This is a genomic window from Streptomyces sp. NPDC057702, assembly GCF_042799315.1.
In the GTDB taxonomy this organism is placed as follows: Bacteria; Actinomycetota; Actinomycetes; order Streptomycetales; family Streptomycetaceae; genus Streptomyces.
In genome coordinates, this window is sequence record NZ_JBHVJC010000006.1 from 115,344 (window position 1) to 158,516 (window position 43,173).

Genomic DNA, 43,173 nt, shown 5'->3' on the forward strand with positions numbered 1-43,173 from the left:
TCGCGGCTGCGGCTCCTTCTCCTACCGGTACGAGTGCTGACGTCGACCATTGTGGCCCGCCGCACTGACAACGCCGACCACGACCCGGCTGGTCGCGCCCGGACGGGAGCGCCGCGCACCCCGCGCCGACGCCACCGCGCGAGCGTCCTTCGCGGGGAACTTCGCCAGATGTCAGCCCGCTTGCATACAGTGACAGGACTGCTCAACCCGCGATAGATCGCGCGATCGAAGGGACGTACATGCCCATGGGTCACACGGCCACGCAACAGGCCGGCTCCGGCGGCCTGACAGCGACCGAGCACCGCCTGGCGAACGGTCTGCGTGTGGTGCTCTCCGAGGACCACCTGACCCCGGTCGCCGCGGTCTGCCTCTGGTACGACGTCGGCTCCCGCCACGAGGTCAAGGGGCGTACGGGACTCGCCCACCTCTTCGAGCACCTGATGTTCCAGGGCTCGAAGCAGGTCAGCGGCAACGGGCACTTCGAGCTCGTGCAGGGCGCCGGCGGTTCGCTCAACGGCACCACGAGCTTCGAGCGGACCAACTACTTCGAGACCATGCCCGCCCACCAGGTGGAGCTGGCCCTGTGGCTGGAAGCCGACCGGATGGGGTCGCTGCTCTCCGCGCTCGACGAGGAGAGCATGGAGAACCAGCGCGACGTGGTGAAGAACGAGCGCCGCCAGCGCTACGACAACGTGCCCTACGGCACCGCCTTCGAGCGGCTGACCGCGATGGCCTACCCGGAGGGCCACCCCTACCACCACACGCCCATCGGCTCGATGGCGGACCTGGACGCGGCGTCGCTGGAGGACGCGCGGCAGTTCTTCCGTACCTACTACGCGCCGAACAACGCCGTGCTCTCCGTCGTCGGCGACATCGACCCCGAGCAGACCCTGGCGTGGGTCGAGAAGTACTTCGGCAGCATCCCCGCGCACGACGGCAAGCCCACCCCACGGGACGGCGCGCTGCCCGACACCATCGGCGCGCAGTTGCGCGAGGAGGTGCGCGAGGAGGTGCCCGCGCGCGCCCTGATGGCCGCCTACCGGCTGCCGCACGACGGCACCCGCGAGGCGGACGCCGCCGACCTGGCCCTGACCGTGCTCGGCGGTGGCGAGTCCTCCCGCCTGCACAACCGGCTGGTGCGCCGCGACCGCACCGCCGTCGCGGCCGGCTTCGGACTGCTGCGGCTGGCCGGCGCGCCCTCGCTGGGCTGGCTGGACGTCAAGACCTCGGGCGGCGTGGAGGTGCCCGCCATCGAGTCCGCCGTGGACGAGGAGCTGGCCCGCTTCGCCGCCGAGGGCCCGAGCCCGCAGGAGATGGAGCGGGCCCAGGCGCAGCTCGAGCGCGAGTGGCTGGACCGGCTGGCCACGGTCGGCGGCCGGGCCGACGAACTGTGCCGGTACGCGGTCCTCTTCGGTGACCCGCAGCTCGCGCTGAGCGCGGTGGACCGGGTCCTGGACATCACCGCCGACGAGGTGCGGGCCGTCGCCGCGGCCCGACTGCGTCCCGACAACCGCGCGGTGCTGGTCTACGAGCCGACCGAGCCCGCCGAGACCGGCGAGGGCGAGGAGACCGTGGAGGCCACCGAGCCGACCGATGTCGTGCGGGCGGCCCCCGCCGACGCGGCGACCGAGGACAACGACGAAGGGGCGGGCCGGTGAGCGACGCAGCGACCACGACCGCGACACAGACCGACGCGACGGACACCACCGTGACCAGCATGCAGTTCCACCCCCAGCCCCAGCCCGGCCAGGCCAAGCCGTGGGCCTTCCCCGCACCCGAGCGCGGCCAGCTCCCCAACGGCCTGACCGTGCTGCGCTGTCACCGGCCGGGCCAGCAGGTCGTCGCGGTCGAGGTCAACCTCGCCGCGCCGCTGGAGGCCGAGCCGCAGGGGCTCGAAGGCGTGGCGACCATCATGGCCAGGGCCCTGTCCGAGGGGACCGACCGGCACTCGGCCGAGGAGTTCGCGGCCGAGCTGGAGCGCTGCGGCGCCACCCTGGACGCCTACGCCGACCACCCGGGCGTGCGGGTCTCCCTGGAGGTTCCGGCCTCCCGGCTGACCAAGGCGCTCGGACTGCTCGCCGACGCGCTGCGGGCCCCCGCCTTCCCCGAGAGCGAGGTGGAGCGGCTGGTGCGCAACCGGCTCGACGAGATCCCGCACGAGCTGGCCAACCCGGCGCGGCGGGCCGCGATGACGCTGTCCAAGGAGCTCTTCCCGGCCGACTCCCGGATGTCCCGGCCCCGCCAGGGCACCGAGGAGACGGTGACGGGCGTGGACGCCGCCGCCGTGCGCGCCTTCTACGCCGCCCACGTGCGCCCGGCCACGGCCACCGCGGTGGTCGTCGGCGACCTCACCGGCGTGGACCTCGACCAGGCGCTCGCCGAGACGCTGGGCGCCTGGAGCGGCGACACGGCCGCGCCGCGCCCGGTGCCCGCCGTCACCGCCGACGACAGCGGCCGGGTCGTCATCGTGGACCGGCCCGGTGCCGTGCAGACCCAGCTGCTCATCGGACGGGTCGGCGCCGACCGGCACGACCGGGTGTGGCCCGCGCAGACGCTCGGCACCTACTGCCTGGGTGGCACCCTCACCTCCCGGCTGGACCGCGTGCTGCGCGAGGAGAAGGGCTACACGTACGGCGTGCGGGCCTTCGCGCAGGTCCTGCGCTCCACGCCGGAGGGCACCGGCCTCTCGCTGCTGGCCATCAGCGGTTCGGTGGCCACCGAGGTGACCGGCCCGGCGCTGGAGGACGCGTGGAAGGTGCTGCGCACGCTGGCCGCCGAGGGGCTCACGGACGACGAGCGTGACGTGGCCGTGCAGAACCTGGTGGGGATCGCCCCGCTGAAGTACGAGACGGCCGCCTCCGTCGCGGGCACCCTCGCCGACCAGGTGGAGCAGCACCTCCCGGACGACTTCCAGGCCCACCTCTACCAACGGCTCGCCGAGACCGGCACCGTCGAGGCGACCGCGGCGGCGGTGGCCGCCTTCCCGACGGACCGTCTGGTGACCGTGCTGGTCGGCGACGCCTCGGTGATCGCGGAGCCGGTCAAGGCGCTGGGCATCGGTGACGTGCGGGTGGTGACCGGCTAGCACGAGGCGTGGCGGGGCGCGGAAGCCCGTAGGCGTACCGACCGGGCTGGCGCGCCGTCAGGCGGCGTGGGGCCCGGTGCGGTCCCGCGCCGTCCCGTCTCCCGCGCTCGCCGCCCGGAGCCCGCCGTGAGGCGTGTCCCGGAGCGTTCGCCGGTCCGCGTGCGGCGGCTCGCGTCGCCGCCTCGCCAGCGGCGGCGCCCGAATCGCCCCGACCCACACGAGCGGAGCGCGGAGCTCCGGTCGCCGACGTGTGGTTACGGCGAGTCAGGAGGCCCTGGTGTCCCGTGGGATGCCAGGGCCTCTCGGTATGTCTGGTTTGCGGGAGAGGCTGCCCGTCTGCCGTGTGGCGTGCGCAACATTCACCCGGTTCTGTTTGCCGATCAAAAGACGTCCCGCTTAGCGTCAGCCCCGTTGCTCGTCACAGATCAGCCACACCCGTGGCACCGGGCAGCCATCGCCGAGTCCCTCATGGCGCGAGCCAGGGGAGCCGGGGACCCATGTCCCCTGGGGTGAATCGGCCGCCATCCTCGCGAGGGGCGTGGCGACCGTAGGAGACCTTCCTGCTCCGAACCCGTCAGCTAACCCGGTAGGCGAGAAGGAAGGAAAGGAGTACGCCTCCTCATGGCGCTCACTCGTGCCACTGGGCGGCACCGTCGCCCCAGCCGTCTTACCCGGAGCAGCGCGAACGTGGCGGGCATGGCCACTCTCGCCGCCACCGGAGTCGTCGCCGGCATAGCCGCCCCCGCGATGGCCGCCTCCGGCGCCGCCGGCTCGCAGGAACCCCAGGACACCGGTCTGCGTCAGGCGGTGGCCCTCAACGACGGCATCGCCGACAAGATCGGCGCCCAGGCCGACGCCCAGTACTCCGCCGCCGAGCAGGCCGCGGCCGAACAGCAGGCCGAGGAGGAGGCGCGCCAGCAGGCCGCCAAGCACGCCGCCGAGATGAAGAAGAAGGCGGAGGAGGCCAAGCGCAAGGCCGCCGCCGAGGCCGCGAAGAAGAAGGCCGCCGAGAAGAAGGCGGCCGAGGCCCGCGCCGCCGAGGCGCGTGAGGCCGCCGAGACCCGTGCGACCGAGACCCGCGAGGCCAGCGACACGCGGGCCACCCGCACCGTCGAGCGCACCACGCTGGGCGCCGCCTACGTCTCCCCGGTCGCGGGCAGCTACGTCTCCACGCAGTACCAGGCGTCGGGCGGCAACTGGTCCTCCGGCAGCCACACCGGCATCGACTTCCACGCCGGCCTGGGCACCTCGGTGCGTGCCGTAGGCGCCGGCACCGTCGTCGAGGCGGGCTGGGGCGGCGCGTACGGCAACAACGTCGTGATCAAGATGAACGACGGCACCTACACCCAGTACGGCCACCTCGACTCGCTCTCTGTCTCGGTGGGTCAGAGCGTCGCCCCGGGCCAGCAGATCGGCCTGGCCGGCAACACGGGCAACTCCACCGGCGCGCACCTGCACTTCGAGGCCCGCACGTCGCCCGAGTACGGCTCGGACATCAACCCCGTCGCCTACCTGCGCTCGCACGGCGTCAACATCTGAGCCGGAGCCGGCCCCGCGCGGACGGCGGCAGGGCACGGGGGCGCACCCACCCGTGCTGAGCCCGGCACGCCCGGGGCCACCGGTCGGGCGGCCGTGAGCTCGCCCCCGCGCGTCGCGTCATCTCGAAGGCCCCACCCCCGCCGGGTGGGGCCTTCGGCATGCGCGCTCCGGGGCGGGCCGGTGGCGGCCGAGCCGAGCGGTCGGCCCGCCGGGGGCCCTGAGACGTACGCGGGCGGGGCGCGCCCCGGGGGTGCGGGCGGATGGGAGGCGCGGGAAACGACGAAGCCGCGGTGACGACCCTGGGGGCCACCGCGGCTTCGGAAGGTACCGAACGGCGAGTCAGACCGTCTCCGGGAGCTCCTCAAGGCCCTCGGCGACGAGCTTGGCCAGACGGTCGAGCGCGGCGTCGGCGCCGTCGGCCTCGGAGGCCAGCACGATCTCCTCGCCGCCCTGCGCGCCCAGGCCGAGCACGGCGAGCATCGAGGCGGCGTTGACCGGGGAGCCGTCCGACTTGGCGATCGTCACGGGGACGCCGGAGGCCGTCGCGGCGCGGACGAAGATCGACGCGGGGCGAGCGTGCAGGCCCTCTGCCCAGCCGACGGTGACGCGGCGCTCAACCATGGTGTTGCCCTTCAGGTGGTTGCTGTTGTCTAGACCAGTCTCTCACGGGGTGCGGTGTGCTCCGGCGGAGCCCTTCCACAGCCTGCCCCGGCACAAGGGCGCGCGCGAATCGAACCGTTGTCGGTGCCCCCACCTAGTCTGGACCCATGGAAACGCCGCCCGAGCACGCCTACCCGACCCACTGGGAAGCGGACGTGGTGCTCCGTGACGGCGGCACCGCCCAGATCCGCCCCATCACCCCCGACGACGCCCGGCGCCTGGTCGACTTCTACGAGAAGGTCTCGGACGAGTCCAAGTACTACCGCTTCTTCGCCCCCCACCCCCGGCTCTCCGACCGCGACGTGCACCGCTTCACCCACCACGACTACGTGGACCGGGTCGGCCTGGCGGCGACGGTGGGGGACGAGTTCATCGCCACGGTGCGCTACGACCGCATCGACGCGCGCGGGCTGCCCGCGTCCGCGCCGGCCCAGGACGCCGAGGTCGCCTTCCTGGTCCAGGACGCCCACCAGGGGCGCGGTGTGGCCTCCGCCCTCCTCGAACACATCGCGGCCGTCGCCAGGGAGCGCGCCATCCGGCGCTTCGCGGCCGAGGTGCTGCCCGCCAACACCAAGATGATCAAGGTGTTCACGGACGCGGGGTACACCCAGCAGCGCAGCTTCGAGGACGGGGTCGTCCGGCTGGAGTTCGATCTGGAACCCACGCCCCGGTCGCTGGCCGTCATGCGCGCGCGGGAGCAGCGCGCCGAGGCCCGCTCCGTGCGGCGGCTGCTCGCACCCGGTTCGGTCGCGGTCGTCGGGGCCAGCCGGGGGCCCGGCGGCGCCGGGCGGGCGGTGCTGGTCGACCTGCTGACCGGCGGCTACACAGGGCGGGTGTACGCGGTCAACCACGCCTTCGCGCCCGGCCGCTCGCGGCTGACCGGCGACGACCTGGCCCAGGCCCGCCGCGAGGCCGCCCCGCCCGGCCCGCCGGCCGGGGTCCGGGCCGACGCGCCCCCGCCCGAGGCCGCCCCGCCGGACACCGCGGGCGGGTGGGAGGGCATCGCCGCCTACCGCTCGGTGCGCGACATCGAGGAGCCGGTGGACCTGGCCGTCGTCGCGGTGCCGGCCGCGCAGGTGCCCGCCGTGGTCGCCGACTGCGGCGAGCGGGGCGTGCAGGGCCTGGTCGTGGTCTCCTCGGGGTACGCCGAGAGCGGCCCCGAGGGTCTGGAGCGCCAGCGGGAGCTGGTACGCCAGGTCAGGTCGTACGGGATGCGGCTGATCGGTCCGGGCGCGCTGGGGATCATCAACACCGCCGGCGCGGTACGGATGAACGCCTCCCTCTCGCCCCAGATGCCGCCGACCGGGAACCTGGGCCTGTTCACCCAGTCCGGCGCGATCGGCATCGCCCTGCTGTCCGGGCTGCACCGCAGGGGCTCGGGCCTGTTCGGCATCTCCACCTTCGTCTCGGCCGGCAACCGCGCGGACGTCTCGGGCAACGACCTGCTCCAGTACTGGCACGACGACCCCGCCACCCAGGTCGCGCTGCTGTACCTGGAGTCCATCGGCAACCCCCGCAAGTTCACCCGGCTGGCCAAGCGCACCGCCGCCCTCAAACCGGTCGTGGTCGTCAAGGGCGCCCGGCACAGCGGCAGCGAGCCGCCGGGGCACGCGGTGCCCACCACGCGCATCCCCGACGCCACGGTCTCCGCCCTGTTCCGGCAGGCCGGCGTCATCCGCGTCGGCACGGTCACCGAGCTGGCGGACGTGGGACTGCTGCTGGCCGCGCAGCCGCTGCCGCGCGGCCCCCGGGTGGCGATCCTCGGGAACTCCGAGTCGCTCGGCCTGATCACCTACGACGCGTGTCTGACCGAGGGCCTGCGCCCGCTGCCACCGCTGGACCTGACCACGGCCGCCGAGCCCGCCGACTTCCGGACGGCCCTCGGGCGAGCCCTGGCCGACGACCTGTGCGACGCCGTCGTCGTCACGGCCATCCCCGCGGTCGACGGCGGACCGGCCACCGAGCTGGCCTGGGCGATCCGTGAGGCCACGGCCGCGAGCGGCACGGCGAAGCCGGTGGCCGTGGTGCACCTGGAGATCCCCGGCCTGGCCGCGACCCTGGCCCAGCCCGCCGACCCGGCCGCGCCCCCGCCGCGACCCGCCACCGACGGCCAGCCGACCGCGCCACCGGCACCCGACGTCGACCACCCGCCGCACGCGAGCCGGGTGCCGGCCTACCCCGTGGCCGAGCGCGCGGTGCGGGCGCTGGCCGAGGCCGTGCGGTACGCGCACTGGCGACGGCAGGCCGCCGAGCCCGGCCGCGTGCCCGAGTACGACGACATCGACGAGGCGGGTGCCGGCGCCGACATCGACGTACTCCTGGCCGCGCACGCGCGTGAGGAGTCCGAGCGAGCGACGCCCCCCACCCCGCCCACGGCCTCCCCCGTCAGCCCCGTTCCGCCCGCACCGGCCACGGCACCGCCACCCCCGGCCGCCGAGCCCACCCCGCCGGTCGCCCCCACCGAGAGCGGCGCCGCGCCCGAAGACCCCGCCGTGCCCACCGGCCCTGCCGTGCCCACCGGCCCTGCCGTGCCCACCGGCCCCGCCGTGCCCACCGGCCCCGTCGCGCCCGGCAGGCCCGCCTCGGCGAGCCGTGGGCGCGCGCGTCACCTGCCGCGCAGTTTCGCGCTCTCCGCGCCCGACACCCAGCGGCTGCTGGCCCGCTACGGCATCAGCGTGCTGCCCGCCCGGCCCGCCCCGGACCCGGACAGCGCCGCGCGGGCGGCGGCCCGGCTGGGGTACCCGGTGGCCCTCAAGCCCACCGCGCCCCACCTGCGCCATCGCGCCGACCTCGGCGCCTTCCGGCTCGACCTCGGTGGCGAGCGGGAACTACGTCGGGCCTACGCCGAGTTGACCAGCCTGTTGGGCGGGCCCGACGAGCTGCGGCTGGTCGTCCAGCGCATGGCTCCCCGTGGCGTGGACACGGTGGTGCGGGCCGCGATCGACCCGGCCGCCGGCGCCGTGCTCTCCTTCGGTCTGGCCGGCGCCCCCTCCGAGCTCCTCGGCGACACCGCCCACCGGCTCATACCGGCCACTGACCGTGACGTATCCGAGCTCATCAGGTCGGTGCGCACCGCTCCGCTGTTGTTCGGCTGGCGCGGCTCGCGGCCGGTGGACACCGCGGCCCTGGAGGAACTGCTGTTGCGCGTCTCGCGACTGGTGGGCGACCACCCCGAGGTGGTGGCGGTGCACCTGGAGCCGGTGGTCGTGGCCCAGCGCGGACTGTCCGTCCTGGGCGCGTCGCTGCGCCTGGCCCCGCCCCCGATCCGTACGGACGTCGGGCCCCGCCACCTGCCCGCGTACTGACCCCCGCCCCCGCTGCCCACCCCCGCCCGCCGAACCCCCGCCCGCGCCGCCCACCCGCGCCCCCCCCCGAACCACCGCCCCGCGCCGCCCGCCCGTGCCCGCCGAACCCGCGGCGCGTACCGGCGCCCCGCCCACGCCGGCCCCAGGGCGGCCCGTGCCCACCAGGTCGCGGGGGCCGGGGCGCGTGAGCGGGGGGCCCACGGCGGTAGCCCGGGGTCGGCCGGTGGGCGGGGCGCGGCCACGCGGACCGACCGTCGGCCGACCCTGCGGGGCGGCGCCGCTTCCACGCGGGTGCCGACGGGGGAGGGGATCGGGGCCGGGCTCGCCCCGTAGGATGGGAGGCATGGCGAAGACCGGTACGACGACCCAGGGGCTGCGCGCGGCGATCGAGCGCAGCGGCTACTACCCGGCCCTCGTTGCCGAGGCGGTCGAGGCCGCCGTGGGCGGCGAGCCGGTGGCGGCGTTCCTGGTTCACCAGGAGACGACGTTCGACTCCAACGAGGTCCGCCGGCACGTCACGGTCCTCGTCCTCACCGACACCCGCTTCATCGTCAGCCACACCGACGAGCAGGCCGCCGACGACAGCTCCGCCACCCCGTACGCCACGACCTCGACCGAGTCCGTGAAGCTCCACCGGATCTCCTCGGTCGTGCTCAGCCGCGTCGTCGCCAACCCCGAGTCGTACACCCCCGGCACGCTGCCCCGCGAGGTGGTGCTCACCATCGGCTGGGGCGCGGTCAGCCGGCTCGACCTGGAGCCCGCGAGCTGCGGTGACCCCAACTGCGAGGCGGACCACGGCTACACCGGCTCCTCCACCGCCGACGACCTCTCGCTGCGCGTGAGCGAGGCGGGCGACGGGCCGGACAGCGTCCGGCAGACCCTGGCGTTCGCCCAGGCGCTGTCCGAGGCGACCACGGCGAACACCCGTTGACGCCCCCGTCCGGCTCGGGCCCCGCCACCGGCGCCGCCTGGCCCGAGCAGCAGCCACCGGGCGCGGTCCTGGACCCCGCGAGCGCCCCCCTGCCCCGGTACGGCACCGGCTCGCTCAGTGACCTGCTGCCCGCCGTGGTGGCCGGCCAGGAGGTGCCGGGGCTGACCGGCACGCCGGGCCTGAGCCTGGCGCCGGCCGACCGGGTGTGCGTCTTCCTCATCGACGGCCTGGGCTGGGAGCTGCTGCGCGCCCACCCCGCCGAGGCGCCGTTCCTGACCTCCCTGCTGGCCAGCTCCCTGAACGGCACCGGTCAGCCGCTGACCGCCGGGTTCCCCTCCACCACCGCGACCTCGCTGGCCTCGGTGGGCACCGGCCTGCCCCCGGGCGCCCACGGCCTGCCCGGATACACCGTCGCCGACCCGGCCACCGGCGCGCTGATGAACCAGCTCCGCTGGCAGCCGTGGACCGACCCGCACGCCTGGCAGCCGTACCCGACGGTCTTCCAGCTGGCGGACGCGGCCGGCGTGCACACCTGCCAGGTGTCCGCCCCCGCGTTCCAGCACACCCCGCTCACCAAGATCGCGCTCAGCGGCGGCACCTTCCACGGCCGGCTCTCCGGCGAGGAGCGGATGGACCTCGCCGCCGCCCAGACCGGCGCCGCCGGCCGCACCCTGGTCTACACGTACTACAGCGAGGTGGACGGCAAGGGGCACCGGTTCGGTGTCGACTCCGACGACTGGCGCGGCCAGCTGATGTACGTGGACGGTCTGGCCCAGCGGCTCGCCGAGCAGCTGCCGCCCCGTTCCGCGCTCTACGTCACCGCCGACCACGGCATGATCGACCTGCCCTTCGACCCGGAGTCGCGCATCGACTTCGACGAGGACTGGGAGCTGCGCGCCGGTGTGGCCCTGCTCGGCGGCGAAGGCCGGGCCCGGCACGTGTACGCCGTGCCGGGGGCCGCCACCGACGTGCTCGCCGTCTGGCGCGAGGTGCTCGGCGAGCAGATGTGGGTGGCCAGCCGGGACGAGGCGATCGCGACCGGCTGGTTCGGACCGTCCGGGGTGGGCGTGGACGAGCGGGTGTACGGGCGCATCGGGGACGTGGTCGCCGCCGCCCGCGACGACGTGGCCATCGTGGCCAGCCGCACCGAGCCCAACGAGTCGGCCATGGTGGGCCTGCACGGCTCCATGACCCCCGTCGAACAGCTCGTCCCCCTCCTCGAAGTACGCACCTGAGACATCGGCCGCGCGCCCGACCCCCGGGTCGTGCGCGGCCCCCAGCGCGACCCGCGCGGACGTCGGCGCGTGGCACGCGCGGCCCCGCGACGCCTCCCACCGACCGAAAGGCCCGTGTTCCCCCATGTCCGAGCTGGTGTTCTTCTCCGGAACGATGGACTGCGGAAAGAGCACGCTCGCTCTGCAGATCGAGCACAACCGTTCGGCGCGCGGCCTCCAGGGCCTGATCTTCACCCGGGACGACCGGGCGGGGGAGGGGCGGCTCTCCTCCCGGCTCGGCCTCGCCACCGACGCGATCGAGGCCCGTGAGGGCTTCGACTTCTACGCGTACGTCGTCGCGCGGCTGAGCGCGGGAGGCCGGGCCGACTACGTGATCGCCGACGAGGCACAGTTCCTCGCCCCGGAGCAGATCGACCAACTCGCGCACATCGTCGACGACCTGGGGCTCGACGTCTTCGCCTTCGGCATCACCACCGACTTCCGCAGCAGGCTCTTCGCCGGCTCACAGCGGCTGGTCGAGCTCGCCGACCGGATCGAGGTGCTCCAGGTCGAGGCGCTGTGCTGGTGCGGCGCCCGCGCCACGCACAACGCGCGCACCGTCGACGGCCAGATGGTGGTCGAGGGCGCGCAGGTGGTGATCGGCGACGTCAACAAGCCGACCCGCGACGGCGGTGCCGCACCCGGCGCCCCGGCGGGCGAGCCGACCGGGGCGACCGGCGAACCGGGGGCCGGCGCCGCGACGCGTACGCCCGAGGTCGGCTACGAGGTGCTGTGCCGACGCCACCACCGCCGCCGCGTGACGGCCTCCGTGGCCCGCGCCGCCACCCTCTCGCCGGAGGTGCTCCCCGTCGACCGGACCGAGCCCGCCCTCCACGCCGGCCCACCCCCCACCGAAGCCGGCTGACCCCCGCCCGCGCCAGCCCCGCGACGCTGCGCCGCACCCCGCCTTCGACGCCCCTCCCCGCGAAGCGGACGCGAGGCTCCGCAGGCCCCACCGCGTCCACGACCCCGGGCGCCAGCGCCCGTGTGGCCCGACCACGCGTCGGCAGCGGTCCGTGCCGAAGGGCATCCCGGGGCCGGGCGGCGCATCGCCGGAGCCCGCCGCGCCCGCGCCACCAGGCACCAGCCGGAGCGCGCGCGTCCTGGCCGGGCTCCTCGGCGGGCTCGACGCCTCGGCAGGCTCGCGTCCGACGGCGCCACCCCACCTCCGAGGGCGCCACCCCGCGCGCGCCGCCCGAGCTCACGGCTTCGCCCGCCCACAGCGTCCCAGCCCCCGTACTCCGCCACCGATCACCGGCCGGTGATCACACCGACGCCCGCCCCCGGCCGTGGGCGGCGCGGTGCCCCGTGACAGCGCGCCCCTTCGTCTCCCGCCACCCGCGCCGACCCCGCACGCCCACGCGCCAGCCGGCACGCCGGCCACCCGGTACCACCCCGCGCGCGCCGTCCGGCGCGCCCCACCCGAGCCGCGCCCCATCGACGCCCCAAAGGAACGCCCCCCGTCGGGCCGCGACCCGCCTCGGCCCGACGCCCGACGCGACGCTCAGCTCTCGGTCCGCACCAGGGTCAGGGCCGCACCCTCGGGGTCGGTGACCTGCACGCAGCGGCCGGTCGCGGTGTCCCGGGAGCCGCTCACCACGCGTCCGCCCAGCTCCACGACCCGCTCGGCCGCCTCGTCCGGGTCCGTGACCTCGAAGTACGTCGTCCAGTGCGGGCCCTGACGGCGCGGCAGCGCGTGGCCTACGCCGTGCATCGCCGCGACCGGACGCCCGCGTACCGTCAGCGTCACGTAGTCCTCGGTGGTGGTCGTGAGCGGCTCGCACTCGCAGCCGAAGACCGTTTGGTAGAACTTCTCGACGTTCGCCGTCTCCGATGTCAGCAACTCCGTCCACACCGGCGTCCCCGCCTCGCCGCCTCCCTCGCTGCCGAGGTGGCCGCGCGCCTGCCAGACGCCGAACACCGCGCCCAGCGGGTCGGAGGCGATGGCCATCCGACCCTCCTCCCCGGAATCCAGCGGGCCGACCGCCACCGTGCCACCACAGCACCGGATGCGCTCGGCCGTGGCGTCCGTGTCGTCGCTGGCCAGGAACGTCGTCCAGGCCACGGGCAGCCGCAGCCCCGGCGCCAACTCGCCGATCCCGGCGACCGGGCGGCCGTCGAGCAGGGCCCGCACGTACGGGCCGAACTGAGCGGGACCCGCCCGGAACTCCCAGCCGAACAGGCCCTGGTAGAACTCCTGCGTCGCGGCCAGACTGTGCACCATCAGGCTCGTCCAGCAGGGCGTACCCGGCGTGCGGCGGGCGGGTTCGCGCCCGCTCAGTCCGACCTCACTCCCGGAACCTTCCCTGACGCCGCGTACGGGAGGTGCGCCCGGGGTGACCCCGGGGTGGTGCCGCTCGGGGGACCGCCGTGCCTCGGTCATCGTCTCTGTCTCCTTGGAGCGTCGTCGTGTGGCCTCAAGATCCCGCGAGCGCCGGCGTGGCACGCGGGGGTGTAACGGGGCGGGTCCGCCCAGATGCTCGCAGTAGCCGTCGCGGCGCGCGCGCCGGCCGCGCCGCGATACGAGGGTTCCCATCGGAGAATGCCCGGTTTGGCATGGCGCACCCCGTTCACCGGGGTAGCGGGCCGGTGTCGATCATCCGTACACCGGGTTCGGCGCGATCCGTACGGCGCGCGGGCGACTACGCGAGGATGAGTCCCATGAACGCCATCGTCACCACCCACGAACTCGCCGCCGAACTGGCCGGTCCCCACCCGCCGCTGCTGCTCGACATCCGCTGGCAGATGACGCCACCCGGTGGCCGTGACGCGCGGCCGACCTCCGGCCGTGCCGCGTACGAGACGGGCCATCTGCCCGGCGCCGGATACGTGGACCTGGAGGCCGAACTGGCCGGCCCGCCCGGTTCCGCCGGCCGTCACCCCCTGCCTGACCTGGCGGTCTTCGGAGGGGCGATGCGCCGGGCCGGGGTGCGTGCGGAGTATCCGGTGGTCGTCTACGACGGGGGAGCGGGCGATCCGCCGTCGCCGTCGGCAGGGTGGGCCGCCGCGCGCGCCTGGTGGCTGCTGCGTTGGGCCGGCCATCCTGCGGTGCGCGTCCTGGACGGCGGGTTGAGCGCGTGGGTCGCGGCCGGCGGACCGGTCAGCACCGACATCCCGGAGCCGCCCGCAGGCGACTTCACGCCACACCCGGGCGGGTTGCCGCACCTGGACGCGGACGAGGCGGCCGAGCTGGCCCGGCGCGGGGTACTGCTGGACGCGCGGGCGGGCAACCGCTACCGGGGTGAGGTGGAGCCCATCGACCGGGTGGCGGGCCACATCCCGGGCGCGCTCTCGGCGCCCACCACCGAGAACGTGGGCGCGGACGGCCGGTTCCTGCCCGCCGCCGAACTGGCCGAGCGCTTCGCCGGCCTGGGCGTCACCGACGCGGCCGAGGTCGGCGTCTACTGCGGCTCGGGCGTGTCCGGCGCCCACGAGGTGCTGGCCCTGGCGGTGGCCGGCGTGCCGGCGGCGCTGTACGTCGGATCGTGGAGCGAGTGGTCGAGCGACCCGTCGCGCCCGGTGGCCACCGGTTCCACCCCGGGCTAGCCACCCGCCTCGGCGGGCCGAAAGACACCGCGGGGCCGGGAGGTGACGGAGGGTGAGGCACGCCGGGTGGTGGGCCGCTAACGGTACGGGGGGACCGCCCTCGGCGGGCGCCGGCGCCCTGGCCCGGCCGACGGGCAGGCCCCGGGCCCGGCGACGGACACCGCCCGCGCCCCGGCGAGCCCCGCCGGGCTCGCACCCCGCCCGCGTCGGCCGCCGTGGCGCGAGAGCGGACCGGCCCCGCGTCGGGAGGTCCGGTGCGCGCGGGCGGCCGACATCCGGGCGCGGGGTGGCGCGGTGGCGCGCGGCTGGTGCCGTCGAACCTCCGCCCATGCCCGCGCCCGTCGCCGCTATTCCTGCTTCTTGCGACGGGTACCGAAGACGATCTCGTCCCAGCTCGGTACCGCCGCCCGCCGGCCCGGCCGGACGCCGTCCGCCTCGGCCTGCCGGTCCGTCGTGCCGGTCAGCCGGTCGCGGTGCCCGGCGACCGCCCGTGGCATCAGCACGTCCGCGTACGCCGAGCCGGCGCTGGCAGCGGGGGCCGGCGGCTCCAGCGACTCCGCCTCCTCGACGGGCTCGTCCGGCGGCCGGGGGGCCTGCACCGACTCCGGTACGACCATGTCGCCCCGGAAGCTGGGCACCGCCTCCAACAGGCTGGTCAGCGAGTCCCGCTCGGGCGGCGCCTCCTCCAGCACGACGGGCGTCGGCTCCACCTCGTCGAGGCCCACACCCCGCTCGCCGGGCGACGGCCGCTGCGGTGTGCGGTCCAGCGGGCGGTCCCGGGGCAGTCGGGCGATACGCGGCACGAAGGGGAAGCTGGGCTCGGGAGAGTCGTCGGTCTCGCCGATGAGCGACCTGGCCTCTTCGTCCACGGCCTGCACCAGACGGCGCGGGGGGTCGTAGGTCCAGCTCGCCGTGTGGGTCTCGCCCGCGACGCGGTAGACGAGCAGCACCTCCCAGGTGCCGTCGTCGCGCCGCCAGGAGTCCCACTGGGTGGCGTCCTTGTCCGCGCCGCGCAGCAGGAGTCGTTCTGTCACGGACTCGCCGAGCTGCGGACCGGTGTTCTCGCCCGGCCGGCGTACGGGGGTCTTGCGGGCACGCTCGGCCATGAACGCGCGCTCCGCCAGGACCGGGCCCTCGAACCTGCGCACCCGCTCGACGGGAATGCCCGCGAGCTGGGCGACCTCCTCGGCCGACGCGCCGGCTCGTATCCGAGCCTGGATGTCCCTCGGCCGCAGGTGGCTCTCGACCTCGATCTCGATCTGGCCGAGTCGCGCACGGTCGTTGCGCACGGCGGCGCGCAGCCGCTCGTCGATCGGAAGCGTGTACTCCGTGCTGTCCGCAGCCTTGAGCACCAGCCGTGTGCCGTCGTTGCTGACGGCCACGACACGCAGTTCGGGCATGGGAACCTCCCGGGTGGTGCCTGCCGACGTCACGTGCGTCGCTGCCGTTCTCCCGCTAGATGAGTGTGACCTGCCCAGGTGCAGCCTGCCACAACATTGCCGAGTTACCTGGCGTGTCGAGCCTAGGCTCTGATCCGCCGTTATGGCACGGTGACGTGTTTACGACCCAAAGTGACGATAAGTCACTCTGTGCGGTACGCGCCATGCCATGTCGTGGCGCCGCTGGTCGAGTTGGCGCCGATGACCTCTCCCGTTCGGTCCGGGCGGCCGGACGGGATGGCGAGGTCGGGGTTCGCAACAGTACTCCATTTGGGCCAAGTGGGCAGACCGCCGCGCCATCGAAGTTGTCGTAGGCCAGGGGAGTTGAACGGCCCTCAAGCCCGGGCGGGCGGGCGACCGGGTGTCGAGTTTCACAGAATCGACGGAAGCGGAACTACAGACTTCGCCCAAATGTCACTTCTTTGTGCAAGGAGGATCGAAAGGTGACCAGAGGCGGGAGATGCGCAACACACCGGAAAGCGAGGCAAAACAGAAGACCGGCCGGCTCGAACTGAGTGTCGCTCAGGTCGCCGGAAGTGCCCTGGCGGCCGTGGCCGCCGCCGTACTCGCCTCCCGGCTCGGCGTGTACGGGACCATCATCGGCGCCGGGGTGGTCAGCGTGGTGGCCACCGCGGGCGGCTCGGTGTTCCAGCACTTTTTCCACCGCACGGGGGAGCAGCTTCGCGAGGTCACGGTGCACCATCGGCCGCGTGCTCGACAGGTGCCCCACATCGGCGACGGCGCGCCGGGTACGCCACGAGCCCCGGCGCCCCCCGTCCCGCACGCGCCGGCCGCCAGGCGCCGACCAACCGTCGGGGGCGCCGACGCGCACCGAGCCGCCGGGCGGGCCACGCGACCCGCGCGGGCCGAGGTGTCCGGTGCCGACGCGCCCCGCGCCCCGGCCGTCACCTCGCGACGCCCCGCGACCGACCTCGACCGCACCCGACCACTGCCCCCGATCGACGCCGCTCGCACCCAGGCGCTGACCTGGGCCGACGCCGACCGCACGCGAGCGCTGCCACGGGTGTCGGCCGACGCCGTGGCGCGAGCCGCCGACCGCACCCGGGCGTTGCCACGGGTGGGCCCGGCGGCGCGGCGACCGCACCACTTCGGCGCGGAGCCCGGCGCCGGGCGGGCGCCGGACGCGACGGAGGCCGGCGACCCGGAGCGGGGGAGGGGCGAGGACGGCGCGGAGTTCACCGGCGCCACCACGCACGGCACCCGGCTGCGCGGCGGGCGGCGGCTGGCGATGGCCGCGCTCGGCGCGTTCCTGCTGGCCATGGCGCTGATCACCGGCATCGAATGGGCCGCTGGCGGGCCGATGTCCAACCTGTGGGGCGACGACAGGAGCGGTACGACGTTCAGCAACAGCGTCTCGCGCCACTCCGAGACGCCCACCCGGCCCGACCCCGCCCCCTCCGTCGAGCGGCCGACGCCGGGCGCGGACTCCGACCATGGCCGGCACGGCGACCAGGACCCGCACGCGACACCCGACGCGTCGCGCCCCGAGAGCGACACGTCCCGCCCCACCCGGTCCCCGGCCGCCCCGCCCGCGTCCACCCCGCCGGAGAGCGGAGCCGACCCGGCCACGCCCGCTCCCGGCGCCGGCGACTCCTCCCGTCCCGGCACGCCGTCGGAGCCGACCCCGACCGGCCCCGCGACACCCGGCACCGGGCAGGAGAGCGGCTCGCCCCCCGAGGGCGGAAGCGCCGAGAAGCAGGGCGGCGGCACGGCCGACGCGGGCCAGCGCCCCGATCGCTCCACGGGCCTGACCGGCCCTGATGCGCCGAACGCGGACTGACCCGGCGCCCCATGACTCACGCGCTCGGCGCCGGGCCCCGGCGCCGAGCGCGTCCGGACGTGCGCGAGGGCGTCCGCGTACACGACCTTCTCCGTCTCGAACGCGGGCGGTCGGCTCCGCCGGGTGACGGCCCGGTCAGTCGCCGAGCACCCGGCGCAGGTACGCGTTGCCGAACACGCGCCCCGGGTCGAGCCGGTCACGCACCGCCGTGAACTCGCCGAACCGTGGATAGACGCCGGAGAGGTACTCCGCGTCCCGGCTGTGCAGCTTGCCCCAGTGCGGTCGGCCGCCGTGCGCGGTCATGATGCGCTCGACGGCGGTGAAGTACGCCTCGTGTGGCGTGCCCCGGTACATGTGCACCGCGAGGTAGGCGGTGTCGCGCCCGGACGCGGTGGACAGCGGGATGTCGTCGGCGGGGGCGGTGCGCACCTCCACCGGGAAGCTGACCCGCAGCCGTGAGCGGTCGATCATCGCCCGCAGCTCGCGCAGCGCCTCGATCGCCGCCTCGCGCGGCAGCGCGTACTCGCACTCGACGAAGCGGACCCGCCGCGGGCTGGTGAACACCCGGTAGGGGATGTCCGTGTAGGTCCGCGCGGACAGGGCGCGGCTGGAGAGCTGCGCGATGCCGGGAATGGTCGCCGGAACCGCCCTGCCGACGGCGCACGCCGCCTGGAAGAGGCCGTTGGAGAGCAGCTCGTCCTCCACCCAGCCGCTGAGCCGGCCGGGCGGGTCGAGCGGTCCCGTACTGCGGTTGTTGCGCTTGGTGAGGCAGTTGCCGGTGTGCGGGAACCAGTAGAACTCGAAGTGCTCGTTCTCGGTCGCCAGCCGGTCGAAGTCCTCGGTGACCTGGTCGAAGGGCAGGGGCTCCTCGCGCGCGGTGAGCAGGAACTCGGGCTCCACCGCGAAGGTCAGGGCCGTGACGACGCCGAGGGCTCCCAGCCCGATCCGGGCCGCGGCGAAGAGGTCCGCGTTCTCGGTGGCCGAGCAGCGCAGCACTGAGCCGTCGGCCGTCACCAGCTCCAGGGCGGTGAGCTGGGCCGAGAGGGACGCGGAGGCGCGGCCGGTGCCGTGGGTGCCGGTGCTGGTCGCCCCGGCGGCCGTCTGCTCCATGATGTCGCCCATGTTGGTCAGCGACAGCCCGTGCGCGGCCAACGTGGTGTTCAACCGCTTGAGCGAGGTTCCGGCGCCGACGGTCACCGCCCGGGCACCCACGTCCAGCGCGTGCACCCCGCTCAGCCGCTCGGGGCGGATGAGCAGCCCCTCGGTGGCGGCGACGGTGGTGAACGAGTGGCCCGTACCGACCGCCTTGACCGGCAGCCCCTCCTCGGCCGCCGAGCGCACCGCGTCGGCGACCTCGGCCGTGGTGGCCGGCGAGCAGACCCGCGCCGGACGCGCGCTCACGTTCCCCGCCCAGTTACGCCACGGGCTGTGACTGCCGCCCGTCCTCCCCGCGACCGTCCCTGTCGTGCCGTCCGTCGCCACCCTGGCCCTGCGCATCCAACCCTCCCTGTGCCGGCGGTATGGAATCCGCCCGCTGTGCCGGTACGACCAGCCGGTAGCCCAGGAACGCGAGGACCACCGCGGTGGCCCCGGCGATCCCCGGTACCGCGTACGCCGTCTCGGCGCCCGCCGTGTCCACCACCCGCCCCGAGGCGAACGCGCCGAGCGCGATGCCCGTCGCGATCCCGGTGCTGGCCCAGGTCATGCCCTCGGTCAGCTGGGTGCGCGGTACGTGCTGCTGAATGAGGGACATGATGGTCACGCCCGTCGGCGCGATGGCAAGCCCCGCGATGAACAGCACGGCCGTCAGCACGCCCATGTTCCCCACGAACGGCAGCGGCAGCACGCTCGCGGCCATCGCGCACACCCCGATCAGCCAGCGGCGCGCGGGCGGCCCGGTGAGGTGCATCAGCCCGAACACGGCGCCGGCCAGACACGAGCCGGCCGCGTAGGTCGCCAGGATCAGGCTCGCCGCCGACTTGTGGCCCTGCTCCTCGGCGAAGGCGACCGTGACCACGTCCACCGAGCTGAAGATCACCCCGCTGAACACGCCGGTGGCCACCAGGATGCGCAGCGCGGGCGTGCGCAGCGCCGAGCCCTTGGCGTGGTCGGCGCCACGCGGCTGCGGGGTCGGCTCGGTGGCCCGCTGCGCGGTCAGCCAGAACACGCCGCTGGCCAGGAAGCACGCGGCCACCAGCGGTCCGGCCTCGGGGAACCAGGTGGTGGACAGGCCGATGGCGATGATGGGGCCCAGGATGAAGCAGAGCTCGTCCACGACGGACTCGAAGGAGTACGCGGTGTGCAGCCGGCGCGGCTCGCCACGGTAGATGTTGGCCCAGCGGGACCTGATCATGGAGCCGAGCGAGGGCACGCAGCCACCGCAGGCGGCACAGACGAACATCACCCAGTCCGGCCAGCCCCGCTGCGCGCACAGCAGCAGCCCCGCGATCGCGGTCAGCGCCACCAGCACCGCGGGCCGCAGGACGCGGCGCTGGCCGTGCAGGTCCACCAGCCGGGAGATCTGCGGGCCGATCACCGCGCCCGACAGCGCCAGCGTCGCCGCCAGTGCCCCGGCCAGCCCATACCGGCCGGTGATTTCCGAGATCATCGTCACGACGCCGATGCTCATCATGGCCACCGGCATGCGGCCGAGGAATCCCGCGGCGGAGAATCCCGCGGTGCCGGGGGCGGCGAAGATCTCGCGGTACGGGTTGGGCACGGGGCGCGCTCCGCCGGGTAAGGGACGTCTTGGGCCGATACAGCTTACGGCTCGCGAGGATGCGGTGCATGGGTATTTCCCGGCCGTCGCGGACGAGTGGCAGGATCGATCACATGTCAGCCGAGCCCCCCTCCGCACACCCCGCTCCAGCCGCCTCCGCCGCCCCGTACGACGCGCTGCTCCTGCTGTCCTTCGGCGGCCCCGAGGGGCCCGAGGACGTGGTCCCCTTCCTGGAGAACGTGACCCGTGGCCGGGGCATCCCCCGAGAACGGCTCAAAGAGGTCGGCCAGCACTACTTCCTGTTCGGCGGGGTCAGCCCGATCAACGAGCAGAACCGCGCCCTGTTGCGGGCGCTGCGCGAGGACTTCGCCCAGCACGGCCTGGACCTGCCGGTCTACTGGGGCAACCGGAACTGGGCCCCCTACCTCACCGACACCCTGCGCGAGATCGTCCGCGACGGTCACCGCCGCGTCCTGACGCTGGCCACCAGCGCGTACGCCTCCTACTCGGGCTGCCGGCAGTACCGCGAGAACCTCGCCGACGCGCTCGCCACCCTGAGCACTGAGGGCCTCGAGACGCCCCGGATCGACAAGCTCCGGCACTACTTCAACCACCCGGGGTTCATCGAGCCCATGGTGGACGCGACGCTCGCGGCCCTGGCCGAACTGCCCGGGGACGTGCGGGCCGAGGCGCACCTGGCCTTCACCACGCACTCCATCCCCACGGCCGCCGCCGACACCTCCGGCCCGCCCGCGACACACACCACCGACGGCGAGGGCGGCGCGTACGTGGCCCAGCACCGGGACGTGGCCCGCGTGATCGTGGACGCCGTACGCGAGCGCACCGGCGTGGAGCACCCGTGGCGGCTGGTCTACCAGTCGCGCAGCGGCGCCCCGCACATCCCCTGGCTCGAACCGGACATCTGCGACCACCTGGAGGAGCTGCACGGCGCGGGGGTGACCGGGGCCGTCATGGTGCCCATCGGCTTCGTCTCGGACCACATGGAGGTCAAGTACGACCTCGACACCGAGGCCCGGGACAAGGCCGCCGAACTGGGGCTGCCGGTCAGCCGCGCGGCCACCGTCGGCGCCGATCCGCGCTTCGCCGCCGCCGTGCGGGACCTGGCCGTCGAACGGGCGGCCACCGAGCGGTTCGCCGCGACGCCCACACCGGGTGCGGCCCCGCCCGAGCGGTGCGCGCTGGGCGCGCTGGGCCCCAGCCACGACGTGTGTCCGGTGGGCTGCTGCCCGGCCCGTACCCCCCGGCCGGCCGCCGCCGGAGCCGAGTGAGCGGCCGGGCCCCGCGGGCGACCGCCCCCGGCGTGGCACGCGGGCCGTCGCGGGCCACCGACGCGCACCCGCCGCCACGCCCCGTGCCCACGGCACACGCCGTGCACACCGTTGTCAGCCCCGTGCGAGGAGCATCGTGAACGACCAGCCGACCGGCGAACTCAAGGCCGAACTCCTGACCGTCGCCCTGGAGGCGGCTCACCGGGCGGGCACGCTGTTGCGCGACGGCCGCCCCGCCGACCTGGGCGTGGCCGCGACCAAGACCAGCCCCATCGACGTGGTCACCGAGATGGACATCGCCGCCGAGCGGCTGATCACCGACTTCATCGGCGCGCGCCGCCCCGAGGACGGACTGCTCGGCGAGGAGGGCGCGAGCAAGACGGGCAGCAGCGGGGTGCGTTGGATCATCGACCCCATCGACGGCACGGTGAACTACCTCTACGGGCTGCCCTCGTGGTCGGTCAGCATCGCCGCCGAGGTGGACGGGCACACCGCCGTGGGCGTGGTGGAGGTGCCGATGCGCGGCGAGACGTTCCGGGCCGTCGCCGGGGCCGGCGCCCACCTGGGCGAGAGGCGGCTGCGGGTGCGCCCGACGCCGCCCTTCGAGCAGTCCCTGATCGGCACCGGCTTCAGCTACCTCACCGAGCGCAAGGTGGCCCAGGCCGAGGTGGTCAGGGTGCTGCTGCCCCAGGTGCGGGACATCCGCCGTGGCGGCTCGGCCGCCATCGACCTGTGCGACGTGGCCTGCGGGCGGCTGGACGGCTACTACGAGCGCGGGCTCAACCCCTGGGACTACGCGGCGGGCGACCTCGTCGCCCGCGAGGCCGGCGCCCTGACGGGTGGCCGGCCGGGCGAGCCGCTGAGCCCGGACCTCGCGATAGCCGCCACGCCAGGCCTCTTCGCCCCCCTGCGGGACCGCCTGGAGGCACTGGGCGCCTGGCACGACTAGTCAGGGACCCCGGGGCCCACGAGCCGGCGACCGCGCGGGGGAGCGGGCACCACAACGCCCCGGTACCGGGCGCGGTACCGGGGCGGATGGCTGACTCAGGCGGTGGCGCCGACCTGCACGCCGTGCTCGGCGGCCAGTCGACGCAGGTCGTCCAGCTCCGCCTGCTCTACCTCGACCAGGAAGTCATCGCCCGTCTCGCGGGCGCGGGTCAGGTCCGTTTCGGTGGCCTCTATGCGCTGCAGAAGTCCTGCGGTGAACGCGTCCATGGTGCGCCCCCTCGTCGTGGGTCGGCTCGGTGGCACGGGGGTGTGCCCTGGAGGTTTCCCGCGCGGTGGCGGGAGGACGATCACGTACGCCATCCCCGAAAAGCGGCACCGGAGGGTCGAGTGCCTCAGTCAGGGCGTGATCGTGGGGTGTGCAGTCGTCTTCCCCAGCCCTCCGCGCCCAGAAACCTCGCCCTCACAAAGAATCCCCGCCGCTTGCTCTCGCCCCACGGGTCGCCGCACCCGGCCCGGCAGGGCCGTCCCTTACCGCCGGTTTACCGGGCTTGGGGGCAGGATGGAGGGGCTCACCAGGCGCTTGAGCGGTGCGCCGCCCACGGGGTGATGGCCCCGGGGTGAGCGCGCGGCGAACACCAGACCAGCGCGCGGCGAACGTTGAGCACACTCAGTCGACCCCGACGGGTCAGCCGCCCCTTGGGGCGTAGGGAAAGGACAGCACCGTGCGTGTACTCGTCGTGGAGGACGAGCAGCTTCTCGCGGACGCGGTGGCCACCGGGCTGCGGCGCGAGGCCATGGCCGTCGACGTCGTCTACGACGGCGCCGCCGCACTGGAGCGGATCGCCGTCAACGACTACGACGTGGTGGTCCTCGACCGCGACCTGCCCCTGGTCCACGGCGACGAGGTGTGTCGCAAGCTCGTCGACCTCGGGCTGCCCACCCGCGTCCTGATGCTCACCGCGTCCGGCGACGTCAGCGACCGGGTCGAGGGGCTGGAGATCGGCGCCGACGACTACCTGCCCAAGCCGTTCGCGTTCAGCGAACTCATCGCCCGGGTGCGGGCGCTCGGCCGCCGTACGACCGTGGCCCTGCCGCCGGTCCTGGAGCGTGCCGGCATCAAGCTGGACCCCAACCGCCGCGAGGTCTTCCGCGACGGCCAGGAGATCCAGCTCGCCCCGAAGGAGTTCGCGGTCCTGGAGGTGCTGCTGCGCAGCGAGGGAGCCGTGGTCTCGGCGGAGCAGCTTCTGGAGAAGGCGTGGGACGAGAACACCGACCCGTTCACCAACGTGGTCCGGGTCACCGTGATGACCCTGCGCCGCAAGCTGGGTGAGCCCGCCGTGATCGTGACCGTGCCCGGCTCCGGATACCGGATCTGACCGGGGATGGCCGCCACTCCTCCCCCCGCCCCGCCCCGCCCCACCGCGCCCCCCAAACCCCACTGGTCCCCGGCGGAGCTGGGCCGGCCCTTCCCCTGGCTGCGCCCGACCATCCGGATACGCCTCACGCTGCTGTACGGCGGCATGTTCCTGATGGCCGGAATCCTGCTGCTGTCGATCATCTACCTGCTGGCGGCCGACGCGCTGCACAAGGGCAACGAGCTGCCGTTCCAGATCATCAACGCCGACTACCGGGCCACCAGTGACGTCTGTGACCTGCCCGATCGGGGCAACGTCACGCAGTTCAACCACGCGGTGTCCCAGTGCATGCAGGCGCAGCGCGAGATGGCGCTCGACGGCCTGCTGCGCCGGTCGCTGTTGGCGCTGCTCGGGCTGACCGTCGTCGCCTTCGCCTTCGGGTACGCGATGGCCGGACGCGTCCTGTCGCCGCTGGGCCGGATCACCCGCACGGCGCGCCAGGTGGCCGGCTCGGACCTGTCCCGGCGGATCGAGCTGGGTGGCCCCGACGACGAGCTCAAGGAGCTCTCGGACACCTTCGACGAGATGCTGGAGCGCCTCGGCCGGGCCTTCACGGCCCAGCAGCGGTTCGTCGCCAACGCCTCGCACGAGCTGCGCACGCCCCTGGCGATCAACCGCACGCTCCTGGAGGTCCAGCTCTCGGACCCGGACGCCTCGCCGGAGCTGACCCAGCTCGGCAAGACGCTGCTGGCCACCAACGAGCGCAGCGAGCAGCTGGTGGAGGGGTTGTTGCTGCTGGCCCGCAGCGACAACGAGATCGTGGACCGCAAGCCGGTGGACCTGGCCGAGGTCGCCACCCAGGCGGTCGACCAGGCGCGTACCGAGGCCCAGGCCAAGGGCGTGGAGCTGCGGGGCGAGCGGGAGCCCGCGGTGCTCCAGGGCAACGGCGTGCTGCTGGAGCGGGTGGCGCTGAACCTCGTACAGAACGCGGTGCGCTACAACGCGCCCGACGGCTGGGTGGAGGTGAGCACCTCGCTCCAGCGCACGGAGGCGGTGCTGGTGGTCTCGAACACGGGGCCGGTGGTGCCCGCGTACGAGGTGGACAACATCTTCGAGCCCTTCCGGCGGCTGCGGACCGAGCGCACCGGCAGCGACAAGGGGGTCGGGCTCGGCCTGTCGATCGTGCGGTCGGTGGTGCGGGCGCACGGCGGGCGGATCGTGGCGATGCCGCGCGAGGGGGGCGGTCTGGTGGTCCAGGTCTCCTTCCCGACGTGATCCGGCCGGGAAATCGAGAGCGGGGCAGTTCCTACTGTGTTCGCCTTTAGCGGAATTATCCTGACTCGGTGAGACTCATTAGCATGTGTTTTCGATCACATGGGCGAATTTTCGGCCAGGTACTCTCTGTAGCCGCTGAGAGGGGTGCAAAGCCGGGAAAATCCGGGTTTCCGGGGGTCGCGATCACGGGAAGTACCGGTGAGGGTGCGTGTGAACTACCCCCCGCGCATCGTGTACCGTCCGACCGCCATCCAAGCCGATCACCTCTTCAGGGGGCCGGTTGGGTGTCGATTGAGTAACAGACCTTGATGTGAGGCAAAATCTCCGCCTCGGGTCGGGCACAAGTCCGGCCTCTCACGCGTTACGTGCGCTGGAGACACCGCAGATACCCAGAGGGGGAGAGCGACATGGCAACGGACTACGACACCCCACGCAAGACCGATGACGACGTCAACGAGGACAGTATTGAGGAGCTGAAGGCCCGGCGGAACGACAAGTCCGCGTCCACGGTCGACGTGGACGAGTTCGAGCAGGCGGAGGGCCTTGAGCTGCCCGGCGCCGACCTCTCGAACGAGGAGCTGTCGGTGCGTGTGCTGCCGCGTCAGGCGGACGAGTTCACGTGCATGAGCTGCTTCCTCGTGCACCACCGGAGCCAGCTGGCCGCCGAGAAGAACGGCCAGCCGATCTGCCGCGACTGCGCGGCCTGAGACACGGCTCCCTCACGGTGCGGGACGTTTCCCAGCGAGGTGACGCGAACGTCGAGCGGGGCCGGGCGGCCTCGCTCGCGGACGCTGTCGGTCGCGGGGCGAAGGCCGCTGGTAGCGGGGCCAGGCGAACCGGTCGCGGCGTACGCGCGGGTGTGACCGCCGTCGCCGACCGGATCATCGCGGGCGCGCCCCGCGTGCCGGTCCGGGACCTCGCGACGCTGCGAGCCCAGTTTCCCGGGCTCGGCCCCGAGGAGATCGCGGACAAGCTCGTCGCGGGAGCCGTGGGCGGCACCTCGACCGTCGGCGCGGGCGTGGGCGCCGCCGCGATGCTGCCCGTTCCGCCCGCCATGCCGGCCGAGCTCGCCGCCGAGATCGTCGGCGTCGCCTCCATAGAGTTCAAGCTCATCGCCGAGCTGCACGAGGTCTACGGCCTGCCGGCGCCCGGCGCGCCGCACCAGCGCTGGGCCGCCTACCTCACGGCGTGGACCCAGGAACGCGGCATCGATGTCATCAAGCCCACCAGCTTCAACGCGGCCCTGTCCGGGCCCGTCAAGCGCGAGCTGCGCCAGCGCATCGTCAAGCGCACCTTCCGCAACCTGCCCAACCTCGCGCCGTTCATGATCGGTGCGGCCGTGGGCGCGATGATGAACCGGCGCGAGACCAGGCGCCTCGCCGCGAAGGTCCGCGCGGACCTGCGGACCCGCCAGGTCCCCTGGGACCAGCTCCCACCCTCCGGGCCGGCCGTCGCGCCGCCACCGGACACCGGGCTCGCCACGACGCGGGACATCCCGAGCCTTCCGGCCGAGTCCGCCCCGCACCCCGAGTCCGCCCCCGCGCGTCGCGGCCCGCGCCGCCGCCCGCGCGGCTGACGCCCCCCGGCTCGTCCCCGGGCGTCAGGTCACCCCGCGTCCCGTACGCCCCGGCGCGCGTCCTGCCGCCGTCCCGCTCCGCGTGCCCCTGCCCCGTGGCGTGGGTGGGGGAGCGGCTCTCAGCCGGCGCGCACCGCCGCGATGGCCGCGGCCAGCTTCCGCGGGTGGCGGGTGGAGAGATAGACGTAGGGCGTCGGATCGGCCGGGTCGGTGACCTCGATCCGCAGCGCCGTGGGGATGTAGCTGCGCAGCAGCATGAACGCCCGCGGGTCGGCCTTGGGGCCGCGCCAGGCCACGGCCTCGGCTTCGTCCAGGACCCGCGCCTCACCCAGCGCCGACACCGGGATCTTCGCGTCCCCGGCGACCAGCGAACCGGCCACCACCCGGATACGGACCGAGCCGTACGCGCTGACCGCGACGCTGGCCAGGGCCGATGCGCCGATCAGCCCGCCGAGCATGGCCAGCGTCCCCAGCGGCAGCAGGATCAACGCCCCGGCGACACCGGCCAGGGCGGCGACGAGCCACCAGAATCGGGGTGCGGTCAGGCGCTCTTCGTAAGGCTGCATGGTTTCCAGCTTGGCACGGCGGAGTCCGGCGCCCACCAGCGCGGGTAAGGTCTGCATCCGTGAGTGGACGAACGACATCGCTGACGCCGCCGGCCGAGGCCGTGCCGCCGGTGCGACACCCCGAGGCGCCGGCCCCCGGCGAGCTGATCGGTGCGCACTACGACCAGTGCTTCGGCTGCGGTCAGGCCCAGCCGCACGGTCTGCACCTGGCGATCCGGGCGGGTGAGGGCGTCGGCGTCACCGCTCGCTTCGTGGTCAAGGAGGCCCACCAGGGTGCCCCGGGGCTGGCCCACGGCGGAGTGCTGGCCACGGCCCTGGACGAGACGCTGGGCTCGCTCGGCTGGCTGCTGCGGGTGATCGCGGTGACCGGGCGGCTGGAGACCGACTTCGTGGCTCCGGTGCCGGTGGGCACCGAGCTGTTCGTGGCCGCCCATGTGGTGGCGGTGCACGGACGCAAGATCTACTCCACGGCGACCGGCCGGATCGGCGGGCCCGAGGGGCCCGTCGCGGTGCGAGCGGACGCCCTCTTCGTCGAGGTGAAGGTGGACCACTTCATCGAGAACGGCCGGCCGGAGGAGATCGACGCGGCCCTCTCCGACCCGGACCAGATCAAGGTCGCGCGTGCCTTTGAGGTGAATCCGTGAGCCGAGAGCCCGTTGACGTACTGATCCGACGGGTGGACCCGTCGGTTCCGCTGCCCGCCTACGGGCATCCCGGCGACGCCGGGGCGGACCTGGTCACCACCGAGGCCGCCGAACTCGCCCCCGGCGAGCGCGCGGTGCTGCCCACCGGGGTGTCCATCGCGCTCCCGGACGGGTACGCGGCGTTCGTGCACCCCCGCTCGGGGCTGGCCGCCCGCCTGGGCGTCGCGCTGGTGAATGCTCCCGGCACGGTGGATGCCGGGTACCGTGGAGAGATCAAGGTGATCGTGGTCAACCTGGACCCGCGCGAGAGCGTGCGGTTCGAGCGGTTCGACCGGATCGCCCAGCTCATCGTCCAGCAAGTGGAGAAGGCGCGCTTCCACGAGGTGGCGGAGCTTCCCGGTTCGGCGCGCGCCGACGGGGGCTTCGGGTCCACGGGGGGTCATGCCGCGGTGGGCGGCTCATCGGGTGGGAATGGATACTCTTCGGTCGGTGTCGACCGGGAAGGACTGTGACGTGTTCGGACGTCGACGCAAGCGCAGTGAGGACGCCGTCGACCAGGTCGACGACGTGGCCGCCGAGGAGTTGGCCGAGGACGCGGCGGACGATCCTGCCGATGACCTGGTCGACGAGGCGGAGCAGGTGAGCCTGCCGCCCGCGCCGCGCCCCGATGGGCCGTGGGACGTCTCCGAGGTCAGCGAGCCCGGCGAGGGACGCGTGGACCTCGGCGGGCTGTTCGTGCCCGGAGTCGAGGGCATGGAGCTGCGGGTCGAGGTCGCCGGTGACTCGATCGTCGCCGCGACCGTCGTGCTGCGCGACAGCGCGGTGCAGTTGCAGGGCTTCGCCGCCCCCAAGAACGAGGGCATCTGGCGCGAGGTGCGCGAGGAGATCGCCAGCGGCATCACCCAGCAGGGCGGCGTCATCGACGAGGTGGAGGGCCCGCTCGGCTGGGAGCTGCGGGCCCAGGTGCCCGTGCAGCTCCCGGACGGCACCAACGGCGTGCAGCTCGTCCGGTTCGTCGGGGTGGACGGGCCGCGCTGGTTCCTGCGGGGCGTGATCTCGGGTCAGGGCGCGGTCCAGCCGGAGGCGGCCGGACTCCTGGAGCAGATCGTCCAGGACACCGTGGTGGTGCGGGGCGAGTCGCCGATGGCCCCCCGTGACCCCATCGTCCTCAAGCTGCCCGACGACGCGCAGATGGTCGCCGAGGGTGGCGTACAGCAGGACGAGGCCGCCGGCTCGCGGTTCGCGGGCGGTGTCGACCAGCTCCAGCGCGGCCCCGAGATCACCGAGGTGCGCTGACGCGCGCGGCGCGCCGTCCACGGCTCGCGTCGGCCCAGGTCATGGCCGGAAACTGACCTCAACGGTGGGCCCCATTCCGTTCCGCGGAGTGGGGCCCACCGTTTTCTCGCAGGTCCGGGCGGGTGGCGTAGAGAATCCGTCAACACGGCGTACATGGCCGTATAGGAGCCGTCAACGGAGGGCTCGGCGCGCGGTGTGGGGGGTTTGCTCAAGAGGTCCGAACAGCTTTCGAACCTCTAGGAGCTCACGATGGCCGACCTGGCCTTCGTCGTCACCACGATCGCGGTCTTCGCGTTGGTGGCACTCGTCGCCAAGGGGGTGACGAAGCTGTGACCGCCGAGAACGTCGTCGGGCTGATCGTGGCCGTCGCCCTGCTGGGCTACCTGGTCCTCGCCCTCGTCTTCCCGGAGAGGTTCTGAGCTCGTCATGAGTCCTCTCCTCGCGGGAGTCCTCCAGATAGCCGCCCTGGTCGGGGCGCTGGCCCTGGTCTACCGGCCGCTGGGCGACTACCTGGCCGCCGTCTACAGCTCCACCAGGGACCTGCGGGTGGAGAAGTGGGTCTACCGCTGCATCGGCGCCAACCCGTCGGTCCAGATGCGCTGGCCCACCTACCTGCGCTCGGTCCTGGCGTTCTCGCTGGCCGGCGTCCTGTTCCTGTACCTGCTCCAGCGCGTGCAGGGCAGCCTGCCCCTCTCGTACGGCTTCACCGCCATCTCGCCGCACCAGGCGTTCAACACCGCCGCCTCCTTCGTGGCCAACACCAACTGGCAGTCCTACGCGGGCGAGCAGTCGATAGGCCACCTCGTGCAGACCGGCGGTCTGGCGGTGCAGAACTTCCTCTCGGCCGCCGTCGGCATCGCCGTGGCCGTCGCGCTGGTCCGCGGCTTCGCCCGGTCCCGCACCGGCGAGCTCGGCAACTTCTGGGCCGACCTGGTGCGCGGCCTGGTCCGGGTGCTGATCCCGATGGCGGTCATCGGCGCCGTCGTGCTGGTGGCCTGCGGCGTCATCCAGAACTTCGCCGGCATCCACGACGTCGGCCAGTTCGGCGGCGGCACCCAGCAGACCAACGGCGGGGCCGTGGCCTCGCAGGAAGTGATCAAGGAGCTCGGGACCAACGGCGGCGGCTACTTCAACGCCAACTCCGCGCACCCCTTCGAGAACCCCAACGGACTGTCCAACCTCTTCGAGATCTTCCTGATCCTGGTCATCCCCTTCTCGCTGACCCGCACCTTCGGCCGCATGGTCGGCAACACCCGCCAGGGCTACGCGATCCTGGGCACGATGGGGCTGATCTGGCTGGGCTTCGTCTCGCTGATGCTGTGGACCGAGTTCCACCACGGCGGCGCGGCCCTGACGGAGGCCGGCGGCGCGCTGGAGGGCAAGGAGGTCCGGTTCGGCGTCGCCGGCTCGGCGATCTTCTCCGTGAGCACCACGCTCACCTCCACCGGCGCCGTCAACTCCTTCCACTCCTCCAACACCGGCTTCGGCGGCGGCCTGGACCTGCTCGGCATGATGCTGGGGGAGATCGCGCCCGGGGGCGTCGGCTCCGGCCTGTACGGCATGCTGATCATGGCCGTCATCGCGGTGTTCATCGCGGGCCTGATGGTCGGCCGGACGCCCGAGTACCTGGGCAAGAAGATCGGCACCCGCGAGATCAAGTTCGCCGCCTGCTACATCCTGGTCACCCCCACCCTCGTCCTCGGCTTCACCGCCCTGTCCATGAGCCTGGCCACGCCGCCGGACTCGATCCTCAACACCGCCGCGGACTCCGTGCACGGCAGCGGCGCGCACGGCTTCAGCGAGGTCCTGTACGCCTTCACCTCCGGCGCCAACAACAACGGCTCGGCCTTCGGCGGGCTGAACGCCAACACGCAGTGGTACAACACCACGATCGGCCTGGCCATGCTGCTCGGCCGCTTCCTGCCGATGGTCTTCGTGCTGGCCCTGGCCGGCTCGCTGGCCGAGCAGCAGCCCGTACCGAAGACGGCGGGCACCCTGCGCACCGAGCAGCCGCTGTTCGCCGGCCTCCTGGTGGGCGCGATTCTGATCATCACCGGGCTCACCTTCTTCCCGGCGCTCGCCCTGGGCCCGCTCGCGGAGGGACTGGCATGAACCGCGTACCCACCACCGACCGTCCCGAGGAAGCCATGTCCACTGCCACCACGAACCGTCCTCCCGGCGACGGACCCACGGCGCGCGCGGAGCGGGCGGAGCCGACGCGGGTGGCCGCCGGGCTCTTCGACCCGGCCGGGCTGCCGCGCGCGGTGCCCGAGGCGCTGCGCAAGCTCGATCCACGGGTGCAGGTCAAGGCGCCCGTCATGTTCGTCGTCGAGATCGGCTCGGTGCTGACCACCGTGCTGGCGCTGGCGGACCCGGGCGACTGGTTCGGCTGGGCCATCGCCGGCTGGCTGTGGCTGACCGTGCTCTTCGCCAACCTGGCCGAGGCGGTCGCCGAGGGGCGTGGCAAGGCGCAGGCCGACACCCTGCGCAGGGCCAAGACCGACACCGTCGCCCGGCGCCTCCTTCCCTCCGACGGCGAGGAGCGGGTGCCGGGCACGGACCTGCGCGTGGGTGACCTGGTGGTCTGCGAGGCGGGTGACGTCATACCCGGCGACGGCGACGTGGTCGAGGGCGTGGCCTCCGTGGACGAGTCGGCCATCACCGGCGAGTCGGCCCCGGTCATCCGCGAGTCCGGCGGCGACCGCTCGGCCGTCACCGGTGGCACCAAGGTGCTCTCCGACCGCGTCGTCATCAAGATCACCACTCGGCCCGGTGAGACCTTCATCGACCGGATGATCAACCTGGTGGAGGGCGCGGCCCGACAGAAGACGCCCAACGAGGTCGCGCTGAACATCCTGCTCGCCTCGCTGACCATCGTCTTCCTGCTCGCGGTGGTCACCCTCCAGCCGTTCGCGACCTACGCCGGCGCCCGGCAGGGCATGATCGTGCTGGCCGCGCTGCTGGTGTGCCTGATCCCGACGACCATCGGGGCGCTGCTCTCGGCCATCGGCATCGCGGGCATGGACCGGCTGGTGCAGCGCAACGTGCTCGCCATGTCCGGGCGGGCCGTGGAGGCCGCCGGGGACGTCTCCACGCTGCTGCTCGACAAGACCGGCACCATCACCCTGGGCGACCGGCAGGCGGCGCGGTTCGTCCCCGTGGACGGCGTGTCCGAGACGGAGGTGGCCGACGCCGCCCAGCTCTCCTCGCTGGCCGACGAGACCCCCGAGGGCCGCTCCGTCGTCGTCCTGGCCAAGGAGCGCCACGGGCTGCGGGCGCGCCACGAGGGGGAGCTGGGCCGGGCCGTCTTCGTGCCCTTCACCGCGCAGACCCGGATGTCCGGCGTGGACCTGACCACGGCGGACGGGGCCGAGCGCCGGGTGCGCAAGGGCGCGGCGGCGGCCGTCACCGCCTGGGTGGGCGAGCGCGGCGCGGCCGTCTCCCCCGACGCCCAGGAGAAGGTGGACGCCATCGCCGCCGAGGGCGGCACGCCGCTGCTGGTGGCCGTCGAGGACGAGCGGGGTCCGCGCGTGCTCGGTGTCATCCACCTCAAGGACGTCGTCAAGGACGGCATGCGCGAGCGCTTCGAGGAGCTGCGGCGCATGGGCATCAGGACCGTCATGATCACCGGCGACAACCCGTTGACGGCCAGGGCCATCGCGGACGAGGCGGGCGTGGACGACTTCCTCGCCGAGGCCACGCCCGAGGACAAGATGGCACTGATCAAGCGGGAGCAGTCCGGCGGCAAGCTGGTCGCGATGACCGGCGACGGCACCAACGACGCCCCCGCGCTGGCCCAGGCGGACGTCGGGGTGGCCATGAACACCGGCACCTCGGCCGCCAAGGAGGCCGGGAACATGGTGGACCTGGACTCCAACCCCACCAAGCTCATCGAGATCGTGGAGATCGGCAAGCAACTGCTGATCACCCGGGGCGCGCTGACGACCTTCTCGATCGCCAACGACGTCGCCAAGTACTTCGCGATCATCCCCGCGATGTTCGCGGGCGTCGCCGGCTACGAGGGCCTGGACGCGCTGAACGTCATGCGGCTCGCCTCGTCGGAGTCGGCGATCCTGTCCGCGGTGATCTTCAACGCGCTGATCATCGTCGCGCTGGTGCCGCTGGCCCTGCGCGGCGTGCGCTACCGACCGATGAGCGCCGACCAGATGCTCCGCCGCAACCTGGGCGTCTACGGCCTCGGCGGCCTCGTCGCCCCCTTCGTCGGCATCAAACTCATCGACCTGCTCATCTCCCTCATCCCTGGCATCGGGTGACACTCATGAACCCCTCCCTACGCGGCACGCTCCGACTGGCCACGGCGGGGCTGCGCGCCCTGCTGGTGCTGACCCTGGTGTGCGGAGTGCTCTATCCGCTGGCGGTCACCGGCATCGCCCAGACCCTCTTCCACGACAAGGCCAACGGCTCGAAGATCAAGGAGAACGGCACGGTCGTCGGCTCCGCGCTGATCGGCCAGAGCTTCACGCTCGACACCAAGGACGCGAACGGCGACCCGCTGCCCGACCCCCGGTGGTTCCAGCCACGCCCGTCGGCCGCATCCGCCAACGTCTACAACACCCGCTACTCCCTGGTGGTCTCGGGCGCCTCCAACCTGGCCGCGGACAGCGAGGTCCTCAAGGACGAGGTCATCGCCCGGCGCGCGGCCATCGCCGACTTCAACGGCGTGCCGCGCGGCGAGGTGCCGGTGGACGCGCTGACCGCCTCCGGCTCGGGCGTCGACCCGCACATCTCGCCCGACTACGCGGACCTCCAGGTCAACCGGGTGGCCCGGGTCAACGGGCTGCCCCCATCCGCCGTGCGACGCCTGGTCGACCAGCACACCGACGGGCGCCTGGCCGGTTTCCTGGGCGAACCGCACGTCAACGTGCTCCAGCTCAACGTGGCGGTCCGCGGCCTGGTCGCCCAGCAGCGGGGCCGGTGACGCCGGCCCGCACAGCGCGGGGCCCGGGGGGCGCGGGGGCGAGCCCGCGCCCGCCCGGGCCCTCGTGTACCCGGGGGAGCGGGCGGTACGGACGGCGGGGACGGGGCGGCGCGGGTGCGGGGGACACCGCCGGGCCCGCCGGCGCGCCGGTCAGGGCTCGACGGTGAGCACCTCGGCCACCGGGCGCCGGGGCGTGCTCGGGCCGGGCGGGCCGTAGCCCAGCCGCAGCACCATGTGCACCTGGCCCATGGCGGACAGCGGATCGCGCGCGGCCCAGCGCAGGTCGGGCCACTCCAGCGGGTGCGAGGTCAGCGAGGTGGCCAGGCCGTCGAGCGTGGCCTGGAGCAGCACCCGCTCCAGGGCCTGGCCCGCGCGCAACCAGTCGAGCGGCCGGTCCCGCTCGGTGCCCAGCAGGGCCAGCTGGGGCGCCGCCTCGAAGGTCGCGGTCTCCCGTCCCGGCACCTCCCGCCGGCCGGCGAAGTCGCGGACCGGGGCCCCGCCGTCGTACTTGCGCGGCCCGAAGGCGTACGACGGAATGCCCTCGGCCGTGGCGCGGGCGCCCTGGACACCCGTCCAGCGGGCCGTCTCGGCGGCGGCCCCCGGGTCGGCGCCGTAGCCCCCCTCGCGCCCCTCGGCGTCGCGGACCAGCTCCAACAGCGTCTCCACGTGCCAGGCGTCGGGGAAGAGCAGCCGCGCGCCCTCGGCGAGCGCGGCGGCGCGTAGGCCCGCCCGGACGTCCTCGGGCACGGTTTCGGCGGAGAAGGGGGTGCGGCTGGAGCGCCGGCGGTCGATCGCCGGCCACAGCGCGGCCAGGGCGTCGTCACCGGCCGCCGGGCCGAGCGGGCGCACGGTGGCCAGCAGCCGGGAGTCGGCCGGCTCCGGCAGCAGTGCGGTGGTCGGCTCCCAGCCGGCGTGGGCGAGCGCGACGCGCAGGTTGAACAGCGCCGCGCCACACCCCAGGTGCTGGGCCCGACCGTCGGGGTCCAGGTGGGGCATGACGCGCTCGGGATCGCCACGGACCTCCAGGACGCGCTCGGCGGCGCGGTAGACGAAGCGCCAGGGCTGCGCGTTGTGCAGGGAGGGGGCGGCGACGGCCGCCCTGACCAGTTCCGCGACGGATTCCGCCGCCAGCGGCTGCGCCGACATGTGCGCCGCCCCTCCCGTCCGGGTCCGATGGCTGGGCGCGCCCGCGCGCGGGGCCGCGTGGCGCGCGTTCCTCCTCCACCATCCGCCCCACCGCCCCGCTGCGCCACATATGAAGCGATATGTCACGCTGTGGGGGTAGGTGGTGGGAGCTACCCCGTCACCCCGCCGGCCCGTGACCGACCGCGCGCCCAGGCCGCACGCACCCGCGCCACGCGTCCGCGCCCGGCCCGCCGTCCGTGTCCGGCGAACGGCGCTCGCGGGGGCGCCGCCCGGCCAGCCGGACGCGCCCCCATCCCAGCGGTGAAGGAGACACGCGTGGACGTCGTGGCCTTCGGCGTGCTGACCGACGAACGCCCGCTGCTGGAAGCGGCGTTGGGCGACCGGTACGGCCTGCGGTGTCGGGAGACGTTCCTCAGCCGGGACACGGTGGCGGTGGCCGAGGGGTACGAGATCCTCAGCAGCAGCGTCAACGACGTCCTGGACGCCGAGGTGCTCACCGCGCTGGCCGCCGGCGGCACCCGGCTGATCACCCAGCGCTCGACCGGCCACAACAACATCGACCTGGCGCGCGCCCGCGAACTCGGACTGACGGTGGCGCGCGTCGCGCACTACTCGCCGTACGCGGTCGCCGAGTTCGCCTGGGCGCTGGCGCTGGCCCTCAACCGCCGCACGGTGCCCGCCGTCGGCCGCACCCGGGAGTTCGACTTCCGGCTGACCGGGCTGATGGGCTGGGACTTCCACGGCCGCACCGCCGGGGTGATGGGCACCGGCCAGATCGGCGCGGCCTTCGCGCGCGTCGCACACGGCTTCGGCATGCGCCTGCTCGGCTGGGACACCGCCGAGAACCCGGACTGCCGGGCCCTGGGCATGACGTACGTGCCGGCCGACCGCCTCTTCGCCGAGGCCGACCTGGTCAGCCTGCACGTGCCGCTGGTGCCCGCCACCCACCACCTGGTGGACGCGGCGGCGCTGGCCCGGATGAAGGACGGGGCCATCCTCGTCAACACCGGCCGAGGCGGCCTGATCGACGCCAGGGCGCTGGTGGCCGCGTTGAAGCGGGGCCGGCTCGACGGGGTGGGGCTGGACGTCTACGAGGAGGAGGCCGGGGTCTTTTACGTCGACCACTCCCTGGAGGCGATGCCCGACGACGTCCTGGCCCGCCTCATGACCTTCCGCAACGTGCTGATCACCTCGCACCAGGCCTACTTCACCCGGGACGCCGTGGGCCAGATCATCGCCGCCACCGTCGGCAACATCGAGAACTACCTGGCCGGCCGCGTGAGCGAGAACGTCCTGGTGGGTGGCTGACCACCGGGCTCGCGCGCCCCCGGGCCCGGGCGGCGTGAGACAACGGTGGCAGGTGGGGCCTGTCCGGACAAGGGAGGCATGACGTAGCGTCGGCGTGATCGGTTCGGGCCGGCCGGGGGCCGGGAGGGGAGCGGCAGGCGATGAGCGAGCAGACGCTACAGCGGGCGGACATGGTGCGGGTGCGGGACCTGCGGCGCACCTACGGCAGCGGGCCGGCGGCCGTGCACGCGCTGCGCGGGGTCTCCTTCGACGTCCCGCGCGGCGAACTCGTCGCCCTCAAGGGCCGCTCCGGCTCCGGCAAGACCACCCTGCTCAACCTCATCGGCGGGCTCGACACCCCCGACGGGGGCGAGATCACCGTGGACGACACCGAGGTCGTCGGGCTCGGCGAGAGCGGGCTGCTGCGACTGCGACGGGACCACATCGGCTTCGTCTTCCAGTCCTTCGGGCTGATCCCGATCCTGAGCGCCGCCGAGAACGTGGGGGTGCCCATGCGGCTGCGCAGGGCGCCGGCGGCCGAGCGGGAGGAGCGGGTGGCGCTGCTGCTCTCCCTGGTGGGCCTGGCCGACCACGCGGAGCAGCGGCCGGGGGAGCTGTCCGGCGGCCAGCAGCAGCGCGTGGCCATCGCCCGCGCGCTGGCCAACCGCCCCTCGCTGCTGATCGCGGACGAGCCGACCGGCCAGCTGGACGCCGAGACCGGGTTCGCGGTGATGGAGCTGCTGCGCGCGGTGGTGCGCAGCGAGGGCGTCACCGCGCTGGTGGCCACGCACGACCCCAACCTGCTCGGCCTGGCCGACCGGGTCCTGGAGCTGAGCGACGGCCACATCGCCGAGGACCACGTCCAGGGGACCTGACCACCCGGCCGCGCCGCCCCGTCGGCGCGGCCCCGGGGGATCACCACACGTCGCCCTCGCGCCAGTCGCAGGTCAGCTCGCCGGCCAGGTCCAGCGGGGCTCCCAGCGGGAGGACGAAGGTGCTGTCGTCGTCCTCCTCCGTGCGCAGCACACCGGTGGGCGAGAGCACCGACGTGGGCCCCTGCCACCGCTGCCAGCCCAGCCGCTGGTAGAAGACGTCGGCGCCGTCGGACGCGGACAGGGCGCCCACCTCGTAGCCGCCGCGCAGGACCGGGGCCAGGGCGGACATCACCGCCGTGCCCTTGCCCACGCCGCGCCGGTCGGCCCGCACCGCCACGCCCTCCACATAGCCGGCGCGCAGCGCCCGGCCCCCGTGCAACAGCCGCCGCTGCACCACCGAACCGTGCGCGATCAGCTCGCTGCCCTCCCACAGGAGAGCGTGCATCCCACCGACGGTGTGATCCCAGTCGGCGTCGTCGAAGTCGCCCTCGAAGGCGTCGTCGAGCAGGGCGCGCACCGCCGCCAGCGCGGCGGAGTCGAGCCCCGAGGTGTGAACCACTACTGCATCAGCCATACGGGCGATGTTCGCAGGGCGCGGCCCGTCCGTCGCCTCCTTTACGAGCCGGCCGCCCCTCCGCCGCCGGGCACCGCTCGCGCGCCCCCGCGCGCCGGCGCGCGTAAGCGGGGCGCGCGGCGGCGTCAGAGCCGTGTCAAGACCAGCCCGCGCCGCGATGTCCGTGCCGTTTGTCCGATTCCCTGGTCGTAGAGTCGGCGGAGCGCACGCACGAGGCGCGGCACGAAAGACAATGGAGAACATGGCACGCGGCAAGCTTCGGATCTACCTGGGCGCGGCACCGGGCGTCGGCAAGACGTACGCGATGCTCTCCGAGGGACACCGACGGGCCGAGCGCGGCACGGACCTGGTGGTGGGCTTCGTCGAACACCACGGCCGCCCGCGCACCGAGGTGATGCTGCACGGGCTGGAGGCGGTGGCCCGCCGCGAGCTCGACTACCGGGACACCACGTTCACCGAGATGGACGTCGACGCCGTGCTCGCCCGCCGGCCGGCCGTCGCGCTCGTGGACGAACTCGCCCACACCAACGTGCCCGGCTCCCGCAACGCCAAGCGCTGGCAGGACGTCGAGGAACTGCTCCAGGCCGGCATCGACGTCATATCGGCGGTCAACATCCAGCACCTGGAGTCGCTGGGCGACGTGGTGGAGTCCATAACGGGCGTGCGCCAGCGCGAGACGGTGCCCGACGAGGTCGTCCGCCGCGCCGACCAGATCGAGCTGGTCGACATGTCGCCCCAGGCGCTGCGCCGGCGCATGGCGCACGGCAACATCTACGCGCCCGACAAGGTCAACGCGGCCCTGTCCAACTACTTCCGCCCCGGCAACCTGACCGCGCTGCGCGAACTGGCCCTGCTGTGGACGGCGGACCGGGTGGACGAGTACCTCCAGCAGTACCGCTCCGAGCACCGCATCCGCTCCACCTGGCAGGCGCGCGAACGCATCGTGGTCGGCCTGACCGGCGGCCCCGAGGGGCGCACCCTGATCCGCCGGGCCTCGCGGATGGCCGCCAAGGGGTCGGGCAGCGAGGTGCTGGCCGTCTACATCGCCCGCAGCGACGGGCTCACCTCCGCCTCCCCCAAGGAGCTGGCCGTCCAGCGCACCCTGGTCGAGGACCTGGGCGGCACCTACCACCACGTCATCGGCGAGGACATCCCCGGCGCCCTCCTGGAGTTCGCGCGCGGCGTCAACGCCACCCAGATCGTCCTGGGCTCCAGCCGCCGCAAGGCGTGGCAGTACGTCTTCGGCCCCGGCGTCGGCGCCACCGTGGCCCGCGAGTCCGGGCCCGACCTCGACGTCCACATCGTCACCCACGGCGAGGTGGCCAAGGGCCGTGGCCTGCCCGTCGCCCGGGGCGCGCGGCTCGGCCGCTCCCGGATCGTGGCCGGCTGGCTGGCCGGCGTCGGCGGGCCCGCGCTGCTCACCCTGCTGCTGACCGGCCTGCACGACGGCCCCGGGCTCGCCAACGACGTCCTGCTCTTCCTGTTCCTGACGGTGCTGGCCGCGCTGCTGGGCGGGCTGCTGCCGGCGCTGGCCTCGGCGGCGGTCGGCTCGATGCTGCTCAACTACTACTTCACCCCGCCCACCCACACCCTGACGGTGCAGGACCCCAAGAACATCGTCGCCATCGTGATCTTCTTCGCGGTGGCCGTCGCGGTGGCCTCGGTCGTGGACCTGGCCGCCCGGCGCACCCACCAGGCGGCCCGGCTGCGCGCCGAGTCCGAGATCCTCTCCTTCCTGGCCGGCAGCGTGCTGCGCGGGGAGACCAGCCTGGACGCCCTGCTGGAGCGGGTCCGCGAGACCTTCGGCATGGAGTCGGTGGCGTTGCTGGAACGCGAGAGCGACACGACCCCGTGGACCTGCGCGGGCAGCGCCGCCGGCACCGCGTCCCCCACCGGCGACGGCGACGCGACCCCGGCCGCCGACCGTCACCCCGACGCCGCGTCGCCCCACCGCCCGGGTATGCCGCTGCGCCCCGAGGACGCCGACGTGGACATGCCCGTGGGCGACCACCTCGCCCTGGCCCTCAACGGCCGGGTGCTGCCCGCCGAGGACCGCCGGGTGCTGGCCGCCTTCGCCGCCCAGGCCGCCGTCGTCCTGGACCGCCAGCGCCTGGTGGGCGAGGCCGAGCAGGCGCGCGAGCTCGCCGAGGGCAACCGCATCCGCACCGCGCTGCTCGCCGCCGTCAGCCACGACCTGCGTACCCCGCTGGCCGGCATCAAGGCCGCCGTGACCTCGCTGCGCTCGGACGACGTGGCCTGGTCGGACGAGGACGAGGCGGAGTTGCTCGCCGGCATCGAGGACGGCGCCGACCGGCTCGACCACCTGGTCGGCAACCTGCTGGACATGTCGCGCCTGCAGACCGGCACCGTCACCCCGCTGATCCGTGAGATCGACCTGGACGAGGTCGTTCCGATGGCCCTGGGCGGCGTGCCCGAGGGCAGCGTGAGCCTGGATGTCCCGGAGGAGCTGCCGATGGTCGCCGTGGACCCCGGACTCCTGGAGCGCAGCGTGGCCAACATCGTCGAGAACGCCGTCAAGTACAGCCCGCCCGGCCAGCCCGTCCTGGTCGCCGCCAGCGCGCTGGGCACCCGGGTCGAGGTGCGCGTGGCCGACCGGGGGCCCGGCGTCCCCGACAGCGCCAAGGACCGGATCTTCGAGCCCTTCCAGCGCTACGGCGACGTCCCGCGCGGCGCCGGCGTGGGCCTGGGCCTGGCGGTCGCGCGCGGCTTCGCCGAGGCCATGGGCGGCACCCTGGCCGCCGAGGACACCCCCGGCGGCGGCATGACCATGGTCCTCACCCTGCGCGCCGCCGACCGCCCGCCGACCGCGCCCGCCCTCCCGGCCCCGGTCATCTCGTGATCCGCTCACTCACCGTACGTACGCGCGTACGTACCCGACAGGAAAGGTTGGCACCATGCTGAGCTCTTCCGAGGGGCAACCCCGCACCCCCGGTCGGGTGCTCGTGGTCGATGACGAACCGCAGATCGTGCGGGCTCTGGTCATCAACCTCAAGGCGCGCAAGTACGAGGTCGACGCCGCGCCCGACGGCGCGACCGCCCTGCAGCTGGCCGCCACCCGCCACCCCGACGTGATCGTGCTGGACCTGGGGCTGCCCGACATGGACGGCGTCGAGGTCATCCGGGGGCTGCGCGGCTGGACCCGGGTGCCGATCCTGGTGCTCTCCGCGCGCCAGACCTCGGACGAGAAGGTCGAGGCCCTGGACGCGGGGGCCGACGACTACGTCACCAAGCCCTTCGGCATGGACGAGCTGCTGGCCAGGCTGCGGGCCGCGGTGCGGCGCGCGGAGCCCACCGGGCGCACCGAGGACGCGGTGCTCGTGGAGACCGACAGCTTCTCCGTCGACCTGGCCGCCAAGAAGGCCCACCGCGACGGCCACGACGTCCGCCTGACCCCCACCGAGTGGCACCTGCTCGAAGTGCTGGTGCGCAACGCGGGCCGGCTGGTCAGCCAGAAGCAACTGCTCCAGGAGGTGTGGGGACCCTCCTACGGCACCGAGACCAACTACCTGCGCGTCTACATGGCGCAACTGCGCCGCAAGCTGGAGCGCGATCCCTCACACCCGCGGCACTTCGTCACCGAACCCGGCATGGGCTACCGCTTCGAGCAGTGAGGGCCACGAGGGCCACGGGTACCCTGGGCCGTATGAGTGCCCCATCCCGCCCCGAGAAGCCGGCCGGCCCGCTGCGCCGACTCCTCGACCGGCTGTCGACGTCGCAGGACGACCTGCACTCCGCGGAGCTGCGGCAGGACGCCGAGGCCGCCGGGTGCGTCCGGATCGGCGACTGCGGCGACCGCCAGGTCGTCAAGGTCACCGGTACGCTGCGCACCGTCACGCTGCGGCCCCGCGCGGGTGTGCCCGCGCTGGAGGCGGAGCTGTTCGACGGGTCGGCCGCGCTGGACGTGGTCTGGCTCGGCCGACGTTCCATCGTCGGCGTCGAGCCCGGTCGCCGGCTCATCGCCTCCGGCCGCATATCGATGAGCCACGGCCGACGCGTGCTGTTCAACCCCAAGTACGAACTCCGACCGCTCGGACAGGAGTAGCGGGTGACGTCTGACGACAAGCGGGCCTTCGACGAGGCCGCACGGGGGGCGGGCGACGCCCCGCCGACCCCGGGTGACCAGGGCGCCGCGGCCGACACGGACGCGGCGCGGAGCAAGGCGGCGGCGGACACCGCGCTGCTGGAGGCGTTCGGCGGCCTGCGCGGCATGGTGGACACCACTGTGCCCGGACTGGTCTTCGTCCTCATCTACACGATCAAGCGGGACATCCACGTCGCGGCCCTCGCGGCCCTGGCGCTGACGGTGCTGCTCGCGGTGGCCCGGCTGGCCCGCAAGGAGACCCTCAAGCACGCCTTCAGCGGCGTCTTCGGAGTCGCCTTCGGCGCCGTCTTCGCGATGATGTCGGGCGACGCGAAGAACTTCTACCTGCCGGGGATGCTGTACACCCTCGGGCTGGCCGTCGTCTACCTCCTCTCGGCGGTCTTCCGGTTCCCGCTGATCGGCGTGCTGCTGGGGCCGATCCTCAAGGAGAACCTGTCCTGGCGCACCCGCAACCCGGGCCGGTTGCGCGCCTACACCCGGGCCACCTGGGCCTGGGGCCTGATCCTGCTGGGCAAGTCGGCGATCCTCTTCCCGCTGTACTGGTGGGGGGACGCCACCCAGCTCGGCTGGGTCAAGGTGGCCCTGGGCATCCCGCCCTTCCTGCTCTGCGTGTACCTGACCTGGATCTTCCTGGCCAAGGCGCCGCCGCCGATCGACGTGATCGCCGAGATGGAGGCCGAGGAGGCCGAGCGCGAGCGCGCCGAGCGGGAGCGGGACGCGGAGCGGGCGGTCAGCGACGCGGTGGCCGAGAGCGTGGCCCGACAGGCCACCGACACGGTCCTGGAGCGGCTGGCCAGCGACCCGGAGAGCGCCCGGCGGCGCGGGCCCGGCCAGTAGTAGCGGGCACGGGTCGCGCGTCGCGTACGACGCAAGGCGCCGGGTGAGCTGGAACTCCAGCCCACCCGGCGCCTTCGTCGGTGCCGTGGTGGGGGGGCGGGCCCCCCCCCCCCCGCCCCGCAAGTGGGCCCCCACCACCCCACG

38 protein-coding genes and 1 riboswitch (1 of these 39 cut by a window edge) are annotated in these 43,173 nt (G+C 73.9%); of the genes, 28 read left to right on the forward strand and 10 right to left on the reverse strand.

Annotated elements, in window-relative coordinates; genetic code table 11:
* Position 1 carries a 1-nt sliver of a DNA topoisomerase (ATP-hydrolyzing) subunit A gene (locus ACFVFR_RS06165; RefSeq protein WP_383698483.1) on the reverse strand. 2,453 nt of this gene lie to the left of the window's left edge, so only 1 of the gene's 2,454 nt is visible here; its start codon straddles the left edge of the window (only 1 of its three bases is visible, at position 1); its stop codon lies beyond the left edge, outside the window.
* 238 nt (positions 2 to 239) lie between these two features.
* On the opposite strand from ACFVFR_RS06165, the gene ACFVFR_RS06170 reads away from it, so the two are divergent.
* The 3 genes from ACFVFR_RS06170 (at position 240) to ACFVFR_RS06180 (ending at position 4,624) form a co-directional block, all read left to right on the forward strand.
* Positions 240 to 1,658: a M16 family metallopeptidase gene (locus tag ACFVFR_RS06170; protein WP_383698484.1), complete on the forward strand. Its 1,419-nt coding sequence runs from the start codon at positions 240 to 242 to the stop codon at positions 1,656 to 1,658.
* A gap of 59 nt (positions 1,659 to 1,717) precedes the next feature.
* Positions 1,718 to 3,085 (forward strand): M16 family metallopeptidase, encoded by a 1,368-nt coding sequence (locus tag ACFVFR_RS06175; protein ID WP_383698595.1) that lies wholly within the window; start codon positions 1,718 to 1,720, stop codon positions 3,083 to 3,085.
* 445 nt (positions 3,086 to 3,530) lie between these two features.
* Positions 3,531 to 3,692, forward strand: a riboswitch (cyclic di-AMP (ydaO/yuaA leader).
* Between the two features lie 14 nt (positions 3,693 to 3,706).
* Positions 3,707 to 4,624, forward strand: a complete 918-nt coding sequence (locus ACFVFR_RS06180) for a M23 family metallopeptidase (protein ID WP_383698485.1) — start codon at positions 3,707 to 3,709, stop codon at positions 4,622 to 4,624.
* Between the two features lie 339 nt (positions 4,625 to 4,963).
* On the opposite strand, the gene ACFVFR_RS06185 is transcribed toward ACFVFR_RS06180, so the two are convergent.
* Entirely contained in the window at positions 4,964 to 5,245 is a 282-nt protein-coding gene (locus tag ACFVFR_RS06185) for an HPr family phosphocarrier protein (RefSeq protein WP_383698486.1), read from the reverse strand.
* A gap of 146 nt (positions 5,246 to 5,391) precedes the next feature.
* Here ACFVFR_RS06185 and ACFVFR_RS06190 point away from each other — a divergent pair, with 146 nt between their 5' ends.
* From ACFVFR_RS06190 to ACFVFR_RS06205, 4 genes are all read left to right on the forward strand, one after another.
* Positions 5,392 to 8,589, forward strand: coding sequence for a GNAT family N-acetyltransferase (locus ACFVFR_RS06190; protein WP_383698487.1), 3,198 nt, complete (start codon positions 5,392 to 5,394; stop codon positions 8,587 to 8,589).
* Between the two features lie 343 nt (positions 8,590 to 8,932).
* Positions 8,933 to 9,520, forward strand: a complete 588-nt coding sequence (locus tag ACFVFR_RS06195; RefSeq protein WP_383698488.1) for a DUF5998 family protein — start codon at positions 8,933 to 8,935, stop codon at positions 9,518 to 9,520.
* A complete protein-coding gene (locus ACFVFR_RS06200) occupies positions 9,517 to 10,755 on the forward strand; it encodes an alkaline phosphatase family protein (protein ID WP_383698489.1) in 1,239 nt (412 codons plus the stop codon). The genes ACFVFR_RS06195 and ACFVFR_RS06200 overlap by 4 nt, the downstream gene beginning before the upstream one ends.
* 124 nt (positions 10,756 to 10,879) lie before the next feature.
* Entirely contained in the window at positions 10,880 to 11,659 is a 780-nt protein-coding gene (locus ACFVFR_RS06205) for a thymidine kinase (RefSeq protein WP_383698490.1), read from the forward strand.
* Between the two features lie 639 nt (positions 11,660 to 12,298).
* Here the strand turns inward: ACFVFR_RS06205 and ACFVFR_RS06210 are convergent.
* Complete coding sequence (locus tag ACFVFR_RS06210) at positions 12,299 to 13,018, reverse strand: VOC family protein (RefSeq protein ID WP_383698596.1); 720 nt, start codon at positions 13,016 to 13,018, stop codon at positions 12,299 to 12,301.
* Between the two features lie 437 nt (positions 13,019 to 13,455).
* On the opposite strand from ACFVFR_RS06210, the gene ACFVFR_RS06215 reads away from it, so the two are divergent.
* Positions 13,456 to 14,340 carry a sulfurtransferase gene (locus tag ACFVFR_RS06215; protein ID WP_383698491.1) on the forward strand — a complete coding sequence of 295 codons (885 nt, stop codon included), beginning with the start codon at positions 13,456 to 13,458 and terminating at the stop codon, positions 14,338 to 14,340.
* Positions 14,341 to 14,687: 347 nt separating this feature from the next.
* On the opposite strand, the gene sepH is transcribed toward ACFVFR_RS06215, so the two are convergent.
* The gene (gene sepH / locus ACFVFR_RS06220) at positions 14,688 to 15,773 is read right to left on the reverse strand and encodes a septation protein SepH (protein WP_383698492.1); all 1,086 of its coding nucleotides are present in this window, start codon (positions 15,771 to 15,773) and stop codon (positions 14,688 to 14,690) included.
* Between the two features lie 466 nt (positions 15,774 to 16,239).
* Here sepH and ACFVFR_RS06225 point away from each other — a divergent pair, with 466 nt between their 5' ends.
* The gene (locus ACFVFR_RS06225) at positions 16,240 to 17,580 is read left to right on the forward strand and encodes a hypothetical protein (protein ID WP_383698493.1); all 1,341 of its coding nucleotides are present in this window, start codon (positions 16,240 to 16,242) and stop codon (positions 17,578 to 17,580) included.
* 135 nt (positions 17,581 to 17,715) lie between these two features.
* Here the strand turns inward: ACFVFR_RS06225 and ACFVFR_RS06230 are convergent, their stop codons facing one another.
* On the reverse strand, positions 17,716 to 19,077 hold the full coding sequence (locus ACFVFR_RS06230; RefSeq protein WP_383698494.1) for a D-arabinono-1,4-lactone oxidase: 1,362 nt from the start codon (positions 19,075 to 19,077) through the stop codon (positions 17,716 to 17,718).
* Positions 18,995 to 20,299 (reverse strand): MFS transporter, encoded by a 1,305-nt coding sequence (locus tag ACFVFR_RS06235; RefSeq protein WP_383698495.1) that lies wholly within the window; start codon positions 20,297 to 20,299, stop codon positions 18,995 to 18,997. Before ACFVFR_RS06235 ends, ACFVFR_RS06230 begins: the two co-directional genes overlap by 83 nt.
* A 113-nt stretch (positions 20,300 to 20,412) precedes the next feature.
* On the opposite strand from ACFVFR_RS06235, the gene ACFVFR_RS06240 reads away from it, so the two are divergent.
* Entirely contained in the window at positions 20,413 to 21,588 is a 1,176-nt protein-coding gene (locus ACFVFR_RS06240) for a ferrochelatase (protein WP_383698496.1), read from the forward strand.
* A gap of 136 nt (positions 21,589 to 21,724) precedes the next feature.
* Complete coding sequence (locus ACFVFR_RS06245; protein WP_383698497.1) at positions 21,725 to 22,537, forward strand: inositol monophosphatase family protein; 813 nt, start codon at positions 21,725 to 21,727, stop codon at positions 22,535 to 22,537.
* 95 nt (positions 22,538 to 22,632) lie between these two features.
* Here the strand turns inward: ACFVFR_RS06245 and ACFVFR_RS06250 are convergent, their stop codons facing one another.
* Positions 22,633 to 22,803 carry a hypothetical protein gene (locus tag ACFVFR_RS06250; protein ID WP_383698498.1) on the reverse strand — a complete coding sequence of 57 codons (171 nt, stop codon included), beginning with the start codon at positions 22,801 to 22,803 and terminating at the stop codon, positions 22,633 to 22,635.
* A 455-nt stretch (positions 22,804 to 23,258) separates the two neighbouring features.
* On the opposite strand from ACFVFR_RS06250, the gene ACFVFR_RS06255 reads away from it, so the two are divergent.
* The 4 genes from ACFVFR_RS06255 (at position 23,259) to ACFVFR_RS06270 (ending at position 26,742) form a co-directional block, all read left to right on the forward strand.
* Positions 23,259 to 23,912, forward strand: a complete 654-nt coding sequence (locus ACFVFR_RS06255; protein ID WP_176164527.1) for a response regulator transcription factor — start codon at positions 23,259 to 23,261, stop codon at positions 23,910 to 23,912.
* Positions 23,913 to 23,918: 6 nt separating this feature from the next.
* On the forward strand, positions 23,919 to 25,166 hold the full coding sequence (locus ACFVFR_RS06260) for a sensor histidine kinase (protein ID WP_383698499.1): 1,248 nt from the start codon (positions 23,919 to 23,921) through the stop codon (positions 25,164 to 25,166).
* A 407-nt stretch (positions 25,167 to 25,573) separates the two neighbouring features.
* Entirely contained in the window at positions 25,574 to 25,873 is a 300-nt protein-coding gene (locus ACFVFR_RS06265) for a DUF4193 domain-containing protein (protein ID WP_176164529.1), read from the forward strand.
* On the forward strand, positions 25,795 to 26,742 hold the full coding sequence (locus ACFVFR_RS06270) for a hypothetical protein (protein WP_383698597.1): 948 nt from the start codon (positions 25,795 to 25,797) through the stop codon (positions 26,740 to 26,742). The genes ACFVFR_RS06265 and ACFVFR_RS06270 overlap by 79 nt, the downstream gene beginning before the upstream one ends.
* 119 nt (positions 26,743 to 26,861) lie before the next feature.
* Here ACFVFR_RS06270 and ACFVFR_RS06275 read toward each other — a convergent pair whose 3' ends face one another.
* On the reverse strand, positions 26,862 to 27,308 hold the full coding sequence (locus ACFVFR_RS06275; protein WP_383698500.1) for a DUF3093 domain-containing protein: 447 nt from the start codon (positions 27,306 to 27,308) through the stop codon (positions 26,862 to 26,864).
* Between the two features lie 59 nt (positions 27,309 to 27,367).
* Between ACFVFR_RS06275 and ACFVFR_RS06280 the strand changes: the two genes are divergently transcribed.
* From ACFVFR_RS06280 to kdpC, 7 genes are all read left to right on the forward strand, one after another.
* Positions 27,368 to 27,952 carry a PaaI family thioesterase gene (locus tag ACFVFR_RS06280; protein WP_383698501.1) on the forward strand — a complete coding sequence of 195 codons (585 nt, stop codon included), beginning with the start codon at positions 27,368 to 27,370 and terminating at the stop codon, positions 27,950 to 27,952.
* The gene (gene dut / locus ACFVFR_RS06285) at positions 27,949 to 28,464 is read left to right on the forward strand and encodes a dUTP diphosphatase (RefSeq protein ID WP_383698502.1); all 516 of its coding nucleotides are present in this window, start codon (positions 27,949 to 27,951) and stop codon (positions 28,462 to 28,464) included. Before ACFVFR_RS06280 ends, dut begins: the two co-directional genes overlap by 4 nt.
* Position 28,465: 1 nt before the next feature.
* Positions 28,466 to 29,248 carry a DUF3710 domain-containing protein gene (locus ACFVFR_RS06290; RefSeq protein ID WP_383698598.1) on the forward strand — a complete coding sequence of 261 codons (783 nt, stop codon included), beginning with the start codon at positions 28,466 to 28,468 and terminating at the stop codon, positions 29,246 to 29,248.
* 329 nt (positions 29,249 to 29,577) lie between these two features.
* A complete protein-coding gene (gene kdpF / locus ACFVFR_RS06295; RefSeq protein WP_037896654.1) occupies positions 29,578 to 29,667 on the forward strand; it encodes a K(+)-transporting ATPase subunit F in 90 nt (29 codons plus the stop codon).
* 7 nt (positions 29,668 to 29,674) lie between these two features.
* Positions 29,675 to 31,360, forward strand: coding sequence for a potassium-transporting ATPase subunit KdpA (gene kdpA, locus ACFVFR_RS06300; RefSeq protein WP_383698503.1), 1,686 nt, complete (start codon positions 29,675 to 29,677; stop codon positions 31,358 to 31,360).
* Positions 31,357 to 33,522, forward strand: a complete 2,166-nt coding sequence (gene kdpB, locus ACFVFR_RS06305; protein ID WP_383698504.1) for a potassium-transporting ATPase subunit KdpB — start codon at positions 31,357 to 31,359, stop codon at positions 33,520 to 33,522. Before kdpA ends, kdpB begins: the two co-directional genes overlap by 4 nt.
* 5 nt (positions 33,523 to 33,527) lie before the next feature.
* Positions 33,528 to 34,187, forward strand: coding sequence for a potassium-transporting ATPase subunit KdpC (kdpC, locus tag ACFVFR_RS06310; protein WP_383698505.1), 660 nt, complete (start codon positions 33,528 to 33,530; stop codon positions 34,185 to 34,187).
* A gap of 150 nt (positions 34,188 to 34,337) precedes the next feature.
* On the opposite strand, the gene ACFVFR_RS06315 is transcribed toward kdpC, so the two are convergent.
* Entirely contained in the window at positions 34,338 to 35,333 is a 996-nt protein-coding gene (locus ACFVFR_RS06315) for an Acg family FMN-binding oxidoreductase (protein ID WP_383698506.1), read from the reverse strand.
* 315 nt (positions 35,334 to 35,648) lie between these two features.
* Between ACFVFR_RS06315 and ACFVFR_RS06320 the strand changes: the two genes are divergently transcribed.
* Both ACFVFR_RS06320 and ACFVFR_RS06325 read left to right on the forward strand, forming a co-directional pair.
* A complete protein-coding gene (locus ACFVFR_RS06320) occupies positions 35,649 to 36,641 on the forward strand; it encodes a 2-hydroxyacid dehydrogenase (protein WP_383698599.1) in 993 nt (330 codons plus the stop codon).
* A 140-nt stretch (positions 36,642 to 36,781) separates the two neighbouring features.
* Positions 36,782 to 37,495, forward strand: coding sequence for an ABC transporter ATP-binding protein (locus ACFVFR_RS06325; protein WP_383698507.1), 714 nt, complete (start codon positions 36,782 to 36,784; stop codon positions 37,493 to 37,495).
* Between the two features lie 40 nt (positions 37,496 to 37,535).
* Here the strand turns inward: ACFVFR_RS06325 and ACFVFR_RS06330 are convergent, their stop codons facing one another.
* Positions 37,536 to 38,069 carry a GNAT family N-acetyltransferase gene (locus tag ACFVFR_RS06330; protein WP_383698508.1) on the reverse strand — a complete coding sequence of 178 codons (534 nt, stop codon included), beginning with the start codon at positions 38,067 to 38,069 and terminating at the stop codon, positions 37,536 to 37,538.
* A 241-nt stretch (positions 38,070 to 38,310) separates the two neighbouring features.
* Between ACFVFR_RS06330 and ACFVFR_RS06335 the strand changes: the two genes are divergently transcribed.
* The 4 genes from ACFVFR_RS06335 to ACFVFR_RS06350 are packed head-to-tail and all read left to right on the forward strand — an operon-like array spanning position 38,311 to position 43,029.
* On the forward strand, positions 38,311 to 40,929 hold the full coding sequence (locus ACFVFR_RS06335; RefSeq protein WP_383698509.1) for a DUF4118 domain-containing protein: 2,619 nt from the start codon (positions 38,311 to 38,313) through the stop codon (positions 40,927 to 40,929).
* Between the two features lie 55 nt (positions 40,930 to 40,984).
* The gene (locus tag ACFVFR_RS06340) at positions 40,985 to 41,701 is read left to right on the forward strand and encodes a response regulator (protein ID WP_383698510.1); all 717 of its coding nucleotides are present in this window, start codon (positions 40,985 to 40,987) and stop codon (positions 41,699 to 41,701) included.
* Between the two features lie 32 nt (positions 41,702 to 41,733).
* Positions 41,734 to 42,132, forward strand: coding sequence for an OB-fold nucleic acid binding domain-containing protein (locus ACFVFR_RS06345; RefSeq protein ID WP_383698511.1), 399 nt, complete (start codon positions 41,734 to 41,736; stop codon positions 42,130 to 42,132).
* Between the two features lie 3 nt (positions 42,133 to 42,135).
* Positions 42,136 to 43,029 (forward strand): DUF3159 domain-containing protein, encoded by an 894-nt coding sequence (locus ACFVFR_RS06350; RefSeq protein WP_383698512.1) that lies wholly within the window; start codon positions 42,136 to 42,138, stop codon positions 43,027 to 43,029.
* Positions 43,030 to 43,173: the final 144 nt, after the last annotated feature.

Excerpts from the sequence above, each read along its gene's own strand:
- ACFVFR_RS06180 (WP_383698485.1), top strand. The coding sequence starts at position 3,707 with ATGGCGCTCACTCGTGCCACTGGGCGGCACCGTCGCCCCAGCCGTCTT.
- ACFVFR_RS06325 (WP_383698507.1), top strand. The coding sequence starts at position 36,782 with ATGAGCGAGCAGACGCTACAGCGGGCGGACATGGTGCGGGTGCGGGAC.
- ACFVFR_RS06205 (WP_383698490.1), top strand. The coding sequence starts at position 10,880 with ATGTCCGAGCTGGTGTTCTTCTCCGGAACGATGGACTGCGGAAAGAGC.
- ACFVFR_RS06265 (WP_176164529.1), top strand. The coding sequence starts at position 25,574 with ATGGCAACGGACTACGACACCCCACGCAAGACCGATGACGACGTCAAC.
- ACFVFR_RS06240 (WP_383698496.1), top strand. The coding sequence starts at position 20,413 with ATGTCAGCCGAGCCCCCCTCCGCACACCCCGCTCCAGCCGCCTCCGCC.
- ACFVFR_RS06230 (WP_383698494.1), bottom strand. The coding sequence starts at position 19,077 with ATGCGCAGGGCCAGGGTGGCGACGGACGGCACGACAGGGACGGTCGCG.
- ACFVFR_RS06225 (WP_383698493.1), top strand. The coding sequence starts at position 16,240 with ATGCGCAACACACCGGAAAGCGAGGCAAAACAGAAGACCGGCCGGCTC.
- ACFVFR_RS06340 (WP_383698510.1), top strand. The coding sequence starts at position 40,985 with ATGCTGAGCTCTTCCGAGGGGCAACCCCGCACCCCCGGTCGGGTGCTC.
- ACFVFR_RS06190 (WP_383698487.1), top strand. The coding sequence starts at position 5,392 with ATGGAAACGCCGCCCGAGCACGCCTACCCGACCCACTGGGAAGCGGAC.
- ACFVFR_RS06210 (WP_383698596.1), bottom strand. The coding sequence starts at position 13,018 with ATGGTGCACAGTCTGGCCGCGACGCAGGAGTTCTACCAGGGCCTGTTC.
- ACFVFR_RS06345 (WP_383698511.1), top strand. The coding sequence starts at position 41,734 with ATGAGTGCCCCATCCCGCCCCGAGAAGCCGGCCGGCCCGCTGCGCCGA.
- kdpB (WP_383698504.1), top strand. The coding sequence starts at position 31,357 with ATGAACCGCGTACCCACCACCGACCGTCCCGAGGAAGCCATGTCCACT.
- ACFVFR_RS06275 (WP_383698500.1), bottom strand. The coding sequence starts at position 27,308 with ATGCAGCCTTACGAAGAGCGCCTGACCGCACCCCGATTCTGGTGGCTC.
- ACFVFR_RS06185 (WP_383698486.1), bottom strand. The coding sequence starts at position 5,245 with ATGGTTGAGCGCCGCGTCACCGTCGGCTGGGCAGAGGGCCTGCACGCT.
- ACFVFR_RS06315 (WP_383698506.1), bottom strand. The coding sequence starts at position 35,333 with ATGTCGGCGCAGCCGCTGGCGGCGGAATCCGTCGCGGAACTGGTCAGG.
- ACFVFR_RS06175 (WP_383698595.1), top strand. The coding sequence starts at position 1,718 with ATGCAGTTCCACCCCCAGCCCCAGCCCGGCCAGGCCAAGCCGTGGGCC.
- ACFVFR_RS06215 (WP_383698491.1), top strand. The coding sequence starts at position 13,456 with ATGAACGCCATCGTCACCACCCACGAACTCGCCGCCGAACTGGCCGGT.
- ACFVFR_RS06195 (WP_383698488.1), top strand. The coding sequence starts at position 8,933 with ATGGCGAAGACCGGTACGACGACCCAGGGGCTGCGCGCGGCGATCGAG.
- ACFVFR_RS06250 (WP_383698498.1), bottom strand. The coding sequence starts at position 22,803 with ATGGACGCGTTCACCGCAGGACTTCTGCAGCGCATAGAGGCCACCGAA.
- ACFVFR_RS06260 (WP_383698499.1), top strand. The coding sequence starts at position 23,919 with ATGGCCGCCACTCCTCCCCCCGCCCCGCCCCGCCCCACCGCGCCCCCC.
- ACFVFR_RS06170 (WP_383698484.1), top strand. The coding sequence starts at position 240 with ATGCCCATGGGTCACACGGCCACGCAACAGGCCGGCTCCGGCGGCCTG.
- ACFVFR_RS06335 (WP_383698509.1), top strand. The coding sequence starts at position 38,311 with ATGGCACGCGGCAAGCTTCGGATCTACCTGGGCGCGGCACCGGGCGTC.
- kdpA (WP_383698503.1), top strand. The coding sequence starts at position 29,675 with ATGAGTCCTCTCCTCGCGGGAGTCCTCCAGATAGCCGCCCTGGTCGGG.
- kdpC (WP_383698505.1), top strand. The coding sequence starts at position 33,528 with ATGAACCCCTCCCTACGCGGCACGCTCCGACTGGCCACGGCGGGGCTG.
- ACFVFR_RS06330 (WP_383698508.1), bottom strand. The coding sequence starts at position 38,069 with ATGGCTGATGCAGTAGTGGTTCACACCTCGGGGCTCGACTCCGCCGCG.